Origin of the sequence: Sphingomonas gei (genome assembly GCF_004792685.1) — a bacterium.
Lineage (GTDB): Bacteria > Pseudomonadota > Alphaproteobacteria > Sphingomonadales > Sphingomonadaceae > Sphingomonas > Sphingomonas gei.
The window spans coordinates 55,033-111,799 of sequence record NZ_SRXT01000002.1; the positions used below are offsets into that span (position 1 = coordinate 55,033).

Annotated in this window: 51 protein-coding genes (2 of these 51 running past the window's edge); 17 read left to right on the forward strand and 34 right to left on the reverse strand. The window is 66.8% G+C overall.

What is annotated here, in order from left to right:
• Positions 1-975, forward strand: the 3' portion of a protein-coding gene (locus tag E5A73_RS04380; RefSeq protein WP_240700021.1) for a M23 family metallopeptidase. The gene continues 573 nt to the left of window position 1, outside the view; only the last 975 of its 1,548 coding nucleotides appear in the window; its start codon lies beyond the left edge, outside the window; its stop codon occupies positions 973-975.
• Positions 976-986: 11 nt separating this feature from the next.
• Here E5A73_RS04380 and E5A73_RS04385 read toward each other — a convergent pair whose 3' ends face one another.
• The 6 genes from E5A73_RS04385 to E5A73_RS04410 form a co-directional block, all read right to left on the reverse strand.
• Positions 987-1,349, reverse strand: a complete 363-nt coding sequence (locus E5A73_RS04385; protein WP_135962601.1) for a hypothetical protein — start codon at positions 1,347-1,349, stop codon at positions 987-989.
• Positions 1,350-1,551: 202 nt separating this feature from the next.
• Positions 1,552-3,225 carry an ATP-binding protein gene (locus E5A73_RS04390; protein WP_135962602.1) on the reverse strand — a complete coding sequence of 558 codons (1,674 nt, stop codon included), beginning with the start codon at positions 3,223-3,225 and terminating at the stop codon, positions 1,552-1,554.
• An 82-nt stretch (positions 3,226-3,307) separates the two neighbouring features.
• Positions 3,308-4,030 carry a TIGR02186 family protein gene (locus E5A73_RS04395; protein WP_206366405.1) on the reverse strand — a complete coding sequence of 241 codons (723 nt, stop codon included), beginning with the start codon at positions 4,028-4,030 and terminating at the stop codon, positions 3,308-3,310.
• Positions 4,031-4,074: 44 nt separating this feature from the next.
• Positions 4,075-4,989 (reverse strand): sulfite exporter TauE/SafE family protein, encoded by a 915-nt coding sequence (locus E5A73_RS04400; protein ID WP_135962604.1) that lies wholly within the window; start codon positions 4,987-4,989, stop codon positions 4,075-4,077.
• A 48-nt stretch (positions 4,990-5,037) separates the two neighbouring features.
• A complete protein-coding gene (locus E5A73_RS04405) occupies positions 5,038-6,051 on the reverse strand; it encodes a hypothetical protein (RefSeq protein WP_240700022.1) in 1,014 nt (337 codons plus the stop codon).
• Positions 6,048-7,433: a glycosyl transferase family protein gene (locus tag E5A73_RS04410; protein ID WP_240700023.1), complete on the reverse strand. Its 1,386-nt coding sequence runs from the start codon at positions 7,431-7,433 to the stop codon at positions 6,048-6,050. Before E5A73_RS04410 ends, E5A73_RS04405 begins: the two co-directional genes overlap by 4 nt.
• Positions 7,434-7,618: 185 nt before the next feature.
• Here E5A73_RS04410 and E5A73_RS04415 point away from each other — a divergent pair, with 185 nt between their 5' ends.
• Together E5A73_RS04415 and pbpC are read left to right on the forward strand one after the other, a co-directional pair.
• Positions 7,619-13,378 (forward strand): alpha-2-macroglobulin family protein, encoded by a 5,760-nt coding sequence (locus E5A73_RS04415; protein WP_135962605.1) that lies wholly within the window; start codon positions 7,619-7,621, stop codon positions 13,376-13,378.
• 223 nt (positions 13,379-13,601) lie between these two features.
• A complete protein-coding gene (gene pbpC, locus E5A73_RS04420; protein WP_135963119.1) occupies positions 13,602-15,704 on the forward strand; it encodes a penicillin-binding protein 1C in 2,103 nt (700 codons plus the stop codon).
• Between the two features lie 154 nt (positions 15,705-15,858).
• Here pbpC and E5A73_RS04425 read toward each other — a convergent pair whose 3' ends face one another.
• A complete protein-coding gene (locus E5A73_RS04425) occupies positions 15,859-16,380 on the reverse strand; it encodes an RcnB family protein (RefSeq protein ID WP_135962606.1) in 522 nt (173 codons plus the stop codon).
• 107 nt (positions 16,381-16,487) lie between these two features.
• Positions 16,488-16,967: an outer membrane protein assembly factor BamE gene (locus E5A73_RS04430; protein ID WP_135962607.1), complete on the reverse strand. Its 480-nt coding sequence runs from the start codon at positions 16,965-16,967 to the stop codon at positions 16,488-16,490.
• Positions 16,968-17,089: 122 nt separating this feature from the next.
• On the opposite strand from E5A73_RS04430, the gene E5A73_RS04435 reads away from it, so the two are divergent.
• The 3 genes from E5A73_RS04435 to E5A73_RS04445 all read left to right on the forward strand — a co-directional run bounded on the left by E5A73_RS04435 (position 17,090) and on the right by E5A73_RS04445 (position 18,589).
• Positions 17,090-17,602, forward strand: a complete 513-nt coding sequence (locus E5A73_RS04435) for a ubiquinol-cytochrome C chaperone family protein (RefSeq protein WP_135962608.1) — start codon at positions 17,090-17,092, stop codon at positions 17,600-17,602.
• Positions 17,599-18,126: a YceD family protein gene (locus tag E5A73_RS04440; RefSeq protein WP_135962609.1), complete on the forward strand. Its 528-nt coding sequence runs from the start codon at positions 17,599-17,601 to the stop codon at positions 18,124-18,126. The genes E5A73_RS04435 and E5A73_RS04440 overlap by 4 nt, the downstream gene beginning before the upstream one ends.
• 64 nt (positions 18,127-18,190) lie before the next feature.
• Positions 18,191-18,589, forward strand: coding sequence for a Dabb family protein (locus E5A73_RS04445; RefSeq protein WP_135962610.1), 399 nt, complete (start codon positions 18,191-18,193; stop codon positions 18,587-18,589).
• A gap of 120 nt (positions 18,590-18,709) precedes the next feature.
• Here E5A73_RS04445 and E5A73_RS04450 read toward each other — a convergent pair whose 3' ends face one another.
• Positions 18,710-19,324: a TetR/AcrR family transcriptional regulator gene (locus E5A73_RS04450; RefSeq protein ID WP_135962611.1), complete on the reverse strand. Its 615-nt coding sequence runs from the start codon at positions 19,322-19,324 to the stop codon at positions 18,710-18,712.
• A 108-nt stretch (positions 19,325-19,432) separates the two neighbouring features.
• Between E5A73_RS04450 and E5A73_RS04455 the strand changes: the two genes are divergently transcribed.
• Both E5A73_RS04455 and E5A73_RS04460 read left to right on the forward strand, forming a co-directional pair.
• Complete coding sequence (locus E5A73_RS04455; protein WP_135962612.1) at positions 19,433-21,673, forward strand: TonB-dependent receptor; 2,241 nt, start codon at positions 19,433-19,435, stop codon at positions 21,671-21,673.
• Positions 21,674-21,732: 59 nt separating this feature from the next.
• Positions 21,733-22,977: a spinster family MFS transporter gene (locus tag E5A73_RS04460; RefSeq protein ID WP_135962613.1), complete on the forward strand. Its 1,245-nt coding sequence runs from the start codon at positions 21,733-21,735 to the stop codon at positions 22,975-22,977.
• Here the strand turns inward: E5A73_RS04460 and E5A73_RS04465 are convergent.
• From E5A73_RS04465 to E5A73_RS04510, 10 genes are all read right to left on the reverse strand, one after another.
• The gene (locus E5A73_RS04465; RefSeq protein ID WP_135962614.1) at positions 22,974-23,177 is read right to left on the reverse strand and encodes a hypothetical protein; all 204 of its coding nucleotides are present in this window, start codon (positions 23,175-23,177) and stop codon (positions 22,974-22,976) included. The two genes, E5A73_RS04460 and E5A73_RS04465, sit on opposite strands and share 4 nt — an antisense overlap.
• A gap of 279 nt (positions 23,178-23,456) precedes the next feature.
• Entirely contained in the window at positions 23,457-25,034 is a 1,578-nt protein-coding gene (locus E5A73_RS04470; protein ID WP_135962615.1) for a peptide chain release factor 3, read from the reverse strand.
• 116 nt (positions 25,035-25,150) lie between these two features.
• Positions 25,151-26,023 (reverse strand): aldose 1-epimerase family protein, encoded by an 873-nt coding sequence (locus tag E5A73_RS04475; RefSeq protein WP_135962616.1) that lies wholly within the window; start codon positions 26,021-26,023, stop codon positions 25,151-25,153.
• The gene (locus tag E5A73_RS04480; RefSeq protein ID WP_135962617.1) at positions 26,020-26,604 is read right to left on the reverse strand and encodes a cytochrome b; all 585 of its coding nucleotides are present in this window, start codon (positions 26,602-26,604) and stop codon (positions 26,020-26,022) included. The genes E5A73_RS04475 and E5A73_RS04480 overlap by 4 nt, the downstream gene beginning before the upstream one ends.
• A gap of 17 nt (positions 26,605-26,621) precedes the next feature.
• Positions 26,622-27,365, reverse strand: coding sequence for an SDR family NAD(P)-dependent oxidoreductase (locus E5A73_RS04485; protein WP_135962618.1), 744 nt, complete (start codon positions 27,363-27,365; stop codon positions 26,622-26,624).
• 3 nt (positions 27,366-27,368) lie between these two features.
• A complete protein-coding gene (locus E5A73_RS04490) occupies positions 27,369-27,779 on the reverse strand; it encodes a hypothetical protein (RefSeq protein WP_135962619.1) in 411 nt (136 codons plus the stop codon).
• Positions 27,780-27,783: 4 nt separating this feature from the next.
• Complete coding sequence (gene pheT, locus E5A73_RS04495; RefSeq protein ID WP_135962620.1) at positions 27,784-30,150, reverse strand: phenylalanine--tRNA ligase subunit beta; 2,367 nt, start codon at positions 30,148-30,150, stop codon at positions 27,784-27,786.
• Entirely contained in the window at positions 30,147-31,223 is a 1,077-nt protein-coding gene (gene pheS / locus E5A73_RS04500; protein ID WP_135962621.1) for a phenylalanine--tRNA ligase subunit alpha, read from the reverse strand. The genes pheT and pheS overlap by 4 nt, the downstream gene beginning before the upstream one ends.
• A gap of 57 nt (positions 31,224-31,280) precedes the next feature.
• Positions 31,281-31,898, reverse strand: a complete 618-nt coding sequence (locus E5A73_RS04505; RefSeq protein WP_135962622.1) for a LysE family translocator — start codon at positions 31,896-31,898, stop codon at positions 31,281-31,283.
• 15 nt (positions 31,899-31,913) lie between these two features.
• A complete protein-coding gene (locus tag E5A73_RS04510; RefSeq protein ID WP_135962623.1) occupies positions 31,914-33,326 on the reverse strand; it encodes a M20/M25/M40 family metallo-hydrolase in 1,413 nt (470 codons plus the stop codon).
• A gap of 355 nt (positions 33,327-33,681) precedes the next feature.
• On the opposite strand from E5A73_RS04510, the gene E5A73_RS04515 reads away from it, so the two are divergent.
• Positions 33,682-34,284: a helix-turn-helix domain-containing protein gene (locus E5A73_RS04515; RefSeq protein ID WP_135962624.1), complete on the forward strand. Its 603-nt coding sequence runs from the start codon at positions 33,682-33,684 to the stop codon at positions 34,282-34,284.
• Positions 34,285-34,293: 9 nt separating this feature from the next.
• Here E5A73_RS04515 and E5A73_RS04520 read toward each other — a convergent pair whose 3' ends face one another.
• A complete protein-coding gene (locus tag E5A73_RS04520) occupies positions 34,294-34,599 on the reverse strand; it encodes a hypothetical protein (RefSeq protein WP_135962625.1) in 306 nt (101 codons plus the stop codon).
• A 92-nt stretch (positions 34,600-34,691) separates the two neighbouring features.
• Positions 34,692-35,033 carry a hypothetical protein gene (locus E5A73_RS04525; RefSeq protein ID WP_135962626.1) on the reverse strand — a complete coding sequence of 114 codons (342 nt, stop codon included), beginning with the start codon at positions 35,031-35,033 and terminating at the stop codon, positions 34,692-34,694.
• Between the two features lie 673 nt (positions 35,034-35,706).
• Here E5A73_RS04525 and E5A73_RS04530 point away from each other — a divergent pair.
• From E5A73_RS04530 to E5A73_RS21695, 5 genes are all read left to right on the forward strand, one after another.
• A complete protein-coding gene (locus E5A73_RS04530; protein WP_240700024.1) occupies positions 35,707-36,204 on the forward strand; it encodes a hypothetical protein in 498 nt (165 codons plus the stop codon).
• A 213-nt stretch (positions 36,205-36,417) separates the two neighbouring features.
• Positions 36,418-37,155, forward strand: coding sequence for a hypothetical protein (locus E5A73_RS04535; RefSeq protein ID WP_135962627.1), 738 nt, complete (start codon positions 36,418-36,420; stop codon positions 37,153-37,155).
• A gap of 121 nt (positions 37,156-37,276) precedes the next feature.
• The gene (locus E5A73_RS04540) at positions 37,277-38,077 is read left to right on the forward strand and encodes a fimbria/pilus periplasmic chaperone (RefSeq protein ID WP_168355804.1); all 801 of its coding nucleotides are present in this window, start codon (positions 37,277-37,279) and stop codon (positions 38,075-38,077) included.
• Positions 38,074-40,692 carry a fimbria/pilus outer membrane usher protein gene (locus tag E5A73_RS04545; protein WP_240700025.1) on the forward strand — a complete coding sequence of 873 codons (2,619 nt, stop codon included), beginning with the start codon at positions 38,074-38,076 and terminating at the stop codon, positions 40,690-40,692. The genes E5A73_RS04540 and E5A73_RS04545 overlap by 4 nt, the downstream gene beginning before the upstream one ends.
• Positions 40,693-40,699: 7 nt before the next feature.
• The gene (locus tag E5A73_RS21695) at positions 40,700-41,623 is read left to right on the forward strand and encodes a hypothetical protein (protein ID WP_240700026.1); all 924 of its coding nucleotides are present in this window, start codon (positions 40,700-40,702) and stop codon (positions 41,621-41,623) included.
• A gap of 197 nt (positions 41,624-41,820) precedes the next feature.
• On the opposite strand, the gene E5A73_RS04555 is transcribed toward E5A73_RS21695, so the two are convergent.
• Both E5A73_RS04555 and tgt read right to left on the reverse strand, forming a co-directional pair.
• Positions 41,821-42,768 (reverse strand): cell wall hydrolase, encoded by a 948-nt coding sequence (locus tag E5A73_RS04555; protein ID WP_135962629.1) that lies wholly within the window; start codon positions 42,766-42,768, stop codon positions 41,821-41,823.
• Positions 42,769-42,902: 134 nt separating this feature from the next.
• Positions 42,903-44,054: a tRNA guanosine(34) transglycosylase Tgt gene (gene tgt / locus E5A73_RS04560; RefSeq protein WP_135962630.1), complete on the reverse strand. Its 1,152-nt coding sequence runs from the start codon at positions 44,052-44,054 to the stop codon at positions 42,903-42,905.
• A 44-nt stretch (positions 44,055-44,098) separates the two neighbouring features.
• Between tgt and E5A73_RS04565 the strand changes: the two genes are divergently transcribed.
• Positions 44,099-44,749 carry a cupin domain-containing protein gene (locus tag E5A73_RS04565; RefSeq protein ID WP_240700027.1) on the forward strand — a complete coding sequence of 217 codons (651 nt, stop codon included), beginning with the start codon at positions 44,099-44,101 and terminating at the stop codon, positions 44,747-44,749.
• Between the two features lie 11 nt (positions 44,750-44,760).
• Here E5A73_RS04565 and E5A73_RS04570 read toward each other — a convergent pair whose 3' ends face one another.
• The 8 genes from E5A73_RS04570 to E5A73_RS04605 form a co-directional block, all read right to left on the reverse strand.
• Positions 44,761-45,420, reverse strand: a complete 660-nt coding sequence (locus tag E5A73_RS04570) for an HAD-IA family hydrolase (RefSeq protein WP_206366380.1) — start codon at positions 45,418-45,420, stop codon at positions 44,761-44,763.
• Positions 45,407-46,321: a cation diffusion facilitator family transporter gene (locus E5A73_RS04575; RefSeq protein ID WP_135962631.1), complete on the reverse strand. Its 915-nt coding sequence runs from the start codon at positions 46,319-46,321 to the stop codon at positions 45,407-45,409. The genes E5A73_RS04570 and E5A73_RS04575 overlap by 14 nt, the downstream gene beginning before the upstream one ends.
• A gap of 41 nt (positions 46,322-46,362) precedes the next feature.
• Positions 46,363-46,872, reverse strand: coding sequence for an EF-hand domain-containing protein (locus E5A73_RS04580; RefSeq protein ID WP_135962632.1), 510 nt, complete (start codon positions 46,870-46,872; stop codon positions 46,363-46,365).
• Entirely contained in the window at positions 46,872-47,909 is a 1,038-nt protein-coding gene (gene queA, locus E5A73_RS04585; protein WP_135962633.1) for a tRNA preQ1(34) S-adenosylmethionine ribosyltransferase-isomerase QueA, read from the reverse strand. The genes E5A73_RS04580 and queA overlap by 1 nt, the downstream gene beginning before the upstream one ends.
• Positions 47,910-47,926: 17 nt before the next feature.
• Positions 47,927-48,622: a peptidylprolyl isomerase gene (locus tag E5A73_RS04590; RefSeq protein ID WP_135962634.1), complete on the reverse strand. Its 696-nt coding sequence runs from the start codon at positions 48,620-48,622 to the stop codon at positions 47,927-47,929.
• Positions 48,623-48,694: 72 nt separating this feature from the next.
• A complete protein-coding gene (gene coaD, locus E5A73_RS04595) occupies positions 48,695-49,204 on the reverse strand; it encodes a pantetheine-phosphate adenylyltransferase (RefSeq protein ID WP_135962635.1) in 510 nt (169 codons plus the stop codon).
• The gene (locus E5A73_RS04600; RefSeq protein ID WP_206366381.1) at positions 49,201-50,100 is read right to left on the reverse strand and encodes a polyprenyl synthetase family protein; all 900 of its coding nucleotides are present in this window, start codon (positions 50,098-50,100) and stop codon (positions 49,201-49,203) included. Before E5A73_RS04600 ends, coaD begins: the two co-directional genes overlap by 4 nt.
• Positions 50,101-50,113: 13 nt before the next feature.
• Complete coding sequence (locus E5A73_RS04605) at positions 50,114-50,359, reverse strand: exodeoxyribonuclease VII small subunit (protein WP_135962637.1); 246 nt, start codon at positions 50,357-50,359, stop codon at positions 50,114-50,116.
• An 86-nt stretch (positions 50,360-50,445) separates the two neighbouring features.
• Between E5A73_RS04605 and E5A73_RS04610 the strand changes: the two genes are divergently transcribed.
• Positions 50,446-51,825, forward strand: coding sequence for an NAD-dependent succinate-semialdehyde dehydrogenase (locus tag E5A73_RS04610; RefSeq protein ID WP_135962638.1), 1,380 nt, complete (start codon positions 50,446-50,448; stop codon positions 51,823-51,825).
• Between the two features lie 57 nt (positions 51,826-51,882).
• Here the strand turns inward: E5A73_RS04610 and E5A73_RS04615 are convergent, their stop codons facing one another.
• From E5A73_RS04615 to E5A73_RS04625, 3 genes are read right to left on the reverse strand one after another with little or no spacing between them, the layout of a single operon-like run.
• Positions 51,883-53,577: an AMP-binding protein gene (locus E5A73_RS04615; RefSeq protein WP_135962639.1), complete on the reverse strand. Its 1,695-nt coding sequence runs from the start codon at positions 53,575-53,577 to the stop codon at positions 51,883-51,885.
• A 32-nt stretch (positions 53,578-53,609) separates the two neighbouring features.
• Positions 53,610-53,816: a hypothetical protein gene (locus E5A73_RS04620; RefSeq protein ID WP_135962640.1), complete on the reverse strand. Its 207-nt coding sequence runs from the start codon at positions 53,814-53,816 to the stop codon at positions 53,610-53,612.
• Positions 53,817-53,870: 54 nt separating this feature from the next.
• A complete protein-coding gene (locus E5A73_RS04625; protein WP_240700028.1) occupies positions 53,871-55,532 on the reverse strand; it encodes a GGDEF domain-containing protein in 1,662 nt (553 codons plus the stop codon).
• 142 nt (positions 55,533-55,674) lie between these two features.
• Between E5A73_RS04625 and E5A73_RS04630 the strand changes: the two genes are divergently transcribed.
• Positions 55,675-56,767, forward strand: the 5' portion of a protein-coding gene (locus E5A73_RS04630; protein WP_135962642.1) for a DUF418 domain-containing protein. The gene runs 104 nt beyond the window's last position; only the first 1,093 of its 1,197 coding nucleotides appear in the window; its start codon is at positions 55,675-55,677; its stop codon lies beyond the right edge, outside the window.

The following is a 56,767-nucleotide window of genomic DNA, read 5'->3' on the forward strand; positions in this document are numbered from 1 at the left end:
TTCGACGACATCCAGCCGGGCACCACGCTCGATCTCACGCTGGGGCGCCGCACCGACAAGGCGCAGCCGCGCCCGCTGCAGAATATGGCATTCCGCGCCAAGTTCGATCTGAAGCTCGAAGTCGCGCGCAACGGCACCGGCCTGGCGCTCAAGCAGATTCCGATCGCGATCGATCACACGCCACTACGCGTCCAGGGCGCGATCGGATCGAGCCTGTATCGCTCGGCGCGCGCCGCCGGGGCGCCGGCCAAGGCAGTCGAATCGTTTATCCGCACGCTGGCGACGCGCGTGCCGGTCTCGCATCTCGGCTCGGGCTGCAAGTTCGACATCATCGTCAAGCAGGCGCGCGCCGCCACCGGCGAGGTCCAGCTCGGCAATCTGCTCTATGCCGGCGTCAGCAGCTGCGACAACAAGGTCCAGCTGATGCCGTGGGAATCGAACGGCAAGACCGAATGGTTCGACGGTGGCGGCAAGGGCAACAAGACCGGGATGATGGCGATGCCGACCAATGGCCGCTTCTCCTCGGCATTCGGCATGCGCCGCCATCCGATCCTCGGCTATACCCGGATGCACAAGGGCATCGACATCGCCGCCGCCTGGGGCACCCCGGTCTATGCCGCGACCGACGGCGTGGTGCAGTTCGCCGGGCGCAGCTCGGGCTACGGCAATTTCATCAAGCTCAATCATGGCGGCGCGTTCGGCACCGGCTATGGCCATCTCAGCCGGATCCTCGTGCATGGCGGCCAATCGGTGCGCAAGGGCCAGGTGATCGGCGCGGTGGGCAATACCGGCATGTCGACCGGGCCGCATCTCCATTACGAGCTGTACAAGAACGGCGTCGCAGTGAACCCGCGCTCGGTCGCGTTCAGTTCGCTGCGCCAGCTGACCGGGAGCGATCTCGGCGCGTTCCGCTCGAAGCTGAGCCAGCTGCTGTCGGTGCCGGTGGGGCGCGGCGCGGCGAAGGACTCGGACTGATCCTCGTGCGGCTACCTTGGCGGCGCGGCTGGCAGACAGCTCGCCGTCGCCGACCATAAAGTGCCGAACAGGTGATGCGTGGGGCCATGGTCCTGCCACGAATTATGCTCCAGCGTCGCCCGCGTATCGACAGGGCCGGCCGGCATGTCGGGCGTCTCGAGCTTGAACCGGCAGATCGCCCGGTTGCGCTGTGAATTGATGAAGCCGCATTTGAGATCGCTCACCGCATAGGCCGGGATCGGGGAGCCCGCGACGATCTCGCCCTCTTCGTCATAGCTCGGTGATCGATATCCCGGCGAACGAGTCACATCGTGGACTGCGCACGACTGCGCCACCCGTTCGGCATCGGGAAGCGCGCATGCTGGCGGATGCACGCGCAGTTTCTCGGAGGCGCGAAAATGGAAGGCGGCACTCGTACCGCACAGGCCCGGGATCGAATCGAGTTTGCCCCGTTCCAGCGGGCGCGGCGCGCAACTGCCGCCGGCGAGGCACAGGCTTGCTATCAGTATCCGACGGAACGGACGGCATCGCATCCCGCCATCGTGACTCCGAAACCGAGGGACCGCAAGGCAGTGCTTACCGCCCCTGCGAGCGCCAGCGCTTGATCGTGCGCTCGAGCATCTGTTCCTCGCCGCCGCTTTCGCGCCACAGCTCGGAAAACAGAGGGTCGTCGGACGCCGGGCGCTTGCCGTCCTCGAGGCTGTCGAACAGCAAGCGGATCGGCGTCGCGACGCCTTCGCCGACCGCGATGCATTCGCGGTTGCGCAGCGCCGGGATCGAATCGAGGAAGCCGCGCGCGCCCTCGGGCATCGCCGCCCTGACGAACGCCTGGTCGCGCTCGTTGTTGAGCCGCATCGCCAGGATCGTGCCGCATTGCGAGAGTACGCCCTCGGCGAGATCCGAGGGGCGCTGGGTGATCAGCCCCAGCGATACGCCGTATTTGCGGCCTTCCTTGGCGATCCGGCTGAGGATGCGGCCGACCGACGAATTATCGGCGTTGCGCTCGTTGGGGACGTAGCGGTGCGCCTCTTCGCAGACGAGCAGCACCGGGCGCTTGGATTCGCCGCGCGACCAGATCGCGAAGTCGAACACCATGCGCGACAGGACGGCCACGACCACCGACGTGATTTCGCTCGGCACGCCCGACACGTCGATGATCGAGATCGGCTTGCCGTCGCCCGGCAGGCGGAAGATGCGCGCGAGGAAATTCGCCATCGAATCGGCGACGAGCATCCCCGAGAACATGAAGGTATAGCGCGGATCGCCCTTGATCTCGTCGATCTTGCTGCGCAGCCGCAGATAGGGCGCGGTGTCGGTCGCCTTGTCCATCTTGCCCATTTCGAGCTGGAGGATCTGGGTGAGGTCCGACAGCAGATAGGGGATCGGCGCGTCGACGGTGAGCTTGCCGAATTCCTGCGCGAGCCGGTTCTTGCCCTTGGCGAGCAGGATGCATTTGGCGAGGATGTCGGCATCGACCTGACGATCCGAGCCTTGGGTGGTGAGGAACACTTCGCAATGCTCCTCGAAATTCATCAGCCAATAGGGCATCTGCAGGTTCGAGACGTCGTACAGCGCGCCGGTGATCTTGAACGCGCTGGCATATTCGCCGTGCGGATCGATCATCACGATATGGCCCTGCGGCGAAAGCTCGCAGATCCGGTGGAGGATAAGTGCCGCGGCGGTCGACTTGCCGGTACCGGTCGAGCCGAGCAACGCGAAATGCTTGCCGAGCATCGCATCGACATAGAGCGCGGCGCGGATGTCCTTGGTCGGATAGACGTTGCCGATCTCGATATGCGCGCGATCGTCGGCGGCGTAGATCTGCTTGAGGTCGGCGGTGGAGACGGGAAATACCGCGCAGCCCGGCGTGGGATAGCGGGTGACGCCGCGGCGGAACTTGTAGAGCTTGCCGGTGAGCTTCTCCTCGTCGCCCTCGCCGAGAAAATCGACTTGCGCGAGGATTCGCTCGCCGCTGGCATCGAGGCGTAGCGAGCGGACATTGGCGAGCAGCCAGGTGCTGCCGACGCGCATCTTGACCTGGCTGCCGACCTGCCCGGAATTGGCGATCGCGGCGTCGCTGCTGGCGCCCAGCGCCTCGATCTCGGCAGGGTCGAACATCACCTGGCTCGACGAACCTGCGATTTCGAGCACCGCGCCGATCGCGCGCGCGCCGGCCCGCGGCGCGACCGGTTCTCCCGACAAAATGGGCGGGGCATTATCGAAGACGCGCGCGCCGAACTGACCGTCCATCGGATACTCCCCGGGGGTTACGCCGAGCCTTGTGCCCGAAGAGCGTAAATATTGGGTTGTTCGTGAACGGCTTGTCCGAGGATCAGAACCGTCGCCAGAGCGCTCCGGCGCCCCAGCCGAACAGCACCGAAAGCGCGACCGCGACCAGGCCATAGGGCACCGAATAGCGCTCGGCGCTGGTGGCGACGAATTGCTCGAGCCCCGATTTGCGGATCTCGATCGGCCGCACCGCGGCGGCGAGGACCCGGCCCTTCTGGATCAGGAAGGTCTCGGCAGTGAAGCGCCCCACCGGCACGCGCGCGGGGATGTCGATTCGCGCCCGGTACAGCACGCCGCCGGTGATCTCGACTGCGTTCGAATCCTCGTAGAACAGGCCGCTGCGCGTGCGCAGATCGACCAGCCCGCGATCGAACCGCGCCTGCACTTCGGGGACGGCGCCCGAGGCAGGGGAAAGCTGAAGGCTGTCGACTCCGAGTTCGTAGATCGCGCGGGTGCGCTCGTCGACGATGCGCCGGATCGGACGCGACGAGGCGACCGCGTAGAAGCTCGGTGCCGAACGGTAGCGCGTCGATTCGGCATTGAGCCAGATGCCCGCGAGCTTTTCCTTCTCGCGCACCAGCACCGCCTGGGTGGGGCCGCGCACGACGATCACGATGTCGGCGGGCCCGTCTTCGGGATCGGGTGCCTGCCCGCGCGGATAGAGAATCGCGCCGAACAGAAGCAGCTCCGCGCCGGTGAACGAATACGCGATTTCGATGTTGCGCTCGGACACGTCGGGAACGAGCACCGGCTTGGCCTGCCCCATCAGCAGCGGCGCGGCGAGCATCAGCAGCGCGGCTGCGGGGCGCTTCACAGCAATTCGACCGAATAGATTTCGTCGGGCCGCCACGCCAGCCCGAGCAGCATGCGCAGCGCCACCGCGAGCACGATCAGCGCCAGCGCGAGGCGGAGATATTCGGGCTTGGCTTTCTGCGCGAAGCGCGCGCCGAGCTGCGCGCCCGCCACCGAACCGATCAGCAGCAGCACGGCGAGGACGATGTCGACGGCCTTGGTGGTGGTGGCGTGGACCATCGTCGCCGCGGCAGTGACGAACAGGATCTGGAACAGCGAGGTGCCGACCACGACCTGCGTCCCCATGCCGAGCAGATAGAGCATCGCAGGGACGAGGATGAACCCGCCGCCGACGCCGAGCAAAACGGTGAGGATGCCGGTCAGGAAGCCGAGCAGCAGAGGCGCGAGCGGCGAGATGTAGAGCCCCGAACGATAGAATCGCCAACGCAGCGGCAGCATCGCGACGAGCGGGTGGTGGCGGCGCTTGCGCGCGCGCGGCGCCAAGGCGCCGCGGCCGACACGCACCGCAGTGATCGATTCGTGGAGCATCAGTCCGCCGATCGAGCCGAGCATCAGCACATAGAGAATCGCGATCACCGTATCGATCACCCCGCTCGCCTGGAGCAGCCGGAACACCCCTGCGCCGACCACGCTGCCGACCACGCCGCCGGCGACGAGCACCAGCCCCATATGGACGTCGACTCCGCCGCGGCGGAAATGCGCGAATACCCCCGAGACGCTGGCGCCGGTCACCTGGCTGGCGGCGGAGGCAGCGGCGACGGTGGGCGGTATGCCGTAGAAGATCAGCAGCGGCGTGGTGAGGAAGCCGCCGCCGACGCCGAACATGCCCGAGAGCAGGCCGACGCCGAGGCCCAGAGCCACGATCACCAGTGCATTGACCGAGAGGTTGGCGATTGGAAGGTACAGATCCATCGGAGCAGGCGATACCGCGTTTGCCCAGGGGTGCAAAAGCCCGCGTGCCTAGAAATCGCTCCCGAGCGTGAGCGCGAGGCCCGAGCCGGGACGCGCAGTGCCGGCGACGCGCTGGCGCCAGTCGAGCGCGAGGCGGACATTCTGCTTGCCGACCGGCAGCGCGAGAGTGGCCGAGGGTCCCATGTCGAAGCGCGCCGCATCGCGCTGCGCCGCCCCCCAGGCGCCGCCGCCCAGCCCGAGACGCACGCCGCCGGCTTCGGCCAGGGTCCGCGTCGCGCGGACGGCGCCGTCGGCGTAGGTTTCGGTGCGGAGGCGACGGATCGCCCCGGCCTGACCATAGGATTCGAGCCGGAAACCCGCGACGGGTCCGTAGAAGCCGCCGACGACGCCCAGCCCGGGTCCGCCGCGAGTGCCGTCGAGCCCGAGCCTGTGTTCGACGACGAGGCGTACCGGCACGCGTGTCGGCTGCCATTCGAGACCGATCGACGCTTCGGCGCCTTTGCCGCGGAGCGGAGTGACCAGTCGACCGAAGCCGGCCAGGCGTCGCTCGGGCCAGAACAGCCACGCGACGCGGAGCCCGGCCTGGCTGCCGCCGAGCTGGCTCGCGCCGGGCGCGGCGCCGAGGCCGGTGCCGGCACGGGCGACCAGCCACGCGCTGGCCGACCAGCGCGAGGGCAGCGCCGCCAGAGGTTCGGGCTGCGCGGCCGGCGGAAGGGGGATGGCGGCAGCGCCGGGCGCCGGCACGCCGTATTGGATCAGCCCCATCAGCGCCATCTGCACGCGATAGGGGTCGGCCGCGGGTGGAGCTGCCTTGAACGAGGGTGTCTCGCTGGTCGGGCCCCGAACGCCGGGAGGCCGCGCCGGAGCAGGATGCGCGGGCAGGGTGGCGCGGAGCGCCGGCGGCGGGGGGGCAGGCCTATGGCGGGGCGCGGCGGTCGGCACGAAGGCGCGGATCGCCGCCGGAAGCGAGCCGGTCTCGGACCAGAGCAAGGCGATGCGGACGCCGACCCAGCCCGATACGACCAGCGCGAGGAATCGGATCGGCCGCCCCCGGCCGGTCACTGCGCCGCCTGCTGCGGCGGCATGTCGGGGAATTGATGCGCGGTCTTTTCCCAGCGCGGCGCGGCGCCGAGCAGCATCCGGACGTAGAGCCCGATCGCACGCCGCGCCGCGAACAGCGCGATATAATTGCCGACCAGCACCCGCGGCGCCGACCACACTGCCTCGCGCCAGCCATAAGCGCGCCAGACGAATGCCGCACGCACCAGCAGCCGCCAGGCAAGCAGCGCGAAATTCGCCCACAATACCAGCCGCACCGCGGGAGCGAGCGCGGGCATCGGCGTCGCGCCGAGCAGATGGAGCATCGCCGAGCCGCTCCACAGCAACAGCGTGGCGTAAGCGAGCGCGAGCACCGGCAGCGCGAGCGTCGCGCGGCGGTCGCGCATCCGCATCCAGTGATCGCCGAGGTTGAGCGTCGCGCGCCAGCCGGTGCGGTCCCAGCCGGCGAGCGCGATGCCGGTCAGCCAGCGCGCCTTTTGCCGGACCGCGGCGCCGAGCGTGTCGGGGAAATAGGCACGGACCGCGACGGGCGGTCCGCCGGGCCGCTCGGCGACGCGGGCGAGGCAGACCCGGCCACCCATGGCGCTGATCGTCAGGCCGAGCTCGTAATCCTCGGTCAGGCTCGACGCATCGAACGGGGGGCCGCCGCGCGCCGCGGCGATCCCGCCGAGAATGTCGCGCCGGATCGCGCAGCCCACTCCGGCCAGGGGCAGTCCGGCGCCGAGCGCCTGGCGCACGACGAGAACCTTGGCGTGCGCCTCGGCGAACTCGTCGCAATAATGGCCGGAAACGAAGCGCGATTGCGGATGCGGCAGCGGCAGCACCGGCAATTGCACCGTCGCGCAATGCTGGAGCCAGCGTGCATAGACCTGAAGTTCGAGCGGATGGACGATGTCCTCGGCGTCGTGGAGTGCGATGCCGAGCGTGGCGAAGCCTTCCGCCACCTCGTCGCGCAGCAGCGCCCGCCACAATGCGTTGAGGCAATCGGCCTTGGTTGTCGGGCCGGGCGCGCCGCCGATCACCAGCCGGACGCGCGCATCCTCGCACGCGACGTCGGCGACGGCGGCGATCGTGGCGGGATCGTTGGGATAGGTGCCGACATAGATCCGGTAATCGTCGTGCGCGAAGCGGGCGAGCGCGGTGCGGAGCATCTGTCCGATCACGCAGGCTTCGTCCCAGGCGGCGACGAATATGACGATGCGGCCCGGCGGCACGACCGTCGAAACGCCAGTAAGCGTACGAAACGGGAACAAGAGTTTCAGATAAGTCCGACGGGCCAGGTAGATCAGATCGACCAGAAGATCGTCCAGCCCGCCGACGAGGAACCAGATCGCCGCGAACAACGTCGCCTCGCGGGCAATCGTGTCTATCGCGGTGATCAGCACGACCGTCCCAGCACCGCAATATCTCCGATTCGGATGCAGTCATCTTCGGAGTTGTTTATTAAATGATCAAGTTGACTGGACGGCGGCCCGATCGATTTCAATCCGTTTCGGAGTCACTCAATTGGACGTTGGCGTGAATCGCCGCCGAGGCTAGGGTGCGCGCGCCTTTGGGGGAATTCGGTACCATGAAGCTCGTTGCCCGGCTCGGGATCCTGGCGCTGATCGCCGCGCCGCTCGGCGCGACGCTGGCGATGGGCGACAATAGTCCGCAAGTCGAAATGGCCACGCCCGGCGTTGGCGGCGGCGCGATCGAGCGCTTCACCGCGCGGTTCAACCAGCCGATGGTGCCGCTGGGCGATCCGCGCGCGGCCGGCCCGTTCACGGTCGAATGCCCGGTCGGCGGCGAAGGCCGCTGGGTCGACCAGCAGACCTATGTCCACGAATTCGCCAGCCCGCTGCCCGGCGGGGTGACCTGCACCTTCACGTTGAAGGACAAGCTCAAGAGCCTCGCCGGCTATGCGCTGACCGGGCAGACCAAATTCACTGTCGACAGCGGCGGGCCGATCGCCCGCGCGGTATTGCCGAGCCGCTATGGCGGCCAGATCGAGGAGGACCAGACCTTCCTGGTTGCCGCAAACCTCGCGCCCGATCGCGCCTCGGTGGGCGCCAATGCCTATTGCGCGGTCGACGGCGTCGGCGAGAAGATCCCCGTCGACGTGCTTCCCGCCGACGTGCCGGGCAAGGTGCTTGCCGGGCTCGGCACCGATCGCTGGGAAGTGCAGAGCTTCCTAGAGGAAGCCGGGCTGCCCAAGGCGCTCCCCGCCAGCGATGCCGACCGCGCCAAGGCGACCGCCAGCGTCGTCGCGCTCAAATGCCGCCGGCCGCTGCCGCCGGGGCGCGACGTCGCCCTGGTCTGGGGCAAGGACGTGGCCAGCGCCACCGGCCGCGTCGCCGGCACCGACCAGCGCTTCGACTTCACCGTGCGCAAGCCGTTCGCGGCGCGCTTCGAATGCTCGCGAGTCAATGCGCAGGCCGGGTGCAGCCCGGTGCAGGACGCCTGGGTGCGCTTCTCGGCGCCGATCCCCCGCGCGCAGGCCGAGGCGATCCGCATCACCTTGCCCGACGGCAAGGCGCTGACTCCGATCTTCTCCGCCGAGGAGAAGCGCAAGGCAGTGATCGCCGATATCAAGTTCAAGGCGCCGCTCCCCGCCGCGGTGATCGCCAAGCTGAGCCTGCCCGCCAATGTCGTCGACGAGAGCGGGCGCAAGCTTTCCAATGCCGAGCGCTTCCCGCTCGACGTGCGTTTCGACGAGGCGCCGCCCTTGGTGAAGTTCGCCGCCGATTTCGGCATCCTCGAAGCCGCCGAGGGCGGCGTGCTGCCAGTCACCGTGCGCAACGTCGAAGGCCAGCTCGGCGGATCGCAGATGGCGGTCGGCGGGCAGAGCCTCAAGGTCGAGGGCGGCGACGGCGAGATCGCCAATTGGCTGCGCGCGATCGACGATGCCGCCGAGACCAAGAGCGACGATATCAAGCGCGGCGAAGAGACGATCCGTGTCAACCAGACCGGCGCCAAGCCATTGCTCACCCCGGCGACCGGCAAGCCGTTCCAGGTCTCGCTGCCCGGCAAGGGCAAGGAATTCGAAGTCGTCGGGATTCCGCTGACCAAGCCCGGATTCTATGTCGTCGAGCTCGCCAGCCCGCGGCTCGGCAATGCATTGCTCGGCCGCAACGCGCCGCGCTACGTCGCGACCGGCGCGCTCGTCACCAATATGAGCGTGCACTTCAAATGGGGCCGCGATCAGTCCTTGGTCTGGGTGACCGCGCTCGACAGCGGCAAGGGCGTCGGCAGCGCCGAAGTGCGCATCACCGACAGTTGCACCGGTCAGATCCTGGCAAAGGGCGTCACCGATGCCTCGGGCCGGCTCGGCGTCCCCGCCGGCCTCCCCGAGCCCGAGACCTATTCGAGCTGCGAGAATGAGAGTTCCCCGCTGATGGTCTCGGCGCGCAAGGCCGACGATTTCAGCTTCACGCTGACGCAATGGGGCGAGGGCATCCGCCCGTACGACTTCGACTTGCCGTATGGCTGGCAGAAGCAGGGGCAGATCTTCCACACCGTGTTCGATCGTGCCCTGGTCCGCCAGGGCGAGACGATCCACATGAAGCATATCGTCCGCCAGCCGATCGCGGGCGGATTCGGGGCGTCGCCCGCCTTCACCGGCACGCTGCGGCTGTCGCATCGCGGGTCGGACACCAAATACGACCTGCCGCTGACGATCGACGCCAACGGCGTGGGCGAAACCGAATGGACCGCGCCGCAGGGCGCCAAGATGGGCGATTACGATATCCAGGTCGTCGCGACGCTGGACGGCGAAGAAAAGACGATCGACAGCAGCCAGTCGTTCAAGCTCGACGAATATAAGCTACCGACGATGAAGGCTTCGGTCGCCGGGCCGAAGGAAGCCGCGGTGCGCCCGAGCACGCTGCCGCTCGACTTGTTCGTCGGCTATCTCTCGGGCGGCGGCGCAGGGAACCTGCCGGTCGAAATGCGCGTCGGCTGGTTCGAGGGGATGCGCACGCCCGACGGTTACGAGAGCTACACCTTTGGTGGCCGCGCGCTGACCGAGGGCGTCAAGGCACTCAACGGCGACGACGAGACCGACGAGGAATCGACTCCGCTGCCGCCGACCCAGACCTTGCCGATCACGCTGGGCGGCGACGGCAGCGCGCGGACTTCGGTCGAAGTGCCCAAGAGCCTCGACCAGCCGACCAACATGCAGATCGAAATGGATTATCAGGACGCCAATGGCGAGATCCTGACCGCGTCGCGGCGCATTCCGATCTACACCAGCGCGGTGCAGCTCGGCATCAAGACCGACGGCTGGCTGATGAAGCAGGACGATCTGCGGCTGCGCTTCGTCGCGGTCGATACGTCGGGCAAGCCGATCGCCAACCAGGCGATTTCGGTCGAGCTCTACAGTCGCGAGATCCTCACCGCGCGGCGGCGGCTGATCGGCGGCTTCTACGCATATGACAACCAGATGAAGACGACCAAGCTTGGCGCGACCTGCTCGGCGACGACCGACGCGCAGGGGCTGGCGACGTGCCAGCTCGATCCGGGCGTGTCGGGCGAAGTCTATGCCGTGGCGACGACCAAGGACGCCAATGGCAATGTCGCGCGGGCGACGCGCTCGACCTGGCTGGTCGGCGACGACGATTGGTGGTTCGGCGGCGACAATGGCGACCGGATGGACGTCATCCCCGAACAGCTCGAGTACAAGGCCGGCGAGACCGCCAAATTCCAGGTCCGCATGCCGTTCCGCGAGGCGACGGCGCTGGTGACGGTGGAGCGCGAGGGCGTGCTCTCCAGCTTCGTGGTGGGGCTGAGCGGCAAGGATCCGGTGATCGAAGTGCCGATGCCGGCGAGTTACGCGCCTGACGTCTATGTTTCGGTGATGGCGGTGCGCGGCCGCGTCTCGGGCATGTCCAATTGGGGATCGAGCCTCGCGCGCGACTGGGGGCTGCCCTTCTCGCAGGACGGCGGCAAGCCGACCGCGACGGTCGATCTCGCCAAGCCCGCTTATCGCCTCGGCATCGCCAAGGTGAAGGTCGGCTGGGAGGGGCATCGTCTCGGGGTGGCGGTCAAGGCCGAGAAGGCCACTTATGCCGCGCGCGACGTGGCGAATGTCGATGTGCAGGTGAAGAACCCCGACGGGTCGCCCGCGCGGGAAGCAGATGTCGCCTTCGCCGCGGTCGACGAGGCCTTGCTCCAGCTCGCGCCAAACGAGAGCTGGGACGTGCTGACCGCGATGATGGGCGATCGGCCGATCTCGGTGCTGACCTCGACTGCGCAGACGCAGGTCGTCGGCAAGCGCCACTACGGCAAGAAGGCAGTCGAGGCCGGCGGTGGCGGTGGCGGTGGCGACCTTTCGGGGCTCAATCGCGAGAATTTCCAGCCGGTATTGCTGTGGAAGGGCAAGGTGCCGCTCGACGGCAACGGCCGTGCGCGGGTGCAGGTGCCGCTGTCGGATGCGCTGACCTCGTTCAAGCTGGTCGCGATCGCCACCAATGGCGCGCAATTGTTCGGCACTGGCGAGGCCAGCGTGCGCACGCATCAGGACCTCAGCATCTATCCGGGCGTGCCGCAGGTGGTGCGCACCGGCGACAGTTTCGGGGCGATGTTCACGCTGCGCAACGGATCGGACAAGCCGATGAAGGTGACCGCAACGGTGGCGCTCACTCCTGCGGTCGCGCAGGGCAAGCCGCTTACCGTCGAGATCCCGGCGGGCGGGGCCGCGCCGGTGAGCTGGAACCTGACCGCGCCGAATCAGGCGGGCAAATTGAGCTGGACGGTCTCGGCGAAGTCGGCGGACGGCAAGGCTGTCGACAAGGTGACGGTGGCGCAGGACGTGATCCTCGCAGTGCCGGTCGAGACGTGGGCGGCGACGCTCGCACGGGTCGGCGAAGGCACGAGCTTCTCGATCGCGCCGCCGGCGGGGGCGCTGCCCGGCTTCGGCATGGTCGATATCAGCCTTGCCGACACGCTGGCGCCGCCGCTGCAGGGGGTGCGCGACTATATGGCGGCGTATCCCTATGGCTGCCTCGAGCAGCGCACGTCGCGGGCGATCGCGCTCGGCGATACGGCGATGTGGAACGGCATTGCCGGCGAGCTTCCCGCGTATCAGGATGGCGACGGGCTGTTGCGTTACTTCCCCGGCGAATGGGCGGGATCGGAAGCGCTGACCGCGTATATTCTGTCGATCACCGGCGAGGCCGGATTGCCGCTTCCCGAGGGCGCGCGGGCCAAGGCGATCGACGCGATGAAGGCAGTGCTCGACGGGCGGCTGCGGCGCGAGGATTATGGCGATGTCCGGCTCCAGCGAGTCGCCGCTTTCTCGGCGCTCGCACGGCAGGGCGCGGCGACCAGTGCGATGCTCGGCCAGCTCGGCATCGCGCCGGCCGAGATGCCGACGGCGTCGCTTGCCGACTATCTCTCGGCACTTGGACGCGTTTCGGGGCTGGCCAATGGTGCGCAGCTGCGTGCCGATGGCGAGAAGGTGCTGCGCACGCGGCTGGTCTATGAAGGCACGCGAGTCGATCTCAGCGACAAGGGCAATATGGCGTGGTGGCTGATGTCGTCGGACGACGAAGCGGCGATCAAGGCAGTGATGGTGACGCTTGGCCGGCCGGGGTGGCAGGCCGATACGCCCAAGATGATGGTCGGCGTGGCGATGCGCCAGCAGCGCGGCCATTGGGATACCACCACCAGCAATGCCTGGGGAACGATCGCGGCGCGCAAGTTCATGGCGGCCTATCCGGCCGAGGCGATCGCCGGGGTGACCACCGCGAGCCTGGGCGCTTCGACGGTCAGCCGGCCTTGGCCGCTGCTCGAGCCGCAGCGCAGCTTCAGCCTGGCGCTGCCGCCGGCGACCACGCCTTTGGTGCTGCGCCAGTCGGGCGGGGCGGGGCCGTGGGCGTTCGTCCGGGTCAAGGCGGCGGTGCCGCTCACCCAGCCGCTGATGGCGGGGTACAAGATGACCAAGCAGGTCAGCGTGGTGCAGGGCATGGTGCCCGGGCGCTATACTCGCGGCGACGTGATCAAGGTGACGATCAGCGTCGAGGCGTCGGCCGAGCGCAACTGGGTGGTGATCAACGATCCGGTGCCGACCGGCGCGACGGTGATCGGCAGTCTCGGCGGGCAATCGGAGATGCTCAACCAGCAGGCGGGGACCGCGGAGGGCGTCTCGCCCAATTGGATCGAGCGCGGCCAGGGTTCGTGGCGGGCTTATTATGGCTGGGTGCCGCGGGGGAGCTTCACCATCTCCTATGTGATGCGGCTCAACGCCTCGGGCCGGTTCAGCCTGCCGGCGACGCGCGTCGAGGCGATGTACTCGCCGGAGATCCGGGCGCAGTTGCCGAACGAGATTATGGTGGTGGCGGAGCGGTGATCGCCCCCTCTCTCGTCACCCCGGCGAAAGCCGGGGCCCAGAGTCCCATGCGAGACGGCAGAGAAACCCTGGGCCCCGGCCTTCGCCGGGGTGACGAATAGTGAAGCAGCGCCTTTCGCGTCTGATTCAGCGTGTCGACGACTTCCCCACGACGCTCGCCGGCTGGGCCCTCCGCCAGCGCGGCGCCTATCGCGAGCGCGGCTGGCGCGGGGTGTTCACCCCGATGCGAGTGGTGCTCGCCGCCGCCGCGTTGCTCATCACCACTTTCGTCGCGTTGTCGTGGATCACCCGCCCGCCGCCGCTGCCCAGCTACGCAGCGGTGGTGGCAAATTGGCGCCCGTCCGAGGCCTGGCTCTACGATCGCAACGGTCGGCTGATCGACAGCAGCCGCGTCGACTATCAGGCGCGCCGGCTCGGCTGGGTGCGGCTCGACGATGTCGCGCAAGTGGCGCGCGATACGCTGATCGCCGCGGAGGACCGCCGCTTCCGCAGCCATAAGGGCGTCGACTGGTGGGCGCTCGGCGGGGCGCTGCGCGATCGAATCGAAGGCAAGCGCGCGCGCGGCGCCTCGACGCTGTCGATGCAGGTGGCCGCCTATCTCGCGCCCGAACTCGCCGCGCCCGGCCATCGTGGCAGCTGGGACAAATTCCGCCAGATGCGCGCGGCGCGTGCGCTCGAGGCGCGCTGGAGCAAGGACGAGATCCTCGAAGCCTATCTCAACCTCGCCGGCTTTCGCGGCGAGGCGCAGGGTATCGCGGCCGCCGCGCTCGGGCTGTTCGGCAAGACACCCGCGACGCTGACCCGCGACGATGCGCTGCTCCTCGCGGCGCTGCTGCCCAATCCCGGCGCGGGATCGACCGAAGTCGCGCGGCGCGCCTGTGCGCTGGGGCATGACCCGGATTGCAGCCGGTTCGCCGGGGCTGCCGCGTCGATGCTCGGGCCGGCGCGCAGCCTGGCGCTCGATCCGGGGCTGGCGCCGCACCTCGCGGCGAAGCTTCTCGACAAGCCCGGTGCGAAAATCACCACCACGCTCGACGCGCGCATCCAGTCGGTCGCGATCGCCGCGCTTCGCCGCCAGCTACAGGGGCTGGGCGGCACGCGTGCACGCGACGGCGCGGTCCTGGTGGTCGACAATGCCAGCGGCGACGTGCTCGCTTATGTCGGCGGGATCGGCGGCGAATCGACTGCAGCGGCGGTCGACGGGGCGTCGGCGTATCGGCAGGCAGGGTCGACGCTCAAGCCCTTCCTCTACGCGCAGGCGATCGAAAAGGGCTATCTCACCGCCGCCTCGATCCTCGACGATTCGCCGGTCCAGCTCGACACTGCGTCGGGGCTCTATGTCCCGCAGAATTACGACAAGGCGTTCAAGGGACCCGTCTCGGCGCGCGTCGCGCTCGCCGGATCGCTCAACGTGCCTGCGGTGCGGACCTTGCTGCTCACCGGAGTCGAGGCGTTCCGCGACCGGCTGTGGGACACCGGCTATCGCGGGCTGGTCGAGGACGGGCAATATTACGGCTATTCGCTGGCGCTGGGTTCGGCCGAAGTGACGTTGCTCGAACAGGTCGCCGCGTATCGGAGCCTGGCGCTGGGCGGGCGCTGGTCGCCGCTGCGGCTTGCTGCGGCAGCGCCAAAGGAGCGGGCACGGCAGATCGTATCGCCGCAGGCCGCCTGGATCGTCGCCGACATCCTCGCCGATCCCAATGCCCGCGCCGGCACGTTCGGAGTCGATTCGGCGCTGCGGCTGCCGTTCTGGGCCGCGGCGAAGACGGGGACGTCTAAGGCCATGCGCGACAATTGGTGCGTCGGGTTCAGCGATCGCTTCACCGTCGGCGTGTGGGTCGGCAATCTCGAGGGCGATCCGATGCGCGCGGTCTCGGGCACCAGCGGCGCGGCGCCGGTCTGGCGTGACGTCATGATGGCGCTGCATGCCGGAGTGCCGAGCCGGCAAGCGCGGCCCCCGCTCAATATCGAGGCACGCACGATTCACTTCGCCGAGGGCATCGAGCAGCCGCGCCGCGAATATTTCATGAAGGGCACCGCGCTCACCGAAATCGCCTCGGCGCCCGCGGCGGCGCGGCGGCCGCGGATCGTCAATCCGGTGGCGGGAAGCGTCTATGCGCTCGACCCCGATATCCCGATCGATCGCCAGCGGCTCGCGGTCGCCGTGGCGGGCCAGGTCACCGGGCACCGGCTGTTGCTGGACAGGCAGGATCTGGGAAGTGCCGACGCCCGCCCGCTGATCCTCCCGCGGCGCGGACAGCATCGGCTGAAGCTGGTCGATCTCGGCGGCCGGGTGGTCGACCAGATCCTCTTTACGATTCGTTGAGATTCGAAGCCCGCACGCGGAGCGGAATGCGCGTCCGCGCGTTCAATCGCGCGGTCCCTTACCCTTTCGGGGCTGTGCTCACGGGCACCGGCCGCGCCGCCGCATCGGCGCGGCCGAACCCCGGAGCGACTTTCGCCGCTCCGGGTGAACCGATTTACCAGTAAAAGCCCGGGATCGTCCGGATGACGATGCCGCGCCGCGTATCGATCAGCAGCACGTCGTCATAATGGCGCACCCAGCGCTGATAACGCCCGGCCGACGGCAGGCGATAGCGCCACGGATCGGCGATCACATAACGCGAACCCCAATAATTCGGCGCGATCCGCCCGCCGCTGCGGAAGCGGGTATAGCCGAACGGCGCGCGCCAATTGCCACGGGCATAGACGCCGCGGTTGCGGCCGCGATAGTCGCGCCAGTCATTGTCGCCCCAGCGGCGATCACGGTCGCGCAGATCCTCGCGATACTCCTGGCGAGCACCGCGCACGTCGCGGCGCTCCTCGCGAATGTCGCTGCGATCGCCGCGGCGGCGGGCGTCGCGCAATTCGCGCTGTTCTTCGCGGATGTCCTGACGGTCGCGGCGCAGTTCGCGCTGCGACTGAGCGCTCGCCGCGGTCGGCAGCGCCACCGCCGGCATCGCGACGGCAGCGAGCAAAGCTGCGGTGATGAACTTCTTCATGTGGATTCCTCCAGATTTACAGGCCGGTTGTCTCCGGCACCGTCGCACTCTGGAGCAGGCTGGCTGAACCGCGCGGGAATAACGCGGTCAGCAAGCAGCAAGCTTGATTACTGGCCCTGGCCGCCGCCCGGCGCGCCGCCACCGGTACCCGGTGCGCCGACCGTGCCGATATTGCCGAACAGATCGCTGAAGAAGCTGCGCTTGCGGCCCAAGGTCGGGGTGGTCTTGCCATAGGGATCGACCGACGCGATCAGCTCCTTGCCCATCCGGTCGACGGCAGTGACGTTGCCGGCGGTGTCGAAGCGAACGCGGATCGTCTGCTGCTCGCGAACCTTGGGGTCGCTGTACCCGAAGTTCCGGCTTTCGCGGGACACGTAGTACCATTCGCCCTGGTTGAACTGACTGGTCAGCGTCGGGCGGCCGAGCGTCTGGAGCACCGATTCGCGATTGTCGATGCCGGGCTGGACCGCATCGACGAGCTCCTTGTCGATGACATAGCCCTGGTGCGTACGGATCGGCGAGCATGCGGTGCTGCCCATGACGATGAGGAGCGCGGCGCAACCGGCTAGGCGAACGGGGAAGGGCATCGAAATCTCCAGGGCAACGCTAGCACCGGCGCACGCATTGCATCGCGCGCCATTCGCCTCAATATGCGGCAAAATGCGGCCAAACAAGGTCGCCCCCGCTTTCACACGGACGAAGAACCAAGATGGGACTGCTCAAGCGCCTGTTCGGCGCCCCCGATCGCGGCACTGCGCCGCAGCTTTACACCGCAATCGTCGCGCGCGGCCGTGCGCCGCATTGGTATGTGGAGGGCGCGGTGCCCGACACGATCGACGGCCGCTTCGACATGATCGCGGCGATCCTGTCGCTGGTGCTGCTGCGACTCGAGGACACGCCTGAGGCGATCGCGCCGAGCACTGCGCTGGCCGAATGCTTCATCGACGACATGGACGGTCAATTGCGCGAGATCGGCATCGGCGACATCGTCGTCGGCAAGCATATGGGGCGGATGATGGGGATGATCGGCGGCCGTCTCGGCGCCTATCGCAAGGGTCTCGCGGGCGAGGGGCTGCAGACGGCGCTGGTGCGCAACCTGTATCGCGGGCACGCACCGAGCGACGCCGCGCTGGCGCATGTCGAGGCGGAGCTGCTCGCTTTTCGCGACGGTCTCGCCGCCACGCCGGTAACTGCGATCCTGGCCGGAGAGCTGCCGCGATGACTCCCGAATTTACGCGGCCGCACCGGCTCGATCAGCTCGGCGTCGGCGAAACCGCGGTCGAGATCGAAGCAACGCCCGACGAACGCGCGGCGCTGGCCAGGCGCTTCGATCTGGTCGCGATCGATCGGCTGGCTGCCCGGTTCGCGCTGGTTCGCGACGCGATCGGGGTGCGCGCCAGTGGGCATTTGTCGGCCGCGGTCACTCAGTCCTGCGGGGTCACCGGGGATCCGCTGCCCGCCGAGATCAAGGAAGATTTTGCGATTCGCTTCCGTCCCGAACCCGCCCAGGACGAAAGCCATGACGATATCGAGCTCGACGAGGAGGAGATGGACGTCGTTTTCTACACCGGCAGTGCGCTCGATCTCGGCGAAGCCGCGGCGGAGACGCTCGCGCTCTCGCTCGATCCTTTTCCGCGCAGTCCGGGTGCCGCGGAAATACTCAGGCAGGCCGGGGTGATCAGCGAGGAAGAGGCGGTTCCGCTCAGCCCGCTCGCCGCGGCGCTGCAGGGCAAGCTGAAGAACTGACTCGCCGAGCGGCTTGACCCGAGGCGGCGGTTGCGGAAACAGTCCCTGGGATCGGGAGGGCGGCATGGCAGTCAATCGCAGGGACGTGGTGAAGGGCATGGCAATGGGCGGCGCGGCGATCACGTCGAGTGCAGCGGCGGCTGCCCCGGGCGGCGATAAGATCGTCCATCACGTGTTCTTCTGGCTCAAGCGCCCCGATTCGAGCGCCGATCGCGACCAGTTGATCGCCGGACTGCGCACGCTCGCCGGGGTCGAAGTCGTCCGCAGCCTGCAGATCGGGGTGCCCGCCTCGACCGAGCAGCGCGACGTGGTCGATTCGAGCTTCCACGTCTCCGAACTGATCGTGTTCGACAATGTCGTCGATCAGAAGATCTATCAGGACCATCCGGTCCACCAGGCGTTCGTCGCGAAATGCGGGCATCTGTGGCGCAAGGTGATCGTCTACGACATGAAGACGGTCTGAGCGGGCGAGCCTGGCTAGAGGTGCAAGTCGAGGCAATTCAGTTCCCCTGCGAAGGCAGGGGCCCAGGGTCCAGAGCGCACCGCTTGTGACTCTGGACCCCTGCTTTCGCAGGGGAACGAACTAATCCGCGCTTGTCGCGATGCCGCGCGCGAGCATCGCCGCCACGGTCTCCGCAATCGCCTCGGGCGCCACGTCTTCTTCCCATACGCTGTAGCGCAGCCCGAGGAAGACGTTCATTCCCATGATCGCCCAGGCGTGGACCTCGCTGACGTCGTCGCGCACTTCGCCGCGGTCGGCGGCGGCGCGCAGGCGCTTGGCGATGCGGTCGGCCGTCGTCGCATAATGCATGCGGAAGCTCTCGGGATCGACGAACTCGGCCTCGTCGATGATCCGGTAGATTTCCTTGTGGGTGCGCGCGAAGCGGATGAAGGCGAGCAAGGCCGCCTGCTCGGCGGCGATCTGGCCCGGGGCATCTTTCATCGCGGGGGCGACGTGCTCGCGCACCTGATCGGACATGTCGCGGACGAGCGCGCGGAACACCGCGTCCTTCGAATCGAAATAGGTGTAGAAGCTGCCGAGCGCGACGCCGGCGCGGCGGGTGATCCCGCTGATCGAGCCTTCGTGAAAGCCCTTCTCGCCGAATTCCACCGCCGCCGCGTCGAGGATCGCGCGCAGCGTCTTGCGGCCGCGTGCAGTGCGCGGTTCCTTGCCCAGGCTCGCTGCCTCGCTGTCCATGACTCCGCCCCAATTCTTCCAAGTTGAAACCCGGTTCAGGTTTCAGTATAGGCTCTCTCGACAGCTTACAACCCGCACAAGATCGGGTCGATTCTGGGGAGGAAAACCATGTCACGCCTGATTCCGTCTGCCCGCACGATTCTGCACGCCGGCGCCGCCTTCGCTGCACTCGCCGCCGCGCCTGCCTTTGCGCAGGAGCAGGCCGCCGCCGCCGCCGCGCAAGCTGTCGAACCGGAGCAGCCTGCCGAGGGCGAGATAACCGTCACAGCCCGCCGCCGCGAAGAGAGCCTGATCGACGTGCCGATCTCGATGTCGGTGGTCACCGGCGACGCATTGGTGCGCAGCGGCGCCCCTGATATCACGGCGCTGCAGGACAAGACCCCCAATCTCACCCTTCAGATCGCGCGCGGCTCCAATTCCACTCTGATCGCATTCAGCCGCGGCGTCGGCCAGCAGGACCCGCTCTGGGGTTTCGAGCCGGGCGTCGCGCTCTATCTCGACGATGTCTATGTCGCGCGGCCGCAAGGCGCGGTGCTCGACATCTTCGACGTCGAACGCGTCGAAGTGCTGCGCGGGCCGCAGGGCACGCTTTATGGTCGCAACACGATCGGCGGCGCAGTCAAATACGTCACGCGCAAGCTCGGCAATCAATACCGCGCTACGGCGCGCGCCTCTTATGGCTCGTACAACCAGCTCGATCTGGTCGGTCAGGTGACGGTCCCGCTGACAGACAGCCTGTCGATCGGCGGCGCCGTGACGCGCTATACCCGGGACGGGTTCGGCGAGAACCTCACCACCGGTGCCGAGCATTACGACAAGGATGTCCTCGCCGCGCGGCTCTCGGCCGAATATGCGCCGACCGACCGCATCTTCTTCCGCGTCGCGGGCGACCGCACGCTCGACAAGTCGAAGCCGCGCCACGGCACCCGCCTGCTGCCCAACGGCACCGATGTGCGCTATCTGCCCACCGACAGCGTCTACGACACCCGCGCCGGGATCGGCGACGACAACCGTGTCGAGACCCGCGGCGTCTCGGTCACCGGCGAGATCGGGCTATCCGACGCGCTGACCTTCAAGACGATCACCGCGTGGCGCGACGGCAGCACCGATACGCTGATCGACTTCGACAACACCGTCCTGCCGACGCTCGACGTGCCGGCCTTCTATGACGACCGCCAGTTCACCCAGGAGCTGCAATTGCTGTTCGAGGGCGAGCGGCTGCAGGGCGTGGTCGGGCTTTATTATCTCAACGGCAGCGCCAGCGGCGCGTTCGATACCGTTGTCGGGCTGCTCAACACCACCACGCTGACTTCGGGCACCGTCGACACCAAGAGCTATGCCGCGTTCGGCGATCTGAGCTTCGACTTGACCGACAAGTTCAAGGTCTCGGCCGGCGCGCGCTACACGCGCGACGAGAAGACCGGGACGGTGTTCCGCCGCAATTACACCGGCATCCGCAGCCCGGTGTTCGGCAATGCCGGGGCGGTGCCGGGGCTGCTGCGCACCGATTATACCAATGACCGCAGCTTCGAGAAATTCACCCCGCGGGTGAGCATCAGCTACGAACCGCGCCAGGACCTCAATTTCTACGCGAGCTATGGCCAGGGGTTCAAATCGGGCGGGTTCGACATGCGCGGCGACGCGATCCTCACCCCGACCACGGTCAACGGCTATGAGCCCGAGACGATCGACTCGTGGGAACTCGGCATGAAGGGCGCGTTCCTCGAGAACAGCCTGTTCGTGAACCTCGCCGGCTTCTTCTCCAATTACAAGGACCAGCAGGTCACCATCCAGGTGCCGGCTTTGCCGAGCGGCATCACCAGCTTCGTCGACAATGCCGGCAAGGCCGAGATCTACGGCTTCGAGCTCGAGACCCGGATGGTGCCGTCGCGGCATTTCTCGGCGAGCGTCGTGCTTGGCTACACCCATGCCGATTACAAGGAATTCCTGACCTTCATCGGCGGCGGCACCACGCCGGTCGACGTCGCCGACCAGCGCGCGTTCCAGAATACCCCCGAATGGACCGCCAACGCCTCGGCGACCTGGTCCGAGGATCTCGCCGGCGGCACGATCGCATTCACCCCCGCGGTTTCGCTGCGCAGCGACACCCAGATGTTCGAAATCGCGACGCCCGCGCTCGATCAGGACGGCTATGCGCTGGTCGACGCGTCGCTCAACTGGACCTCGGAGGGCGGCCGCTACCGGATCGGCGTCGCCGGCCGCAATCTGACCGACGCGCGCTACCGCGTCGGCGGATACAACTTCCCCGGCGCGCTCACCGGCAATTCGGTGATCGGCTATTACGGGCCGCCGCGCACCGTGATCGGCACGGTCGAAGTCCGCTTCTGATCCGATCCAGAGCCGGGTGTCGCGTGACGCCCGGCTCTTTCGCTGCCAGGGAGCCTCGCATGGCCGAACCCACTCCGCGCACCCGCGGCGTCGTCCTCGCGATGCTGCTGCTGGTCTACACCTTCAATTTCCTCGACCGGCAGATCCTGAGCATCCTCGCCCAGCCGGTGAAGAAGGATCTCGGGCTCGACGATGCCCAGCTCGGCATGCTCGGCGGGCTGGCCTTCGCGGCGCTCTATTCGACGCTGGCAATCCCGCTCGCATTGCTCGCCGACCGGACCAGCCGGACCTGGGTGATCACGGTGTCGCTCGGGGTGTGGAGCGCGTTCACCGCTTTGTGCGGATTCGCGCAGAACTTCACCCAGATGTTCCTGTTCCGGCTCGGCGTCGGGGTCGGCGAGGCAGGCGGGGTGGCGCCGAGCTATGCGCTGATCTCGGACTATTTCCCGCCCGAGCAGCGCGCGCGGGCGCTGTCGATCTATTCGCTCGGCATTCCGCTGGGTGCCGCTGGCGGGGTGCTGCTCGGCGGCTATATCGCGCAGAATGTCGAGTGGCGAACGGCGTTCGTGGTCGTCGGGCTTGCCGGGGTGGCGATCGCGCCGCTGTTTCGGCTGCTGGTCAAGGATCGCCCGCGTCCCGCCGCCACTGCGGCGAACCAGGTGCCGGTGCGCGAGGTGTTCGGGATCCTCGCCGCCAAGCCGGGCTTCTGGCTGATGGCGTTCGGCGCGGCGGCGGGATCGATGTGCGGCTATGGCGTGGCGTTCTGGCTGCCGAGCCTGATGCAGCGCAGCTTCGGGCTGAGCCTCGTCCAGACCGGCCAGTTCTTCGGCGCATTGCTGCTCACCGGCGGCGTCGCGGGAATCCTGATCGGCGGCTGGCTCGGCGACCGGCTGGGGCCGCGCAACCGCCGATGGTACGCGCTGGCGCCGGCGATCTGCTATGTCGCGGGGGCGCCCCTGTTCATCGCCGGCGTGCTGGCGGACAGCTGGCCGATCGCCTTCGCCTTGTTCCTGCTGCCCCAGGCTTTGGTCTATGTCTGGCTGGGGCCGGTGCTCACCGCCGTTCAGCACCTCGTCCCCGCGCACATGCGCGCGACCGCCTCGGCGAGCTTTCTACTAATCAACAATCTGATCGGTTTGGGGCTGGGCAGCTGGGCGATCGGATCGCTGTCGAAAGCGCTTACGCCGGTCTATGGTGACGAGGCGCTGCGCTATGCGATCGCGGCGGGGCTTTGCCTGTATGTGGTCGCGGGCGCGCTGATGGCACTGGCGAGCCGGTTTTTGCAGCGGGACTGGGTAGATTAACCGACGCTGCGCACACCGGCGAGAAATGCTCTGGAAGCCGCGCAGAGGTCGCCCGAAAAATGGCTCCCGGCGGCGAGGCGCAGCGCAGTGCGCCCGTCATCGCCACGCTGCGGCATCAACGCGACGACGTTGCGCTGAAGGGCGATTCCGCCAACTTCGTACCAGACGAACCAGATCGCGCCGACGCGATAGGCGCGCAAAAAGCGCGCACGGGGTGCGTCCGCTTTAAGAACCGAGTCCGAGGCCTCGAAATAGCTGCCCGCCTCGGCGATTCCCCGGTTGAATTTGAATTGTCGATCGAGTTCGCCGATCGCCTCCGGCGGAAGCTCGCTCGGCCTTGCGCGCGGCGGCCGTCGTCGGGCGATCGAAGGCGCATGCTGGCAAGTCCGGCATAGGCGGGATTGGCGCGGCTTGCAGCAACAGGAACGACAGCACTGGCGTCTCCGGGGCAAAGCGTAAGAGACGCCAAGGCTATAGCGTTACCGCTCCCTTGTCGCCGCGAACTTCACCTTCGAATAGCGGTCGACGATATAGCCGACTTCCCAGGCCGACTTGGCCATGAACACCGGGTTGCCGTCGCGGTCCTTGGCCATGGCGCCGCGGTTGAGCCCGATGAATTCCTGCAGGTCCTTGGGATCTTCGGCCGAGATCCAGCGCGCGGTTTCGAACGGTGCCATCTCGAGCCCCGCGGCGACCTTGTACTCGGCGTCGAGGCGGCTGAGCAGCACGTCGAGCTGGAGCTGGCCAACCACGCCGATGATCCAGTTCGAGCCGATCTCGGGATAGAAGACCTGAGTCACGCCCTCCTCGGCCATGTCGTCGAGCGCTTTCCGCAGCTGCTTGGTCTTGGTCGGGTCCTTGAGCTGGACGCGGCGCAGGATTTCGGGAGCGAAATTCGGCAGGCCGGTGAAGCGCACATCGGCGCGCTCGCTCAGCGTGTCGCCTACCCGCAAGGTGCCGTGGTTGGGTATGCCGATGATGTCGCCGGGATAGGCCTCGTCCGCGAGCTCGCGTTCGCGCGCGAAGAACAGGATCGGCGAATGGATCGCGATCGGTTTGCCATGGCCGGTCGGGGTCAGCTTCATCCCGCGCTTGAAGGTGCCCGAGCACAGCCGCATGAACGCGATGCGATCGCGGTGGTTGGGGTCCATATTGGCCTGGACCTTGAAGATGAAGCCGGTGACTTCGTCGCGGTCGGGCTCGACAGGCGCGGGCTCGGCGGGCTGGGCGCGCGGCGGCGGTGCGAAGGTGGCCAGCGCCTCGATCAGCGAATCGACGCCGAACTCCTTGAGCGCCGAGCCGAAATAGACCGGAGTCAGATCGCCGTGGCGATAGGCGACGGGATCGAATTCGGGATAGCCGGCCTGCGCCAGCTCGACATCGTCGCGCAGCTTGGCGAGGTTTTCGGCACTGACCATTTCGTCGAGCTGGGGATCGTCGAGACCGCTGGTCTGGATCACCTTGCCGTGGAACTCGCGGCTATTGCCCTCGGGCAGCAGCAGGCGATCGGTGGCGAGATCGTAAATCCCTTCGAAATTGCCGCCCATGCCGACCGGCCAGGTCATCGGCGTCACGTCGAGCGCGAGCAGATTCGCCACTTCGTCGAGGATGTCGAACACTTCGCGGCCTTCGCGATCGACCTTGTTGACGAAGGTGATGATCGGCACGTTGCGCAGCCGACACACTTCGAAAAGCTTGCGCGTCTGGCTCTCGATGCCCTTGGCGACATCGATCACCATCACCGCCGAATCGACCGCGGTGAGCGTGCGATAGGTATCTTCGCTGAAATCCTCGTGGCCCGGCGTGTCGAGCAGGTTGAAGGTGATCCCGTTGCGTTCGAAGGTCATCACCGACGAGGTGACCGAGATCCCGCGTTGCTGCTCGATCTTCATCCAGTCCGAGCGCGCGCGCCGTGCCTGGCCACGCGCCTTGACCTCGCCGGCCAAGTGGATCGCGCCGCCGAACAGCAGCAGTTTCTCGGTGAGCGTGGTTTTGCCGGCGTCGGGGTGCGAGATGATCGCGAAGGTACGGCGGTCGTTGATATGGTCGGAAGGCATCGGTTTTGGAGTATCCGTTCGGCCCCGGACTGGATCCGGGATTGTCGAAGCCCCTGTACCGGTTTTCGGTGAAGAAGAAAGAACGGCCCTTCGACAAGCTCAGGGCGAACGGGGAATCAGACCAGCGTCACCTGCATGCTGAAGCTGCGCGCCGCGCCGGGTGCGAAGCGGAGGATGCCGGGCTTGTCCCAAATCTCGCCGGCGAAGCCGATCGGGTCGGCGATGCCGTGCCACGGCTCGATGCAGACGAAGCGCGCGCCGGGCTTGGTCCAGATGCCCAGCTTGGGCATGCCGGCAAAGCCGATCTCCAGCCCCGGTCCGTCGCCGCCGTCATAGCGAAGCGACTGACTCTCGAGTCTGTCCCATATCAATGCGTCGCGTTCGAACATTTCGTCGGTGAGCCGCAGGTCGCGGCCGTCGAGCGGGCTCGGCCAGGTCTCGGGGGCGATCCAGCCGCCCTTGATGATCGCGGTGAGCTCGGCCGGCTCCAGCTTCTCGAAGACGATGCGGTGGTCTGCGCGCGGCCGGCCGAACGGCAGCGGCCAGGCGAAGGCGGGGTGGAAGCCGAAGCTGGCGGGCATGTCGCGCTCGCCGGTGTTGGTGACGGTGATGTCCATCGCCAGCGTCGCGTCGGTTAGAGTGAAAGCCGCATCCAGGGTGAAGGCGAAAGGATAGACCGCGCGGGTTTCATCATTGTCGGCGAGCTGGAAGACCGCCCGGTCGGCCGCCCGGTCGATCAGCGCGAAAGGCTGGCGGCGCGCGAAGCCGTGCTGCGGCAGCGGATATTCCTTGCCGTCGAGCTGGTATCTGTCGTCCATCAGCCGCCCGACGATCGGAAACAGCAACGGCGCGTGCCCGCTCCAGAAAGCGGGATTGGCATCGGTCATCAGTTCGGCACCGTCGTGGGTGCGCAGCGAGGAAAGCTCGGCACCGAACGGGTTGATCGCGGCGCGCAGCCGATCGGAGGCAATCTCGAAGGGTTCGGTCATGCGCGTAGCCACGGCGCCATGCGCACCAGCACGCGGTCGTGCAGCGCATAATGATGATAGAGCGCCGCCAGCGCGTGGAGCAAAGCGAGCACGACGATTACCCAGCCGACCTGCTCGTGCCGCTCCATGATCGCGTGGTGCTCGGCCTTGCTCCACGCGGGGAACGCCGGCTGGATCTGCAACCCGAAGAAGCTCATCGCGCGGCCTTCGGACCAGCGCGTGATCCAGCCCAGCACCGCTTCGCTGAGGAGCAGCAGATAGAGCAGCCAGTGCACTGCGCGCGACGCAATTACCATCCAGCCGGTGGCGATCGGCGCCATCCGGTGCCCCGGGGTCAGCCGCCAGACCAGCCGAATGACGATGACCGCGGTTAGCAGCACCCCCATCGTCATGTGCGCGACGACGAGGGTGTGATGCGTCGGCCGGCCGAACCAGCCCCAGGTCTGCGAGGTGACGAACTGCGCGAGAACGAGGAAGGCGGTCGCCCAATGCAGCGCCACCGAGAAATTGTCGTAGCGCGTCTTGTCGTCGCCCGCGGCGATCCGCGTGGCGGCGTCGAAGGCCGATCCACTGTTGGTCATGTTCTGCTCCCGCGCATTCAAGCCTCGCGGTGCACGAGGAAGGGCGACCAGGCCTGGTTGACCGGCATCAGCTCGAGCGAATTGATGTTGAGATGCGGCGGCTGTTCGGCGACCCACAGCATCGTCCTGGCGATGTCCTCGGCGGTCATCGGGTCGACTCCGGCATAGAGTTTGTCCGAAGCTTCCTGGCTGCCGGTTCGTACCAGGCTGAACTCGGTCTCGACCATGCCCGGCTCGATCGAGCAGACGCGCACCCCGGTTCCGATCAGGTCCGAGCGCAGATTGAGGCTGAACTGGCGGACGAACGCCTTGGTCGCGCCGTACACATTGCCGCCGGGATAGGGGTAATTGGCGGCGACCGACGACAGGTTGATGATCGCGCCCTTGCGCGCGATCAGCTGCGGCAGGAGCTTGTGTGTAATCGACACCAAAGCGCTGATGTTGGTGTCGATCATCGTCGTCCAGTTGGACAGCTTGGCGTCCTGGGCGGGCTCGAGGCCTAGCGCGAGCCCGGCATTGTTGATCAGCAGGTCGATCTCGGCGAACGGCGCGGGCAGCGCGTCGAGCGCCCCGTCGCGCGCGGCCTCGTCGCGCACGTCGAACCGCGCAGCGTGGAAACGCTCGCCCAGTTCACTCGCCAGCGCCTCAAGCCGATCGGCGCGCCGGCCCGTGCCGACGACATGCCAGCCCGCCTCGACAAAGGCCCGCGCGGCGGCTTCGCCAATGCCAGCGGTCGCGCCGGTGATGAGAGCGGTGGGCATAGGTCAAAACTCCTCGATGCTGCGGGGTTCGCCGAGGTGCCAGCGTTCCCCATCATAGCGGTCCTCACACTCGCCATATTGGACGAGCGTTCCCTCGGGCGCGCCGAGTTCGGGCATGTGCAGGCGGATCAGCGCGCGGGCACCGTCGACATCGGTGGCGTCGACGTCGAGGATGCACGAGATGATCTCGTCCTCGCCGTCCTCATCCTCGTCTTCGTCCACCCCGCGGTACAGCGTGCCGCCGCCGACGCTGCATCCCAATCCGGCGAGCCGCAGCTCGGCGTCGATATGGATGCTGAAGCGATAATGGCGATCGAAGGGGTCGAGATCGCCGGGGACGACCACGATCATCGGCTCATAAACGTCCGGGTCCTCCATCTTCTCCTGAAGACCGTGGAGGAACCGTTCGATCACGCGATCAGCCCCGCAGGCTCGCGCCGAGCTTCGCCGCCGCGGCGACGATTTTGTCGGCCACGCCCTTCAGCTCGGCGTCGGTGAAGCTCTTCTCACCCGGCTGGAGCGTAACTTCGACCGCGAGGCTCTTCTGCCCCTCGGGCACGCCGGTGCCGGTAAAGACGTCGAACAGCCGCGCATCGACGATCATCGCCTTGTCGGCGCCCTTCACGGTGCGGACGAGATCCCCCGCAGCCAGCTCGGCCGGCACGAGAAAAGCGAAGTCGCGGGTGACGGCCTGCAGCGCGGGCGGGGTATAGGCCGGGCGCACGAAGCCGGTGCCGCGTTTCGCGGGCAATGCATCGAGATAGATCTCGACCGCGGCGACTTCGCCGTCGAGATCGAATGCCTTGAGCACCGAGGGGTGGACCATGCCGAATGCGGCGAGCACGGTCTTGGGCCCGAGCCGCAAGGTCGCCGACTGGCCGGGGTGATAGACTTCGCCCGCCTCGCCCATCACCTGCAGATTGGCGACCGGCGCGCCGGCGGCTTCGAGCAACGCCAATGCTTCGGCCTTGGCGTCGTATGCGCCGAAGCGTTGGCCCTTGCCGCCCTGCCAGCCGCGTGCCGAGCGGTCGCCCGCAAGCACCACGCCGAGCGTCAGCCGCTCTCTGTCGGCGAGATAGCGACGCCCGATCTCGAACAGCCGGATGCCGCTCGCGCCGCGCTTGACGTTGCGCTCGGCCGCGGCGAGCAGGCCGGGGAGCAGCGAGGGGCGCATGACCTTCATGTCTTCGCTGATCGGATTGGCGAGGCGCCATGCGCCGCCGCCGAACGGCGCCGCCTCCTTTTCGGAGATGAAGCTCCACGTCACCGCTTCGTTGAGCCCGCGCGCCGCCGCGGTGCGGCGCAGCTTGCGCTCGAGCTTCTGCTCGGTCGTGGCGGTCGGGCGTGCGACGCCGGGAACGCGATCAAGCGGTGTCGAGGGAACCTTGTCGATGCCTTCGATGCGGATGACTTCCTCGACGAGATCGGCGGGGCCGTCCACGTCGCGGCGCCAGCTCGGCACGGTCACGTTCCAGCTCGAGTCCACAAGGAAGCCGAGGCTTTCGAGGATCGCCTTCTGCCGGTCGGCCGGCACGACGAGGCCGCCCAAGGTCGCGGCGAGATCCGGATCGTAGAGCGTGCTGCGGGGTTCGGTCGGCGCGTGCCCGGCGCGGGTGACTTCGCTCGCGCTGCCGCCGCACAAGTCGACAACGTAGCGCGCCGCGATCGCGATACCGTCTTCGAGGAACGCAGGGTCCACCCCGCGCTCGAAGCGCGAGCGCGCGTCGCTGGTCAGGTTGAGCTTCTGGCCCGTCTTCGCGATATGATCGGGATCGAAAAAGGCGCATTCGATCACCACGTCCGTGGTGGCCTCGGACACGCCGGTATCCTCTCCGCCCATGATCCCGCCGATGTCGTGCACGCCTTGTGCGTCGGCGATCACCGTCACGCTCTCGTCGAGCGTATAGGTCTTCTCGTTGAGCGCGAGCACCTGCTCGCCGGCCTTCGCCTTGCGGACGACCAGCGCGCCCGAGAGCCTGGCCTTGTCGTAGACGTGCAGGGGACGGCCGAGATCGATCATCACATAATTGGTGATGTCGACCAAAGCCGAGATCGGGCGCTGGCCGATCGCCTTCAATCGGCGCTGCATCCAGTCGGGCGACGCGCCGTTCGTCACGCCGCTGACCGTCTGGCCGAAATAGGCCGGGCAGCCCTCGGGCGCCTCGATCCGCACTTCCGGCCCCGCGCCGCTGGTCGGCACCGGATCGACTTTGAGCGGCTTGAGCGTGCCGAGCCCGGCAGCAGCGAGGTCGCGCGCGATGCCGCGCACGCCCATGCAGTCCTGGCGGTTGGGGGTGATCGAGACGTCGATCACGGCGTCGTTGAGCCCGGCATAATCGGGGTAGGGCGTGCCGATCGGCGCATCGGCGGGAAGCTCGATGATCCCGTCATGATCGTCGCCGAGTTCGAGCTCGCGCGTCGAGCACATCATCCCGTTCGATTCGACTCCGCGCACTGCGGCGACCTTGAGCACCATGCCGTTGGCCGGAACCACCGCGCCGGGAAGCCCGAGCACGCCGACCAATCCGGCGCGCGCATTGGGCGCGCCGCACACCACCGTCAGCGGTGGGCCTTCGCCGGTATCGACGGTGAGCACCTGCAATTTGTCGGCCTGCGGGTGGCGCTCGGCGGTCAGCACTTTGGCCACACGGAAGGCGGCGAGCTTCGCGCCCGGATTCTCGACGCCCTCGACCTCGAGCCCGATGCGCGTCAGCGTCTCGACGACTTCGTCGAGCGCGGCGGTGGTCTCGAGATGCTCCTTGAGCCAGTTCAGCGTGAACTTCATGCGCCCACTCCCCCGCTCAGCGTGGGCACGTCGAGCGCCGAGAAGCCATAATGCCGCAACCAGCGCAGATCGCCGTCGAAAAAGGCGCGCAGATCATCCATCCCGTATTTGAGCATCGCCAGCCGGTCGACGCCGGTGCCGAAGGCGAAGCCCTGCCATTCCTCGGGGTCGAGCCCGCAGGCGGCGATCACCTTGGGGTGCACCATCCCCGAGCCCAGCACTTCCATCCAGCCCTCGGACCCGCCGATGACGCGCTTCCCGTTGACCACCGAATAGCCGACATCGACCTCGGCCGACGGCTCGGTGAACGGGAAATAGCTCGGGCGCAGGCGCAGGACGATATCGTCGCGCTCGAAAAAGGCTTTCAGGAAGGTCTCGAGCGTCCATTTCAGATGGCCGAGGGTGATCCCCTTGTCGATCACCAGCCCCTCGATCTGGTGGAACATCGGCGTGTGCGTCGCGTCGGAGTCCGAACGGTAGACCCGGCCCGGCGCGATGATCCGGATCGGCGGTTTCTGCGTCATCATCGTGCGGATCTGCACCGGGCTGGTGTGAGTGCGCAGCACCATCTTCGGCTCGTGCTCGCCGGCCAGATAGAAAGTGTCGTGCATCGCCCGCGCCGGATGGGTCTCGGGGATGTTGAGCGCAGTGAAATTGTGCCAGTCGTCCTCGATCTCGGGGCCGGTGGCGACCGCGAAACCGAGATCGGCGAAGATCTCGGCGAGCTCGTCCATCACCTGGCTCACCGGGTGGACGCTGCCCGGCGGCACACCGTCCACCGGCAGCGTCAGGTCGAGCGTCTCGCTGGCCAGCCGCGCGTCGAGCGCCAGCCGCTCGAGCACGGCCTTGCGCTCCGCCAGCGCGGCGGTGATGGCCTCGCGCAGGCCATGGATGCGTGGGCCCTGCTCCTGGCGTTCCTCGGGGCGCATCGCGCCCAAGGTCTTGAGCAACCCGGTGATCGCGCCCTGCTTGCCGAGCGCGTGGACGCGCAGCGCTTCGACGGCGTCGAGTCCGGCCGCGGCCTGGATCGAGGCGAGCAGATCGCCGCGCAATTGTTCGAGGTCGGTCGTCATGGATTTCCGTTCATGGTGCGAAAAGGCTCGAACCCCAGTCGCGGCCTCAGGTCAAGCCTATACCCGGCTGCCGAGCAACACGCCGCCAAAGCCGATGAACATCACGCCGGTTGCGCGGTTGAACAGCTTCTGGCGGTTGGCAGGAGCCAGCCATGCGGCAAGCGAGCGGCCGCCGAACGCATATGCACCGTACCAGAAGCCTTCGATCACCACGAAGCTGGCGACCAGAATGCCGAGCTGGAGCCAGAATGGCCGGTGCATGTCGAGGAACTGCGGGAACAAGGCCGCGGCGAAGATGATCAATTTGGGGTTGGACAGGCCGGTGGCCAGCCCCGTCGCGTAGAGAGCGCCCGCCGAGCGCCGCGTATGCGGGGCGTTCGCCGCGGCGCCGACCGGCGCGCGCCACGCCTTGATCCCAAGCCAGACGAGGTAGGCGACGCCGGCATAGCGCAGCACGTCGTACAGGGCCGGCGAGGCCTTGAGCAGTGCGCCGAGCCCCGCGGCCGAGGCGAGCAGGCATAGCAACACCGCGCTCATCAGACCTGCCATCGAATAGATCGCGCGGCGTGGCCCGTGATGGATGCTCTGCACCATCACGTGAAGCATATTGGGTCCCGGTGTTCCCGCGATCAGGAACACCGCGGTGACGTAGAGCCACCAGGTCTGCATAGCCATCGCTGTACCCTTCGGTCAGGCGGTTGCGGTCTCCGGGGCTTCCGCCTGCACCATCGTGCCGAGCCGATCGAGGATCCGCACCCACGAGCGGATGCCCTTGTGGAAGCTGTTGAGGTCGTATTTCTCGTTGGGCGAGTGGATATTGTCGTCGTTGAGCGCGAAACCGACCATCACGCTGTCCATGCCGAGGATCGAGCGGATCGAATTGACCACCGGGATCGAGCCCCCGCTGGCGAGCAACGCCGACTTGCCCCATTCGGCATCGAGCGCGGCGCGCGTCGCGGCGAGCGGCGGGCTGTCGGCGGCGAGGCTGATCGCGCGCGAGCCGCCGCGCACCTTGAACTCCGCGGTGCAATCGGCAGGGAGATGCGAGCGGACATGGTCCTCGAACGCCGCCCAGACTTGGTCGGGGTCCTGATCGCCGACGAGGCGGAAGCTGATCTTGGCATGCGCTTCGGCGGGGATGACGGTCTTGAAGCCCTCGCCGGTATAGCCGCCCCAGATGCCGTTGATCTCCGCAGTAGGGCGCGCCCAGCTCTGCTCGAGCACGCCGACGCCGCTCTCGCCGGCGGGCACGCTGAGGCCGACTTCGCCAAGAAACTGCGTCGAGTCGAAGCCAAGCGCGTCCCAGCTCGCCTGGACCTCGGCGCTCAGCGGGCGGACGCCATCGTAGAAGCCGGGGAGCGTGACGCGGCCTTCGGCATCCTTGAGGTCGGCGAGGATATTGGTGAGCACCTGGATCGGATTGCGCGCCGGGCCGCCATAGAGCCCCGAGTGCAAATCGCGCGCGGGCCCGCAGACGGTGACCTGGCCGCCGGCCATGCCGCGCAGCCCGATGGTGAGTCCCGGAGTCGCGGTGTCCCACATCGAGGTGTCGCAGATCAAAGCGAAATCGGCGCGGAGCTCGCCGGCATGCTCGTGGAGGAACGGCTCCAGGCTTTCCGAACCCGATTCCTCTTCGCCTTCGAACAAGATGGTGACGCGAACCGGGAGCTTGCCGGCGGTTTCCTTCCACGCGCGGCAAGCCTCGATGAACGTGCGCAGCTGGCCCTTGTCGTCCGAGGCGCCACGGCCGACGATCGCCTTGCTGCCGTCGCCGCGCGTCTCGAGCACCGGATCGAACGGGTCGCGCTTCCACAATTCGAGCGGGTCGACCGGCTGGACGTCGTAATGGCCATAGAACAGTACGTGCGGCCCGTCGCCATCATGATGCGCGACCACCATCGGGTGTCCCGGCGTCGGGGCGACCCGCGCCGTGAAGCCGAGTGCGGTCAGTTCGTCAGCCAGGACCTGCGCGGCGGCGCGGCATTGCTCGGCATAAGCCGGGTCGGTGGAGATCGAAGGCACGCGCATCAGCGCGAACAGGCGGTCGAGGCTGTCGTCGAGGTGGGCCTCGACATAAGCGAGCGCAGTGGCGGAGTCGGTCATGGTCCGGGGCTACGCCTGGACGGGCGGCGGAGCAAGGGACGGGCGGGCCGGCGCGAAGGTCCGGGCATGCATCTTCAATAAATTGTTATGAAGAATTAACCGATTGTTAAACTATTAAGTATAGATAACTTCATTGAGCTAATTGTTTCGCTCTTGCGTCATTCATGAGAATGGCGGAATGTACCTAGCAAGAAACGAGCGCTTTGAGGCGATCTATCTTCAGACGGGTAATGGCTTACAGTGATAAAAGTTGCGTCGGATTTGCCGCAGGCGGCATTCATAGATTTCAGCAACCCCCCAAAGGTTGTCAAAGAATCGCTGACCAACCACGCCCACAACTTCAGGTGCCGCCCCCATGCCGGCCGCTAGCGAATCGCTTGCCGGGCTGCTGCGCGACTGTGAGGCGCGGTTGACCGAGAGCAAACGCAGCGTCGACGATGCGCTGGAACTGGTCCGGCGCGCATCCGCACTGGCACAGCAAGCGCCCGCGAGCGGAGAAGCGCCGGCGCTCCATGCGTTGCTCGATTCGCACCGCGACGAGCTGGTCGGTCTTGTCCTGTCCGCGCTCGAGCAAGGCGGCAAGACGCGCGAGACGCGCAGCGACTATCTCAATTCGCTGATCTATCGCGAAGAGGAAAACCAGTACCGCGTCGGCCGGCGCCAGGTCGGGCTGACCGATTCGGAGAAGCGCGTGCTCGATCTGCTGTGGCAGGCGATGCCGCAGCCGGTCGCGCGGCGGACCATCCACCAGGCGCTCTATGCGGAGGGCGAGCAGGCGACGATCGGCACGATCGACGTGTTCGTCTCCAATCTTCGCCAGAAGCTCAAGCTCGCAAGCGGCGGCCGCGACTTCATCCAGTCGGTCCGCGGCCAGGGATGGGCGCTCAAATCCGATTATTGTCGAACCCGCTCCGCCAATGGCGACGCGAATGCCGAGCCCGGCCGCCAACGCGCCTGAGCGCGCGGCTCAGGCCTTGCCGCCCTGGACCAACTGAAGCTGAAAGCGCGGACGCGAACCGCTGCGATGCGCACGCTCGAGCCCTTCGGCATAATCGCGGATGCGGGCGCCGAGCGCCTCGGCAACTGCCGGATGGCGCTGGAGCGGGCTCGCCGCGATATCACCCAGCGCGTGGAGGCGCCGTGCGGCGGCGTCGGTGTCGAGCAGGCCGAGATTGACCAAATCGACATAGATGGAGGAAGCGAGCAAAGCCTGCGCCTCAATCAGCGTTTCGACGATCTCGCCGAGATCTTCGGAATGAACGGACGTATCCATCGGTTCAGTTAAGAGCCGATCGGGAATTCGCGCAAACGGATTCCCGATCGTGGGAGGTTCAATCCGGGACAGTCCCCGTCACGATGTTTCGATCACGAGGCTTCGAGGTTGAACTCGAGGCGATCGGTATCGAAGCCGGCAGCGCCCGGCTCGGCGAAGATCTCGCGGTCGCGGATGCGCGGACCCGGAGTGCGGCTGACCACGGCGCGGCCCGAGCCGTCGAGCACGACGCGCTCTTCGCCGACGGCGACCACCGCGCCTTTCATCGAGCCCGGCGCGTAATTCACCACCAGCGCATAGCCGCGCGGCGAATTGCAGAACTCGCGCAGCTCGCCGAGGCGATAGCCGTCGCCCGCGGCGCTGATCGCGCTCTGGTGACTGACCGTGCAGACCAATGGCACGGTCAATTGCAGGTGGAAGCTGCCAGAAGCCACGGATTCGGCGCTTGCGGCAGACCCGCACAACAGCAGGAGTATCGCGGAGAGTTTGGGGAGAGATCTGATCGGCATCGTAATACCTGTCGCTGGCTGATCAGGCCTGATCGCATGTCCCTTTGAAAATATGATTGATACGGAAGGTTAATGATCTAAGAATAGATCAACGCCACGGGCAAAGAGGCTGATCCGAGTCGGTCCGCAGGTTGCGGCGAAGCGTTAATACGACTCGACGGGACGCCGAGTCGCGCAGGGGGATGGGGCTTCGACAGCCTCATCGGCCCTTGATTCGGTCGTCTTCCGCAGAAAATATTGAAGCACAACTTGCTGGAAACATTCCGGAAAAGTACCGATGTGCACTCCTGGGACGAGTTAACCACTTAATTCGATCGACTCTCGCCGCGTTAAAATATTATTAAAGCTTTAACGAGGGACTGGGGGAGTTGAGGGTATGTGCTCCGGGGGGAGCCGCCCACGCCATCCGCAATCCGGGAGCCTGCGTGCCAGAACTGGTGCGCAGACGTCCGGTTTTGTGGGTGCTGCGGCGGACTATCGGGTTGATGCGGCGCCGCGGCGCACGCAGCCTGCAACCGTTCCAGACAGCTTTGCGAGCGCGCTCTTCGGCTCGACGCGCACCCTTCTCGCCAGTGCCGCAATTGGTGCTGCGCTTGTTTTGGGCATCTCGGCCTCCCCTGCCTCGGCGCAGGAAATCTCGAACGTCAAGTCGATGGACATCGCCGTGCAGGGCAGCATTGCCCAGCGCTGCCAGATGGGCGCGATCCCGACTGCCGACTTCGGCGACCTGACTCGCCCGGGCAAGTCCGCCGCCGCCAAGGTCGCGCTGGACTGCAACATGCCGTTCACGATGCTGATCAAAGCGCAGAACGGCGCGCTCACCCATTCCGAAATGCCGCACGGCCAGGGCCCTTACGCGGGCTCGGTGCCCTACAGCCTCGACGTCGAGCTGCCGGTGCGGCGGCCGACGACCGAGATGATCTCCAAGGTGTTCGAGGGGCGCTCGCTCGTCGGCGGGCAGGCGATCTCCAGCGCCGGCGGCATCGCGATCGACGGACTGCTGCTGCGGCTCAGCCTGGGCAGTGTTTCCAGTGAGGCGGGGCTTCTCGCCGGGCAATATGGCGAAGTGATCGAGATCACGATCGCACCGAACTAGTAACGGCTTTGAGTAATATTGAGTTTAGTGCGCCGTACCAAACATATCGCGGCGTCTAAAAGGCATCATTATTGTTTCTAAATTGAAACAATAGTGGTTAACGTAAGCTAATTAAATATTGAATGCTTGCGGATAATTGTTAAACGTCAATCGTCGGTGAACGACTCGGCAATAACGTCGGGGGGGCGCCGAACCAGAAGTGGGGATTTGCACATGAAGAAGCTTCTCTCGGCAGCCGCTCTCGCGCTGCTCTCGACCGCCGGCGTCGCGCAGGCTGACGACATCGCATTCTCGGGCCAGACCCCGGGCGTGTTCGGTGGCACCACCAACCATTCGTCGCTGCTCGGCTATGCCGTCGGCGTGGTCCTCAGCGGCGGCGTTGGCTACAACCAGTTCGGCCTGAACGCCGGCAACACCCAGACCGCGTCGCCGACCGTCACCAACACCTGGCTGATCAAGGGCACCGTTACCAAGGATTGCTCCTATTACGGTGGCAGCAGCACGGCGCACACGCTCGACTTCGGCACGATCGGCGTCAACACCAACTCGAACACCAACGTGAGCAGCGCGTTCGACATGGTTTCGCCGGCCACCGCCGTCGTCAACTCGACCACTGCAGGCTGCAACTTCAACAACACCGTGACGCTCTCGAAGCAGAACGGCGCGCAGGGCCTGCTCAACGGCGCAGCCGGCGGCTATGACTCGAACGAGTTCCAGGCGAACATCCCCTATTCGGTGGCTGCTTCGTTCCAGGGCACGACCAACACCTCGGCCGGCGCTGCCGGCAGCCCGCAGACCGTGACCGCCGCCACCGGCGACGCGTCGAAGGTCTGGACCGGCGGTGCATGGCGTTCGGACATGACGCTGACGATCAACGCGCCGACCCCGGGCAAGGCCCTGGTCGCGGGCAACTACCAGGACACGCTGACCGTCGAGCTCAAGGCTCTCTGATCCGGCTGGTCCGGCAGAATGCCGACTTGAGGAAGGGGGAGGATACAATCCTCCCCCTTTCGAGTATTGCGTAACAATGCGTGCCGAGGAGCGCGCAGTCATAGGGGCGGGGGCCTTGCCAGTGTATAGCAGTTTCCAACGGGCGGCTGTCCGTTCGGCCATTGTCGCGACCGCGCTCGTCGCCGGTGCGGCATCGGTCTATGCAATGCGCGTCTCGCCGATGATCGTCGAGATGACCACTACCGGCAGCGATTCGGTCGCGCGGGTGGAAGTGCAGAATCTCAACGCCGGCAAGCTGCCGTTCGAGACCCGGATCACGCGGCTCGCCTTCGACGAGAACGGCGTGCCGAGCGAGACCGCCGCCGACGCCGACTTCATCGTCTTCCCGCCGCAGGGCATGCTGCCGCAAGGCGCGCGCCAGGTGATCCGCCTGCAATGGGTGGGCGGCGCCGACATCCCGACCTCGCAAGCCTATTATCTCTCGGTCAACCAATTGCCGATCCCGACCGAGCCCGGCACCGGCGGCCAGGCCGCGCAGGTGCAGGTGGTCTATCACATGAAGGCGCTCGTCGTGGTCGCGCCGCCGAATGCGCAGCCCAATGTCAGCGCGACTTCGGTCAAGCCGATCGACTATCAGCCGCCCGCCGCCAAGCAGGGCGACCCGCTGCCGCCGATGGTGCCGGGCCTCGAAGTCGTGATGAAGAACACCGGCCGCCGCCATGCGATGATGTCGGCGCTGAAATGGGTGATCGAGGGCAAGGATACCGCCGGCAAGTCGCTGCGGATCCTGATCTCCGAAGAGGATCTCAATCGCGGCATCGGCAGCGGCTATGTTCCCGGCGGCGGGGGCACGCGCGTGTTCCGCTTTGCGGTGGTGAAGGCGTTCGGGCCGGGGCCGATCAACGTCAAGTTTGTCAAATGAAGCGCGGCAGGCTGCTCAGCGCCACGGCGTGGTTCTGCCTGACCGGCGGGACCGCCGCGGCGCAGGTCTCCGTGCCGCTGCCGCGTACCCAGCCCGCCCCGCAGAGCGCGCCGCCGACCTCGCCGCCGCCCCAGAGCATCGTGCCGCTGCCCGGCGGCGCCAAGCCGAACATCGATGCGCTGCCCGTGGTCGGGCAGACCGGAACGGCGTCGCTGCCGATCGGCAAATATGGTCGCCCGGACATCAATCCGTACGATCGCGACATGGATCTCACCGTGCCGTTGCTGTTCAAGCAGCGCGCACTCGGCGACATGCCGATCCGGCTGACCTATGACGATCGGCTGCTCGCCGAGCGCAAGCCGTTCGAAGGGCTGATCGGCCCGTTGCTCAATCCGCAGGCGCGCGACCAGCTGCTCAAGGCGGCGGCGGGCAAGGACCGGCTCGAATCGGACGATCTCAAGCCGCTGGGCATTTCGTTCGAATATGATCCGAGCAGCCTCGCCGTGGTCGTGCTGACGATCGACCCGTCGAAGCGCGCGCTCGAGCAACTCTTCTCGCCGCCCAATCCCGGCGACGACAATATCGACCTCGCGCCCGCCGATTTCGCCGCCTTCCTCAACATCAACGGTTATTATGCCCGGTCTTGGGAGGGCAATTTCAACAGTCCGCCCTCGATCGCGCTGAACGGCGCGATGCGCTATGGCGGTGTCGTCCTCGAGGCCGATGGCCAGTTCGGCAATCAGGGGTTTGGCGGCGGCGCCTATCGCTTCGATCGCAACTATGCCCGCTTCGTCTATGACGAGCCGGCGGAGTATCGACGCTGGTTTCTGGGCGACCTGACCCCCGAAGTGCGCGGCCAGCAAGGCTATGTGCAGATCGGCGGCGTCGGTGTCAGCCGACAGCGCCAGCGTTTCGATCCGTATCGGTCGTCGGTGCTGCAGGGCAATCGCCAGCTGGTGCTCCAGCGCGACGCGAGCGTTCGCATCCTGCGCAACGGCGTGCTGTATCGCGAGCTGCGGCTCGATGCGGGATCCTATGATTTCAGTTCGCTGCCGCTGCTCGCCGGCAGCAACGACGTTCAGATCGAAGTCCGCGACAATAGCGGATCGGTCCAGTCGATCGCCTATAGCCAGTATCTCGATCCGATCGATCTGGTGCCGGGCGACTATGAATATGCCGCCTATATCGGGCCGACGAGCAACAATTTCGGTCGCTCGCCCGCCTATAACGGTCCCGTCGCCTTCTCCGGCTTCTTCCGCAAGGCGTTCGTCGACGCGCCGGCGATCGGCGTCGGGCTGCAGGCCAGCGCGCAGGTTCAGACCTTGACCGGGCAGACCCAGTTCGTGCTCGGCGGCGGCTCGCGGCTATTGCTCGACGGCGGGCTCAGCCATTCGCGCGAAGTCGGCGAGGGATATTCCGCAGGTGTCGGCTTCGATCAATTGATCGATCGTGGCGGGCTGGTCGACTCGGCGAGCATCCGCGCCGATTATCTGTCGCGGCATTATGCCTTTTTGTCGTCGCCCGAGGCGGACAATTCGAGCTCGGTATCGATCAGCGGCCAATATACCCGCCAGATCAACCAGCGCCTGTCGGCGCTGATCACCGGCAGTTATCTCAAGAGCCGCAACCGCAACGACAGCTATCGTATCGGCGTTTCGGCGAATTACTATTTCGATCGGCGCGTCAGCGTGCGCGCCGGGGTCGAATATTCGAGGTTCGACAGCACGATCGGCCGTGGGCGCGGGCTCGGCTTCAATATCGCTTTGGTGTTCCAGCCGACGTTCCGCGATCGCTTCGAGGCGCGGCACGAGAGCAGCACCAACACCAGTTCGCTCTCGTACCTCCACTCCTCGTCGAACCAGATCGGCAGCGTCGGTTATGGCGCGGTGGCGAGCCGCGACGATCGCACGGTCGCGCTGCAGGGCTTCGCCGATTATATCGCCAATCGCTTCGACGCGACGGTGAGCCATTCGAGCTATGGACCCAATATAGGCGGGTTCGGCCAGGTCAATGTGTCGTCGGTGCGCGTCGGCACTTCGATCGCGTTCGCCGACGGCGTGGTCGGCGTCGGACGCCGCGTCAACGACAGCTTCGCCTTGCTCTACCCGCACAAAAATTTGAAGGGGCACAGCGTCGTCGCCGGCCAGTCGCTGGTCAGCAGCGACTATATGAGCAAGAGCGGCACGTTTGGCGCGGCGGTCAACGGCTATCTCAACAGCTACGTCAACCAGCCGGTCCAGTACGACGTCGAGAACCCGCCGGTCGGCTACGATATCGGCGCGGGCACGGTGCGGGTGAACCCGCCTTATCACAGCGGCTACAAGCTCAAGATCGGCACTGACGCGTTCGTCAGCGCTGCGGGCGTGCTGGCCTTCCCCGACGGCAAGCCGGTGGCGCTTGCCGGAGGCCGCGTCATCGCCAAGGATGGCAAGGACAAGGAGCCTTTGCCGTTCTTCACCAATTCGGTGGGACGCTTCGCGATCCAGAATCTGCGCCCCGCAGTCGATTACCGCGTCGAGCTCGGCGCCGGGCCGACTGCGTTCGAGTTCAAGGTGCCTTCCGACACCACTGGTCTCGTCGATCTTAAAACGATAGTCCTGAAGCCGGCGAATTGAGGTGACCATGACGACCCTGATTTCGGCCACTCTGGCAGCAGCTGCGGCGCTGGCTTCGGCCAGCCCGGCTTGGGCGCAGTCCGCGTCGATCGCGTCGCGTGCGGATTGCGCGCTGCGCATCGAAAGCAGCGCGAGCAACTGGATCATCCAGGGCTATGACCCGTTCGCGACCAACGTTCCGCTGGGAACCTTCGACGTCGTGTTCAACAACGAAGGCGGCGCGGCCTGTGCGTTCAACCCCGTCTTTCTCGTCGACCAGGAGCCGTTCGGACTTGCCAAGGCCGGCCACACCGGACGCGTCACCTATACGTTGCTCGATCAATTCTCGAACAGCAACGCGACTCCGCTCTCCGGCCGGACGATCGCGCGCGCGACGCAGCGCCCGGTGGTCGTCCAGCCGCATAGTCAGCAATTGGTGCGCTTCCAGTTCGCCGCCGACGAGGACGGGCTGGTAGCCGACGGACTCTACAGCCAGCGCGTGACGCTCGTCGCCGAGCAACAGGGGCGCGGCGACATGCTGGCTTCGCGTTCGCTGGTGCTCGGGGTGAACGTATTGCCTTCGGCGGTGCTCGGGCTGTCGGGCCAGTATCGCCGCAATGGCGGCCAGGCCCTGGTCGATCTTGGCGAGCTGGCCGAGGGCATCGCACCGGTGCCGCTGCAGATGACGGTGGCGAGTACCCGCGCCTATCGGCTCGAATTCGTTTCGAAAAACAATGGGGTGCTCAAGATGGCGAATGCCGATTGGAGCGTGCCCTATCAATTGATGATCGGCGAAAACACCCTGTCGCTGGCATCGACGGCGAACTATAATTCGGCAGGAACCGATCCGACGCGCGATTCGCTGCCGATGCGCTTCGTGATCGGGAGCGTCGCAGGCAAGCGCGCCGGGCTGTATAGCGACCTCATTACGGTTTCGATTGCGCCGCGGTGATGGACTGACCTGACGCGTACCGTATTGCGTTGCCGCGCTTCGGCGTGGTCCGACCGTCCGTTGTTCCGATAGCTGTCGCGCGTCATTTCCCCCCGGATGACTCGGACGCGGCAGCGCGGGCGCTCTCCTTGCCCCACGCAGAGAGAGCGCCCGCATACTTGCCGGACAAGGGTTAACGCCGGATTGACGCGAGCGGCTCAGCGCAACGGCTTGCCGCTGTCCTTCCATTTGTCGAGGATCTGCGAGTCGGGCAGCGTGGCCTCGGCATAAGCCGCGACCGGCGCGCCGCTCTCGGCATAAGCCGGCTGGACAGCGACGCTGGCGGCTTTTGCGATCCCTGCCGACGCGACAACGGGAAGCGGAGCGACCGCGGTCGGCGCCGCGGCAAGGTGCGGGGCGGGGAAGGGCTCGCCGCCCTGATAGGGTTGGCGAAACGCTGCGGCCATTCCCCACCAGCCCTTCCAGCGGTGGAACAGATGCGCGCCGAACATGCCGGTCATCACCAGCCCGCGGTTCCAGGAAGGGGTGACCGCATAGGTGTGATAATGCGTGGCCATGCCGACCGGCGCGAACACGCTGCCGGCAAGGGCTGCGCCGGCGACGCGTTCGGCGCGCGCCCATGCGCTGCGCGACGGGATGCGCGCCATCGCGCCGTCGCAGGCGAAGCTGAACTGGCAGCCGCGCTTTTCCGAACCCTGAAAGACGACGCCGCAGACCGTGGCGGGGAAGGCAGGGTGCCGGACGCGATTGAGCACGACCTGCGCGACCGCGCGCTGGCCGTCATCGGGCTCGCTCGCCGCCTCGTAATAGATCGCCTGGGTGAGGCACTGGAGCGCGCGGACGTGATCGACTGCGGTGCCGGCGAGGCGGAACGGCGCGGCCGGCTGGATCGACGAATCGATCACGGCATTCTCGGGCACCGGCAGATCGGGGAGCGCGATCGTGCCGGTGGTGCCGGTCGCCACGGCGGCTTCGTCGGAGACCGCCGTATAAAAGGCTGCGCCGGGAAAATGGTCGTCGGCTTCATAGCCGGTGGCGGCGGGTTTCGGGGCCGTGCTCGGCGTGTCGGGGCTCAATGCATGTGCGGAGAAGCCGGCGCCGACCAGCGAGACGATCGCCCCCGCCGCCACGCCGCGCATCTGCATTCGAGTGAACCGCCGCCAGAACAATATGCCTGCCCCAAGCGAGCCGATGGGCCCGGAAGGCGCTCCATATATCGCGAAATCGCGAACACGGCGCCCCCCGATTCGGCGGCGTCCCGCCGCGGAACAGAAGATGGTTAAGCTAAGGGCTTGGGCACGGCGCGATAGTCGCGGCGGAAGGCATTCGCGAAATCGGTCAGCCGCCCATCGCCGATCGCGCTGCGCAGATCGGCCATCAACTGCTGGTAGAACCACAGATTATGCTCGGTCATCAGCATCGCGCCGAGGATCTCGCCGGCGCGGACGAGATGGTGGACATAGGCGCGGCTCCAGCCGGCGCAGGTCGCGCAGGCGCAGGCCGGATCGAGCGGGCCCTGATCCTCGGCGAATTTGGCATTGCGGATGTTGATCGGGCCGGTGCGGGTGAAGGCCTGGCCGGTGCGCCCCGAGCGAGTCGGCAGGACGCAGTCGAACATGTCGACTCCCCGCTCGACCGCGCCGACCACGTCGTCGGGCTTTCCGACCCCCATGAGATAGCGCGGCTTGACCGGGTCGAGCTGGCCGGGGGCGTAATCGAGTACGCCGAACATCGCCTCCTGGCCTTCGCCGACGGCGAGACCGCCGATGGCGTAGCCGTCGAAGCCGATGTCGAGAAGTGCGTCGGCCGATGCCTTGCGGAAGCTTTCGTCTAGCGCGCCTTGCTGGATGCCGAACAGCGCATTGTTCTCGGCATGATCCCCGCCCGCATCGAAGCCGGCGCGGCTGCGCCTGGCCCAGCGCATCGAGCGCTCCATCGCCGCGGCCTGAACCTCGCGTGGCGACGTAGTGGGCACGAGTTCGTCGAACGCCATGACGATGTTCGAGCCGAGCAGCCGCTGGATCTCCATCGAGCGTTCGGGGCTGAGCATGTGGCGCGAGCCGTCGAGATGCGACTTGAAGACGATGCCTTCCTCGCTGCGCTTGGTCAGTTCGGAAAGGCTCATCACTTGATAACCGCCCGAATCGGTGAGGATCGGGCGATCCCAGCCCATGAATTTGTGCAGCCCGCCGAGCTTGTGCACACGCTCGGCGGTGGGGCGGAGCATCAAATGATAGGTGTTGCCGAGCAATATATCGGCGCCGCTCGCGCGCACGTCCTGCGGCTTGACTGCCTTGACGGTGGCCGCGGTGCCGACCGGCATGAAGGCCGGGGTGCGGATCTCGCCGCGCTGCATCGTGATCGTGCCGAGCCGGGCCTTGCCGTCGGTAGCGTGGATGGTGAACTGGAACCGGGGAGCCGAGGATGCCATGGGGCGTTGCCCTAGCGGCCTCAATCGCCTTGAGTCGAGGGATCATGCCAAACGAGACGACCGACAAATTGCGCGAGATGGCGACGCATCGCGGGCTCAAGCTGATTGCTTCGCGGCGGCGCAAGCCGGGTGGCGACTTTGGCAAATACGGGCTGAACGACGCCAAAGGCGCGCCGGTGTTCGGCGTTGATGTGAATGGCCTTGCCGCCAGCGCCGAGGAGGTCGAGGAGTATCTTCGCGGCACGGCGAGCAACGCGTGGAGCAAATCGGCGGGTTCGGTGAGGGCGCGCCAGAAACCCAAGGCTGCACCGAAAGCCGCGCCGGCGCCCAAGCCCAAGCCCAGGCCCAGGCCCAGGCCCAGGCCGCGTCTCGAGGTGAAGGTGGCGAATCTGCTCACCGGGCTGCCACCCGCCGGGCACGCCGAAGCGTTTACCGAATTGCTCGCACGGCCCGGCATTCGCGTGGAGCGGATCGTTTCGCGCGGCCAGTCTACGCCCGAAGACGCGCCGATGGTGCAGGAACAGGACGAATGGGTACTACTGCTCGAAGGTGCAGCGGGGCTCCGCATCGAGGATTCGGACGAAGTGACGCTGCAGGCAGGCGATCACGTCTGGATCGCGCGCGGGCAGAAGCATTGGGTGACATGGACGGCAAAGGATCGCCCCAGCGTCTGGCTGGCGGTGCATCTCGATTGAGGTGCGAATAGTCAGCAGCGATGCGTGGCGACGTAGTCGATTATGTCCTGCGGCCCGCGAAACAAGGTGTCGGGCGCGTGGGCGGTGAGCACCGCCTCGCTGGCATAGCCCCATAGTACCGCGCCGGCGCGCATGCCGACTTCGCGCGCGGCATCGATGTCACGTGTCTCGTCGCCGATCGCCAGCGCGGCGATCGGGGGGATTGCCATCTTCTTGAGCACCCGGCGGAACTTGGGTGCCTTGCCGAACAAGGAAGAGCCGCAGGCGTAAAAGTCGATCCGGGCGGCGTGCTTTTCGCCGAGGATTTTGCGGGCATTGGCCTCGGAATTGGAGGTAACCAGCGCGATCTTGACGCCCGTCTCGGCCAGCCGCTCGAGCAGATCGGGGGTGCCGGGGAAGAGCTCGATCTGGTGCGCGTTGAGCCCGACCAGTTTTCGGAGGTGCCGTGCGATCAGCGGCATCTTCCAGCGCGAGATGCCGAGAAAGTCGATCACTTCGCGCGAGCTGCGATGCCGCAGCATCTCGACTTCGTCAGGGCCGACGGTGCGGAAGCGGAAGCGGCGAGCGAGCTGGTCGACGACCGACAGGAACCAGTCGCCGCTGTCCGACAGCGTGCCGTCGAAATCGAAGATCACCAGCCGGATCGGGGGTGCCGCCTCAACCATGGGCATGGCCGTGCATGCGGCATTCGGCACCCTCGCCAAGCTCGATCTGCACCGTGGTGTGATCGATGCGGAAATCGTGCGCCAGCCGGTGCTGGAGATCGATCAGAAAGGCGTCGCCGGGATGGCCACCGGGCATCACCAGATGCGCGGTGAGCGCAGCCTCGGTGGTGCTCATCGGCCAGATGTGCAGGTCATGGACGCGCGCCACGCCGGGAAGCGCGACCAGCGCCCGCTCGACCGCTTCGGCGTCGATCCCCGCCGGTACCGCCTGGAGCGCCATCGTCACCGATTCGCGCGCCAGACCCCAGGTGCTCCACAGGATCACCGCGACGATGACGAGGCTGATCGCGGGATCGATCCATGCGGCGCCAGTGAGCAGGATCAGCCCGCCGCCGACTACTACCCCGGCCGATACCGCGGCGTCCGCGGCCATGTGGAGATAGGCGCCGCGGATGTTGATGTCGCCCTTGCGCCCGCGCGCGAACAGCAATGCGGTGGACAGGTTCACGGCGATGCCGATGGCGGCGACGATCATCACCGTGCCGCCCTGGATCTGGGGCGGATCGGCGAAGCGCTGGATCGCCTCGAGTGCGATCGCCCCGACCGCGACCAGCAGCAGCACCGAATTGGCCAGCGCGGCGAGGATCGAGCTCCCGCGCAAGCCGTACGTGAAGCGGCGCGAGGCGGGGCGCTTCGCCAGCTCGGCTCCCGCCCAGGCGACGAGTAGCCCGAGGACGTCGGAGAGATTGTGCCCGGCATCGGCGAGCAGCGCCACCGAATCGGTCAGGAAGCCGGCGGTACCTTCCACTGCGACGAAGGCGATATTGAGCGCCGCACCCAAAGCGAAAGCGCGGCCGAAATCGGCCGGGGCATGCGCGTGATGATGATCGTGGTCGTGTCCCGCCATTCAGGCCGTTTAGCCGGGCATGCGCATGAGATGCTAGGACCTCAATTGCGCGGCTGCTGGCCGGGCTTGCCCATCGGGCGTCCGCGCCGGTCGCGATCGAACAGCTGCGGGCGCAAGGTCAGCAATTCGCTGCGTGTGAGTGTGCCGTCCTTGTTGGTGTCGAACCGCGTGAAAAGCAGCGCGAACCGCGCGGCGAGCTCGTCCCAGCTGATCTTGTTGTCGCCGTCGCGGTCGGTCTCGAAGGGGCTCGGCAAGGTGTTGCGGTCGCCGAGCCAGCGTTCGGACCAGTCGGAAAAGGCAATATAGCCGAGCGCGCCGGTCTTGCCGGTGTCGATGCTGTCGAAGCTGTGGCGCAGGCCGGTGTCGAATTCGGCGCGGGTGACTTTGGCATCGCCGTCGCTGTCGAACCCGGCGATCATCATTCCGACCGGCTCGACCATGACCGTCGCCGCGGGTTGCGCCTGCTGGCCGGGCACGATCGGAACGATCGGCACCTGCTGGGCCAGGGCGGGAGTCGCGCCGAAGGCGGCGAGGATTAGGAACAGGCGCATCAGCGTCCTTTCAGGGGCAGCAACAGGCTGGCGTCGCCATAGCTATAGAAGCGGTAGCCGGACGCAATGGCATGGGCATAGGCGGCCTGCATCCGATCGAGCCCCATCAGCGCCGACACCAGCATGAACAGGGTCGAGCGCGGCAGATGGAAATTGGTGACCAGCCCATCGATTCCCTTGAAGCGATAGCCCGGCGTGATGAAGATCGCGGTATCGCCTTCGAAGGGGTGGATGACGCCGTCGTTGCCCGCGGCGCTCTCGATCAGGCGCAGGCTGGTGGTGCCCACTGCGACCACGCGACCGCCCACGGCGCGGACCGCGTTGAGCCTGTCGGCCGTCGCGGCATCAATCCGGCCCCATTCGGCGTGCATCCGGTGGGCATCGGTATCCTCGGCCTTGACCGGCAGGAAGGTGCCGGCGCCGACATGAAGCGTCAGCGTGGCATGGCCGATGCCGGCGGCGTCCAGCGCCGCGAGCAATTCGGGCGTGAAATGGAGCGCCGCGGTGGGCGCGGCAACCGCGCCCGGCTCGCTGGCGAACATCGTCTGATAATCGTCGGCATCGCGCGAGTCCGTGGGGCGCTTCGAGGCGATATAGGGCGGCAGCGGCATCCGGCCGCAGCGTGTCAGCAGCAGCTCGACCGGCTCGTCGCCGGCAAAGTCGAGCGCGAAGCTGCCGTCCTCGGCTCGGTCCGAGGCGATTGCGGTGACACCTTGGCCAAAGTCCACGCTGTCGCCCTGGCGCAGGCGCTTGGCATTGCGGATGAAGGCGCGCCAGCGCCGCGGGCCTTCGCGCTTGTGCAGAGTCGCGCCGACACGCGCTTCGCCGCGCAGTCCCTCGAGCTGGGCGGGAATGACGCGAGTGTCGTTGAAGACGAGCAAGTCGCCCGCGCGCAGGCACGACGGCAAGTCGCGCACCGAGGCGTCGCGCGTATCCGCTCCGTCTAGGACGAGAAGCCGGGCCGAGTCACGCGGGCTCGCCGGGCGGAGCGCGATCCGCTCCGCCGGCAGCTCGAAATCGAAAAGGTCGACGTTCACCTGCTCGTATCTGGCACTTACTGGGGGAGCGTGACCTTGGTCTCACCCTCCGGCAGTTTCGCCGCAGCAATCGGCGCGGCCTGATACGGCGGAGGATTGTCCGACGCGATATAAGCGTGGAGGATCCGCGTCGGGTTGGCCGGCGGCTCGCCGCGTTCGATCTTGTCGACCCAGGGCATCCCGTCGACGACGCGGCCGAACACCGTGTAATCATGATCGAAGCCGAGGCGCGGGCCGAACATGATGAAGAACTGGCTGTTGGCGCTGTTCGGATCCTTGGTCCGCGCGGCCGAAATCGCGCCGCGGACATGGGGAAGATTGCTGAACTCGGCGGGCACGTCGGGAAGATCGGACTCGCCCGCGCCGGTGCCGGTCGGGTCGCCGCCCTGCGCCATGTTCTCGGGCGCATCGATCACCCGGTGGAAGATCGTGCCGTCGTAGAATTTGCGGCGCGTGAGCGTCTTGACCTGCGCGACCATCTTGGGCGCGACATCGGGGCGCAGGCGGATGGTGACGCGGCCGCCGGTCGACAGATCGAGCACCCAGGTATTCTCTGGGTCGGCGGGCACCGCGGTGGTGACGCCGAAATTGAGATCGGCGGCGACGCCCTTGAGCGTCTCGATCTCGGGCTTGGCGGGCGGGCCCTTCTGTGCGGCGACGGGGACGGCAAACAACAAGGCGGCACCAGCGGCCAGGGCGGCAACGAAACGCATCAACTTCCCCACTCGGATCTTCTCGTGACCCACGAGTCTAGAGCAAAGGTGTGGCGGCGGAAAGGCAGCGATTCAGCTGCCCTTGCGGCCGATTTCCGACACTCGGCGGGCGACGTCGATCTCGACCGCGGGGCTGACGAACTTGCGGATCGCGCCGCCATAGAGCGCGATTTCCTTGACCAGCCGGCTGGCGATCGGCTGGAGCGAGACATCGGCCATCAGGAAGACCGTCTCGACGCGGTCGTTGAGCTGCTGGTTCATGCCCGCCATCTGATATTCATATTCGAAATCGGCGACGGCGCGGAGTCCGCGGACGATCATGTTGGCGCCTTCGCGCTCGGCAAAGTCCATCAGCAGCGAATCGAAGCTGACGACGTGGATGTCGCCGCGGATGTCCGCGACCTCGCGCTTCACCATTTCCATTCGCTCTTCGATCGTGAACATCGGCGACTTGGACGGATTGGTGGTCACGCCGATAACCAGCCGGTCGACCAGGGTCGCGCCGCGGCGGATGATATCCATATGGCCACGCGTGATCGGATCGAAGGTGCCTGGGTAGACGCCGGTGCGGGTGGTGGTCATCGATCCCTCTCGAGCGTGTAGCGCGCGATATCGCGCAGGAGGTCGGCTTCGGGACCGAAGGGCTTGAGATGGGCGATGGCCTGGTCGACGAGGAGGCGGGCCTGCTCGCGGGCGCGGTCGAGGCCCAGCAAGGTTAGGAACGTCTCCTTGCCGGCCTGATCGTCCTTGCGCAATTTCTTGCCGGCGAGTGCTTCGTCGCCCTCGGCATCGAGAATGTCGTCGGCGATCTGGAAAGCGAGCCCGACATCGCGGGCGTAACCGCGCAGCCCGGTGCGGCCCTCGGGGGGCAGGCGCCCGAGGATCGCACCGCTCTCAACCGCGCAGCTGATCAGCGCGCCGGTCTTCATCGCCTGGAGCCGCGTCACGGTGGGCAAGTCGAAGCTGGTTTTCTCGGCCTCGAGGTCCATCATCTGGCCGCCGGCCATCCCCGCGGGGCCCGAGGCATGGGCGAGCGCGCCGATCAATTCGATGCGCACGAACGGATCGGGGTGGGTGGCGTCGTCGGCGAGGATCTCGAAGGCGAGCGCGTGGAGGCAATCGCCGGCGAGGATCGCGGTCGCCTCGTCGAACGCCTTGTGCACGGTGGGCTTGCCGCGGCGCAGATCGTCATCGTCCATCGCCGGCAGATCGTCATGGATCAGCGAATAGACGTGGATGCATTCGAGCGCGGTCGCCACGCGTGCCATCGCGGCGCGGCTGACTCCGAACAGCCCGGCGGTGCCGAACACGAGCAACGGCCGCAGCCTTTTGCCGCCGCCGATCGCGGCATGGCGCATCGCGCGGTAGAGCCCCGCGCGGGGATCGTCGGGGACCGCGAGCAGCAAGTCGAACTGCCGGTCGATCTCGGTGGAGACCTGCCGGAGCGCCGCCTGGAGCGCGAGGGACGCATCGGCCATGCTCGCCACCCGATCAGCCGGCGGCGAAGGGCGCGGTGCCGACGGCACGGCCCTGCGCGTCGGTGCGGATCGCCTCGATGCGCGCCTGCGCCGAATCGAGCCGGGCGGCGCATTGGCGGCGAAGCTGGTCGCCGCGCTCGTACAAGTCGATCGCCTCCTGGAGCTGCGCGTCGCCGCTTTCGAGCCGCGACACGATTCGCTCGAGTTCCTTGAGCGCGTCCTCGAACGAGAGTTCCGCGATTTGCGCTTCGTCTGCCATGGCGCCGCTATGCGGCAGGGTGGGCGGGGATTGCAACCGCCGAACCACGCCACATGTTGGAGCCCGGGTTTAGAGGAGACGCCGCCATGTTCACCAGCATCAATCCTGCAACCGGCGCGCCCGGCGAACGCTTCGAGGAGCTCGATGCGGATGGCGTCGAGCTGGCGCTCGCCCGCGCGCAGACCTGCTATCGGGCGTGGCGCAATTCGCCGATCGAGCAGCGCACGCAATTGCTTTCGGCGATCGCCGATCAGTGGGAAGCGAACAAGCAGCACCTCGCCGAGACCGCGGTCCGCGAGATGGGCAAGCCGATCACCGGGGCGATCGCCGAAGTCGAAAAGTGCATCGCGGGCTTTCGTCATTATGCCGAGCACGGGCCCGCCTATCTGGCGCCGACCGACGTGAAGACCGCGGGCGGACGCGCGGTGGCGCGCTGGCTGCCGATGGGACCCGTGCTCGCGGTGATGCCATGGAACTTCCCCTATTGGCAGGCCGTGCGCTTTCTCGCGCCGACGATCATGGCGGGCAATGTCGCGCTGCTGAAGCATGCGTCGAGCGTGCAGGGCTGCGCGGCGCTGATGCAGCAGCTGGCGAGCGCGGCGGGCGCGCCCGACGGGCTGTTCCAGAACCTGCCGATCAAGTCGGACAAGGTCTCCGACATCATCGCCGACAAGCGCGTGGTGGCAGTGACGCTGACCGGCAGCGAAGGTGCCGGCGCCAAGGTCGCCGCGGCGGCGGGCAGGGCGCTCAAGAAAGTGGTGCTCGAGCTCGGCGGATCGGATCCTTTGATCGTGATGCCTTCGGCCGATCTCGATCTCGCGGCGAAGACCGCGGTCACCGCGCGGGTGCAGAATGCCGGGCAGAGCTGCATCTGTGCCAAGCGGATGATCGTCCATGCCGAGGTGTATGACGCGTTTCTGGAGAAGTTCACTGCCGGCATGCAGGCAGTGAAGATCGGTGATCCGATGGACGCGGCGACGGTTATGGGGCCGCTGTCGAGCGTCGAGCAGCGCGACACCGTGCTCGAGCAGGTCGAGCGCGCGAAGGCGGCGGGGGCGAGCCTGTTGTTCGGCGCGGAAAAGATCGAGCGCGATGGGGCGTGGATGAATCCAGGCGTGCTGGTCGGGCTCGACCCGGAGAGCGACGTCGCCAAGGAGGAAATCTTCGGGCCGGTCGCGGCGGTGTACAAGGCCCAGGATCTGGACGCGGCGATCGCGCTGGCCAACGACGTGCCTTATGGCCTCGGCTCGGCGGTGTGGACGAACGACGAGGCGGAGATCGAGCGGTTCGCGCGCGAGGTGGAGGCGGGTATGACTGCGGTCAATTCGCTGCTTGCCTCGACTCCCGAGGCGCCGTTCGGCGGCGTCAAGCTGTCGGGGCATGGCCGTGAGCTGGGGCCGTGGGGGATGCACGAGTTCATGAATTTGAAGGCGGTGATGTACGGCGGCGGCAAGCCGGGGGATTGAGCAGCGCGGCCGTCTGGCCACGCCGTCATTTGATCCTTTTGCTGGAAGGATTAGGAGCTAGCCCGCCGCCTGCACCTCGGCGATCAAATCCTTGCGGCTGAGCTTGCCGATCATCGTTTTGGGAAGGCTCGCGCGCACCACCACCTGGCTGACGCGCTCGTGCTTGCCGAGCTGGGCGTTGAGCCACAGGCTGAGCTCGGGGCCCGTAACGGCAGGCGCTTCTTCGTCGAGCACCACATAAGCGTGGGGGAGCTCGCCGTGATACGCGTCGGGCAGGCCGATGACGAGCGCTTCCTTGATCGCGGGGTGGCGATAGAGCACCGCCTCGATCTGGCTCGGGAAGACCTTGAACCCGCCGACCGCGATCATGTCCTTGAGCCGGTCGACGATGCGGATATAGCCGTCCTCGTCGATCGTGCCGACATCGCCGGTGCGCAGCCAATGCCCGCTGCCTTCGACGTGGACGAAGGTCTCGGCATCGGCCTCGGGCCGGTTCCAATAGCCCCTCATGATCTGCGGGCCCGAGACGACGATCTCGCCCGGCTCACCCGGCGGCGGCGGGCGCGTCGGGTCTTCCTTGTCGACGAGCCGCACGCGGGTGGCGGCGAGCGGCTGGCCGATCGTGCCGGGCTTGTTGAGCGCCTCATAGGGATTGGTCGAGACCACGCCCGAGCTTTCCGACAGGCCATAGCCCTCGATCACGCGCGCGCCGGTGACGCGTTCCCATTCTTCCTTGAGCTGCGCGGAAAGCGGCGCGCCGCCCGAGATGCAGGTGTGCAGCGAGCTGAAATCGCTCGGCTTCATCCCCGGCGCATCGAGCAGGGCCTGGTACATCGTCGGCACCCCCGGCAGCGAGCGCGGGCGGGTGCGGCGGAGTTCGGCAAGCGCCTGCTGGGCGTTGAAGCGCGGCAGCATGACGATCTCGCCGCCGGCGATCACCGTTCGGTTGAGCACGCAGGTATTGGCGAAGACGTGGAAGAAGGGGAGCACGCCGAGGATCGAATCCTTGACCTTGCCGTAGTTCGGATCGAGCTGCGCGACCTGGCGGGCATTGGCCGACAAGTTCTGGTGCGTGAGCACGGCGCCCTTGGGCGTGCCGGTGGTGCCGCCGGTATATTGGATCAGTGCGACGTCGCGTTCGGGGTCGAGCGCGACGGAATCGCAGCCGCCCTCGTTGGCGATCAGCTTCGAGAAGGACAGGATGCGCGGGTCGGCGGGGCGCGGCGCGACTTCCTTCGACTTGAACCAGCGATAGAGAAGCGACTTGAGCGGGGGCAGCCCGCCCGCGACCGAGCCGATAACCAGCCGCTCCAGCGCGCTCTGCTCGAGCACCTCGAGCGCGGTGGGGAGCAATGCCGTCGCCGAGAGCGTGAAGAGCAGTTTGGTGCCCGAATCCTCGACCTGCGCCGCAAGCTCCTCGACCGAGTAAAGCGGCGAGAAATTGACGGCGATCGCGCCGAGCTTGAGGATGCCGTAATAAGCCGCGACATAATGCGGGACGTTGGGGAGGAAGAGCCCGATACGGTCGCCGCGGCCATAGCCGAGCGCCTTCAGGCCGCAGGCTACGCGGTCCACGGCGTCGAGGGTCTCGGCATAATCGTATTTGCGACCCATGAAATCGAGCAGCGGCGCCTGCGGGTGCGCAGCGGCGCTGGCTTCGAAAAGATCGACCATCGTGGTCGGCGGGAAGCTGGTATCCCATTGGCCGGGATGATTAAATGCGGTGCGCCAGACGGTCTCGGGATCGGTCATTGACACGGGTGTAAGCAAGCCTCGACCAAGGTTCAATAGCGGAGCCGCCTGCTCCAGGTGACGAGCACCGAAACCGAGGCGAGGCCGATATCGACGATCGCCTGCGCCCGTTGCGGGGCGAGGTCGCCAGGGCGATGCGTTAGGATGCGGATATCGGCGCGGGGATGGGGCGAGGCGAGCAGGGTCAATGCCAGCAGCGCCGCGGCGGCGATCAATGGGCTCCGGCTGCGCTTGATCATCCCCATTTCTCCCTGCCCCGCGCATAGGCCCGACGCCCGTGCGCCGCAAGCGAATCAGGCAGCTTCGCGCAACGCGTTGCGGACGCGATCGCGCCCGGCGGACTTGGCGTCGAACAAGGCGGCGTCGGCGATGCGATACAAGGCCTTCCATTCGACTTCGCTGGACAGCATGCCGCGGCACGTGCCGATGCTGGCGGTTACCTGGATGTCGAACGGCATGCGCATCTGGCGCAGCCGGGCGAGCACCGCTTCGGCTTCCACCGGCGCCGCAATCGGAGTGAGGATCGCGAACTCCTCGCCGCCGATCCGCGCGACCAAGGTACCCTGCGGCACCGACGTGCGCAGCATCCGCGCGAACACGCGGAGGACTTCGTCGCCGCCGTCATGGCCGAGCGTCTCGTTGACTCGCTTGAAATGATCGAGGTCGATGATCAGCAGCAATTGCTCGTCGGCGCGGCCGATCGCCTGCTGGAGGAAGGCGCGGCGATTGAGCAGCCCGGTGAGCGGATCGGTATCGGCGAGCCGGCGCATCATCACTTCGCGCTCGATCGCATCGTCGCGCTCGTCGCGCAGCAGCCGGATGCGATAGGCGACCGCGAGCGACGAGACGACGGCCTCGATCATCATTGCGAGGATCGTCGAATTGTCGATCCAGAAGCTCCACCGGATCAGATGGAGATTGGCGAGCGCGCGCAGCGCCGCGGTGAGGATCGGCGCGCCCCAGGCAAAGGCGAACAGCCAGAGATAATTGCTGCGCAGCCGCCACGCGCGCCACAGCAGCGGGAACACCGCCGCCGAAAGCGCGACGAACGCGCAAGTGAACGCCGCGTCGACCAGCCCGATCGCGAAAGGCGCGGTGAGGAAATAGAACAGGCCGACCCCGCTCGTCGCGCATCCGACGACGGTGGCGTAGCGGCCCAGCCAGCCGGCGAAGATGCGCTCCTCGAAGAAGCTGCGCGCGAAGACCAGCGCGGCGGTGCCGGTGCCGCCGAGCAGCAGGAAATTGGTCCGCAGCCGGGTGTTGTTGGCGATCTCCGGCCACGCCCAGGCGAGCGCACCCGAGGTCGAGAAGGTATAGGCCAGCAGCAAGGCGACCATCAGGCAGTAATACAGCTGAAAGCGGTGGCGCAGCGCACCCCACAAAGCGAGATTGTAGATGATCAGCGCGATCGCGAGCCCCGCAAAGCCGGCGTAGAGGGCGGACATCGTCAAATTTGCGTGGGCGCTTTCGGCGGCGGTGGACAGGCGAGCGCCGAGCAGGACGCCGCGCAGGTTGGTGGCGCCCTGGACATGCCAGAGCAAGCGGACGACCTTCGCCTGCCGCGCGGGGATCGGCTGCTCGGCGATCGCGCCGAGCTGGATCAGCGGGGCGATGCCGCGCGAATCGGTGGTCTGCGAGACGACCGCGCCGTCGGCATAGAGGATATGGAGCGTGAGGGCGTCCTGCCACAGGCTCGCGATGCGGACGTTGAGCGGCAGATGCGGGTCCGAGAACCGGTCGATCTCCTGCGAGATCACCCAATAATTGCCCGGACCGAGGCGATATTGTTCGCTGGCGCAGTCGAAGCGGCGGCCGGGTGCGCGGATCAGCGCCGCCGGATCCATCCCGCCGGTGTCGCGCAGCACGCACACCGCGAGCGGCGCACCCGCGACGCCCTTTTGGGCATGCGCCGGCACGCCGCCAAGCAAGACGACGCAGCCGACAAGCGCCAGCAACAACCTGATGATCCCCCCGACCATGCCCGACAGCTACCCCAGCATGACGAACAACCGGTAAAGATCGCAGGGAAACATACGTGATTTAGGGCGCTGGCTTTCGAGGGGTGCCGTCCCTAGGGGCGGCGCAAAGGAGTCGCGAATGCAAGGAGCAACCGCCGGGCGCGCTGCCGGTGACGGACGATTGGAATCGGTGGACGTGGTGCGCGGTTTCGCGCTGATGGCGCTGTTCCTCGTCCACATGATCGAGAGCTACGAGCTCTACTGGGCCGACCCCAGGAACGGGCCCGTCTCGGACACGGTGTATCTGCTGTTCATGGGCAAGAGCTTCTCGCTGCTCGCGCTCTGCTTCGGGTTCAGTTTCTTCATCCTGATGGCCCGGGCGGCACAGCGCGGCGTGGATTTCACTGCGCGCTTCGCGTGGCGGCTGACGATGCTGTTCGCGATCGGGCTGGTTCATGCGCTGATCTATCGCGGCGACATCATCCAGTTGCTCGCATTGATCGGCTTCGTGCTGCTCGTGTTCCACCGGGTGCGCGACAATCGGGTGCTGATCGCAGTCGCCGCCTTCGCCTTTCTGGGCCCCGTCATGCTGGTCCAGCTCGGCGCGGCGATGGCCGGCGCGGGCTGGGCCAACCAGCCGCCGCACCATTTCTCCGACCCCGCGATGGCGGTGTATCTGCACGGCGACTTCGCCGACTATCTGCGCGCCAATCTATGGGACGGGCAATTGCCCAAATGGTGGTTCATGCTCGAATCGGGGCGGGTGCTGCAGATCCTCGGGCTGTATCTGGTTGGGATGGTGCTCGGGCGAATCGGCTTCTTCGCGCGGCTGGGCGATTTCGCCCGGGCGCGGTGGATCGCGCTGGCGATCGCGGCGGCGCTGGCGGTGGCGCTCTATTTCCTGCGCGACGGAATCAAGGCGGGGTTCGCCGCGCAGCAGCACGGCGCGGCGTCCGAGCGACTGCTCTCGTATCTGCTCGGCAGCTGGTTCGAGCTGGCGGGGACGGCAGTCTGGTTCCTGCTCCTGCTCGCTGCGTATGAGAGCCCGGCGCGCGTGCTGATCCGCCCGCTGGCCGCAGTCGGGCGGACGACGCTGACCCTCTACATCCTCCAGTCGCTGGTGTTCGTGCCGGTGTTCTACGGCTTCGGGCTGGGGCTGTACGACGATTGGAACCAGTTGACTCGGCTGTGGGTCGGGCTCGCGGCGATCGCGGCGCAGCTCGTGCTGGCGC

Bases quoted from the DNA above. Each gene is read 5' to 3' on its own strand.
- E5A73_RS04390 (WP_135962602.1), bottom strand. From the start codon at position 3,225: ATGGACGGTCAGTTCGGCGCGCGCGTCTTCGATAATGCCCCGCCCATT.
- E5A73_RS04395 (WP_206366405.1), bottom strand. From the start codon at position 4,030: ATGGGGCAGGCCAAGCCGGTGCTCGTTCCCGACGTGTCCGAGCGCAAC.
- E5A73_RS04400 (WP_135962604.1), bottom strand. From the start codon at position 4,989: ATGGATCTGTACCTTCCAATCGCCAACCTCTCGGTCAATGCACTGGTG.
- E5A73_RS04415 (WP_135962605.1), top strand. From the start codon at position 7,619: ATGAAGCTCGTTGCCCGGCTCGGGATCCTGGCGCTGATCGCCGCGCCG.
- pbpC (WP_135963119.1), top strand. From the start codon at position 13,602: ATGCGAGTGGTGCTCGCCGCCGCCGCGTTGCTCATCACCACTTTCGTC.
- E5A73_RS04425 (WP_135962606.1), bottom strand. From the start codon at position 16,380: ATGAAGAAGTTCATCACCGCAGCTTTGCTCGCTGCCGTCGCGATGCCG.
- E5A73_RS04430 (WP_135962607.1), bottom strand. From the start codon at position 16,967: ATGCCCTTCCCCGTTCGCCTAGCCGGTTGCGCCGCGCTCCTCATCGTC.
- E5A73_RS04435 (WP_135962608.1), top strand. From the start codon at position 17,090: ATGGGACTGCTCAAGCGCCTGTTCGGCGCCCCCGATCGCGGCACTGCG.
- E5A73_RS04440 (WP_135962609.1), top strand. From the start codon at position 17,599: ATGACTCCCGAATTTACGCGGCCGCACCGGCTCGATCAGCTCGGCGTC.
- E5A73_RS04445 (WP_135962610.1), top strand. From the start codon at position 18,191: ATGGCAGTCAATCGCAGGGACGTGGTGAAGGGCATGGCAATGGGCGGC.
- E5A73_RS04450 (WP_135962611.1), bottom strand. From the start codon at position 19,324: ATGGACAGCGAGGCAGCGAGCCTGGGCAAGGAACCGCGCACTGCACGC.
- E5A73_RS04455 (WP_135962612.1), top strand. From the start codon at position 19,433: ATGTCACGCCTGATTCCGTCTGCCCGCACGATTCTGCACGCCGGCGCC.
- E5A73_RS04460 (WP_135962613.1), top strand. From the start codon at position 21,733: ATGGCCGAACCCACTCCGCGCACCCGCGGCGTCGTCCTCGCGATGCTG.
- E5A73_RS04470 (WP_135962615.1), bottom strand. From the start codon at position 25,034: ATGCCTTCCGACCATATCAACGACCGCCGTACCTTCGCGATCATCTCG.
- E5A73_RS04475 (WP_135962616.1), bottom strand. From the start codon at position 26,023: ATGACCGAACCCTTCGAGATTGCCTCCGATCGGCTGCGCGCCGCGATC.
- E5A73_RS04480 (WP_135962617.1), bottom strand. From the start codon at position 26,604: ATGACCAACAGTGGATCGGCCTTCGACGCCGCCACGCGGATCGCCGCG.
- E5A73_RS04485 (WP_135962618.1), bottom strand. From the start codon at position 27,365: ATGCCCACCGCTCTCATCACCGGCGCGACCGCTGGCATTGGCGAAGCC.
- pheT (WP_135962620.1), bottom strand. From the start codon at position 30,150: ATGAAGTTCACGCTGAACTGGCTCAAGGAGCATCTCGAGACCACCGCC.
- pheS (WP_135962621.1), bottom strand. From the start codon at position 31,223: ATGACGACCGACCTCGAACAATTGCGCGGCGATCTGCTCGCCTCGATC.
- E5A73_RS04505 (WP_135962622.1), bottom strand. From the start codon at position 31,898: ATGGCTATGCAGACCTGGTGGCTCTACGTCACCGCGGTGTTCCTGATC.
- E5A73_RS04510 (WP_135962623.1), bottom strand. From the start codon at position 33,326: ATGACCGACTCCGCCACTGCGCTCGCTTATGTCGAGGCCCACCTCGAC.
- E5A73_RS04515 (WP_135962624.1), top strand. From the start codon at position 33,682: ATGCCGGCCGCTAGCGAATCGCTTGCCGGGCTGCTGCGCGACTGTGAG.
- E5A73_RS04520 (WP_135962625.1), bottom strand. From the start codon at position 34,599: ATGGATACGTCCGTTCATTCCGAAGATCTCGGCGAGATCGTCGAAACG.
- E5A73_RS04535 (WP_135962627.1), top strand. From the start codon at position 36,418: ATGAAGAAGCTTCTCTCGGCAGCCGCTCTCGCGCTGCTCTCGACCGCC.
- E5A73_RS04545 (WP_240700025.1), top strand. From the start codon at position 38,074: ATGAAGCGCGGCAGGCTGCTCAGCGCCACGGCGTGGTTCTGCCTGACC.
- E5A73_RS21695 (WP_240700026.1), top strand. From the start codon at position 40,700: ATGACGACCCTGATTTCGGCCACTCTGGCAGCAGCTGCGGCGCTGGCT.
- E5A73_RS04555 (WP_135962629.1), bottom strand. From the start codon at position 42,768: ATGCAGATGCGCGGCGTGGCGGCGGGGGCGATCGTCTCGCTGGTCGGC.
- tgt (WP_135962630.1), bottom strand. From the start codon at position 44,054: ATGGCATCCTCGGCTCCCCGGTTCCAGTTCACCATCCACGCTACCGAC.
- E5A73_RS04565 (WP_240700027.1), top strand. From the start codon at position 44,099: ATGCCAAACGAGACGACCGACAAATTGCGCGAGATGGCGACGCATCGC.
- E5A73_RS04570 (WP_206366380.1), bottom strand. From the start codon at position 45,420: ATGCCCATGGTTGAGGCGGCACCCCCGATCCGGCTGGTGATCTTCGAT.
- E5A73_RS04575 (WP_135962631.1), bottom strand. From the start codon at position 46,321: ATGGCGGGACACGACCACGATCATCATCACGCGCATGCCCCGGCCGAT.
- E5A73_RS04580 (WP_135962632.1), bottom strand. From the start codon at position 46,872: ATGCGCCTGTTCCTAATCCTCGCCGCCTTCGGCGCGACTCCCGCCCTG.
- E5A73_RS04590 (WP_135962634.1), bottom strand. From the start codon at position 48,622: ATGCGTTTCGTTGCCGCCCTGGCCGCTGGTGCCGCCTTGTTGTTTGCC.
- coaD (WP_135962635.1), bottom strand. From the start codon at position 49,204: ATGACCACCACCCGCACCGGCGTCTACCCAGGCACCTTCGATCCGATC.
- E5A73_RS04600 (WP_206366381.1), bottom strand. From the start codon at position 50,100: ATGGCCGATGCGTCCCTCGCGCTCCAGGCGGCGCTCCGGCAGGTCTCC.
- E5A73_RS04605 (WP_135962637.1), bottom strand. From the start codon at position 50,359: ATGGCAGACGAAGCGCAAATCGCGGAACTCTCGTTCGAGGACGCGCTC.
- E5A73_RS04610 (WP_135962638.1), top strand. From the start codon at position 50,446: ATGTTCACCAGCATCAATCCTGCAACCGGCGCGCCCGGCGAACGCTTC.
- E5A73_RS04615 (WP_135962639.1), bottom strand. From the start codon at position 53,577: ATGACCGATCCCGAGACCGTCTGGCGCACCGCATTTAATCATCCCGGC.
- E5A73_RS04620 (WP_135962640.1), bottom strand. From the start codon at position 53,816: ATGATCAAGCGCAGCCGGAGCCCATTGATCGCCGCCGCGGCGCTGCTG.